This is a genomic window from Flavimaribacter sediminis (genome assembly GCF_019492055.1).
Classification (GTDB): domain Bacteria; phylum Pseudomonadota; class Alphaproteobacteria; order Rhizobiales; family Rhizobiaceae; genus Flavimaribacter; species Flavimaribacter sediminis.
Genome location: NZ_JAICBX010000001.1, coordinates 1,655,477 through 1,713,147 on the forward strand (window position 1 = coordinate 1,655,477; position 57,671 = coordinate 1,713,147).

Here is a 57,671-nt window from a genome sequence, read left to right on the forward strand (position 1 = left end):
CGAATCCGAGCTGGCGACAGCGCTGCGATTCGGTCCGTCACAACGCCAGATCTATCAAACTGGTTAATTATTCTCGGTGAGGTTTCAAGTAGATAACCGGGGTCGATAGAGCGCTCGGAAGCAATTTGCCGCATGGATTATTTGCGACAAAAAAGGCCTGAAATTCTACCGTTATGGCTATTTGCATATTGAATTCGCTTCCTGTTCGTCCGACACTCGGCTCGCCTGCGACAGGCCGGGCGCGACAGGGTGACTCAGTCTGTCGGCGGTGTGACCCGACAACAGCACACCGCGTCTGTGCACTCCCCAGTGTGCAGACCGTCCGATATGGGCGCCTTCTGCGCCTCAATGAATTTTCTTCATCAAATTTTTTTCTTCAACACGTGGAACCATCATCCGCATGATGCGTTTACACGCGAATCCGGGTTTCGAATTCCATTAAAGCGATGCAAATAATCCGATCTTCGCAATTATCGTCGCTACAGTCCAAGCGCGCGTTTTTGCGGTCAGGAGCGTGTTAGACAGCCATGTTGCGCCACCAGCATTTTCCCTCCGACCCCATGAACTTTCTCTCCGGTTCCAGCGAAATGGCGCAACGGATCAGGAACTTCGATTGGACAAACCACCCATTTGGTCCACCGGATAAATGGCCGCAGTCTCTCCGCTCTGCGCTGAGTATTTGCCTGCATTCCAAATTGCCGATCGCCATCTACTGGGGATCGGAACTGAGATTGCTCTACAATGACGCCTGGTCGAACATTCCCGGTCCTCGGCACCCTTCTGCTCTGGGCGCTCCAGCGCGTGAAGTCTGGAGCGATATCTGGCACGTCATAGAGCCGCAATTCGCAGAGCTGATAAGGACTGGCGAAGGGGTATATGTCGAAGACCAGATGCTTCCTATGCAGCGTTACGGCGTTCTCGAGGAAACCTATTGGAACTACAGCTTTACCGCCATTCGAGGCGAAGACGGCCGGATTGTCGGCGTTTTCAACGGTGGCAGCGAAACCACCGACAAGGTGCTTGCGCAGCGCCAGACCAGCTTCCTTTTGCGTTTTGACGAAAATTTGCGCGCGCGGGACGATCCGGAGAGCGCGCGCCGTTTCGCAGTGGAATTTCTGGGCGAACATCTCAAGGTCGCGCAGATGGGGTTCTGCGAGTTTGATTCCAAAAACAGAGATCTCCCGGTTGTCGAGACATGGCATGACAGCAGTGATGGTTCCGCGGCGAATATCACCGGTTTGGAAAAAATCTATCCCTCAGAGGCCGACCGGCTTGCAAACGGCGTTCCGTTACGCATCGACAGAATGGACGATGACTCGGCGCCGGAGCGGTTGCGCGAGATATTCACCTCCGCCGGAATTAACGCCGCCGTTGCGGCGCCCTGGATCGATCAGGGCCGACTTGTCAGCGTTCTGTACGCGCATTCCCGCGAGCCGCGTTCCTGGACGCGTTACGAAATGGCCACGATCGCCGAAGTGCTGAGGCGAACCTGGGTCTGGATAGAACAGCGGCGCGCGCGCGAACGCGAAAGGATCATGATTAGAGAAATTGATCACCGCGCGCGAAATGTGCTGGCAGTGACCAAATCGGTCATTCACCTCACCCAGGCGGAAACGATCGAAGAGTTTCGCGCCAAGATCGAGGACCGGATTGCGTCACTTTCGCGATCCCATTCGCTGCTGTCATCGGAAAGCTGGTCGGATATCGACCTTGCGACAATCCTCAGGAACGAGTTGGAGCCCTATCGCGAAAGCGATCTGGCCGTGATCGAAATGGACGGTCCCAGAGTGGACCTCTCCGCGCAGATGACCCAAAGCCTGGCGCTGATCTTCCACGAACTGACGACCAACGCAGCCAAATACGGCCCGCTCTCGGAAAGCGGCGGGCGACTGTCCATCCGTTGGCGGATGGATGATGGCCTGTTGGAGCTGCAATGGCGCGAACATGTCATTGCCGGAAAGTCTGCGCCGAGCGTGCCGAAGGGAGGCTTCGGTTCGAAACTCATGAACCAGATCGTTCTGCAACAATTGGATGGGATGCTGGAACGAAGAATGGAAAGCGACGGATTGTTCTGTCGTATTGCGTTGCCTCTGGCCGACGGCCTCAGAGTGGAGCAACCAGTCTCTGATCAGGACGTTCCATTGGCAGAGCCATCACAGGGCGTCCTGATTGTTGAAGACGAGGCTTTGATCGCGATGGATATCGAAATGATGATCGAGGATCTGGGCCATGGCGTGGCTGCGACGGCAAACAGCGTCGCGGCGGCTTTGGAGGCCATCGACAGACACCTTCCGTCTCTCGCGGTCGTCGACCTCAATCTTGGAGGCGAATCCTCAGAACCCGTCATTGCGTCTCTCGGCGCAAAAGGCGTGCCGATCATCGTCGCTTCCGGCTATTCGGATTTCGAAACGCCCGAAGGTATTGAAGCGCCAGTCACCAAATTGATGAAGCCGGTTTCAAGGGAACTGCTCGAACAGGCGATCGACAAAGTCGGCAAATCTCTGAAATAGCGCCTTTTTCGCATGCGCATTGTTCGCGTCTCCGAACCGGTGGCGCTGCATTTGCGCGCAGCCGTTTGAGAATAACGGGCGGTCTGTGCGTGGTGGGGAACGCACAGACTTGAGGGAGGATATTTAGGGGACACCCTACAGCACACGTCATGAAATGACGCTATCGCCCGGCCGGAGTGGCAAATCGATCATAGGGTGAAATGACAATCGGACGCAATGAAAATCTGCATTTTTTCGGTCTAATCCGTAATTTTTTTATAATTATATCAATTACTTGATAGATATTATCCATAGCGCCAATTAATGTATTGCTAAAGTTTTAGCCTGTTGTCCGAACGGACCCAGAGTGGAAACAACTGGTAGAGAGCCGGACTTTCCAGTCTGAAAATTCGGGATATACTGGCGGCCGGACGCTTATGCGGGCAATATGCACACGGTGTACCGTATCGCCTATGTCTTCAGGTCGGATATTTTGAGAAATGGTCGGAGCGGCAGGATTCGAACCTGCGACCCTCTGGTCCCAAACCAGATGCGCTACCAGGCTGCGCTACGCTCCGGACTGATTTGATTCAGCCACGCTTCCCTAAAGCCTCGCCCCGATTTGCACAACCCCGAAATTGCGGATATCCGCCACTTCCGCCGCCCAAAAGGCGTTATTGTGCGATCAGCGGATGCGATACTCTGTGACCGGGCTTCACGCCCAACTCGGCGGTCTTCCCCCCATTGACCTCAAGCACATAGGCCACCGGTTCGCGGGAGCTGATGACGCTTTCGTCAAGTGGTCGGGCGTTTTGATGAATATGGGCGATTTCGCCGTCGCTTCGGATGAAAATCATGTCGAGCGGAATGAGCGTATTGCGCATCCACATGGTGACCGGCCGCACCTGATCGAAGCGAAACAGCATTCCTGCCCTGTCGTCAAGATGTTGACGGTTCATCAGGCCGACCTGGCGCTGCGCTGGCGTCAAAGCAAGCTCAACGGTAAATTCGTAACACCCGCTGTCTGTGATGATCTGGAGTGAGGATCCGTCTTCACGTGTCTGTGCAAACGCGCTGCTTGCCGCGAGAAAAACAATGAACAGCGCCAGCCAACAATGTGCGGCGCGCCGGCCGAAAACCTGCATGCGAATTTCTCCCTTTGCGTTACGCCAAGGTAGCACAAAAGCGCGCCTTCAAGGCGCTAATGCGATTTCGGGAAATTGTTGTCGATATCCGGATGGATCTCGGCGGCCATGAGACCTTTTTCACCGTCGCCGTAGCGCACGAGCACGACCTGCCCCGGACGCAACTCGGTCAATCCGTAACGCCGCAGGGTTTCCATATGCACGAAGATATCTTCCGTGCCCTCTCCCCGCGTCAGGAAGCCAAAACCCTTCGAGCGATTGAACCACTTCACCAGCGCGCGCTCCATGCCACTGGTTGGCGTTACCTGGACATGAGTGCGCACAGGCGGCAGCTGGCTGGGATGAACCGCCGTCGACTGATCCATGGAAAGAATTCGGAAAGCCTGGTATCCGCGGTCGCGTTTCTGGATTTCACACACGACGCGGGTGCCTTCGAGAGCGGTCTGATATCCGTCCCGGCGCAGGCATGTCACATGCAGGAGTACGTCCGGCAGTCCATTGTCGGGAACGATGAACCCGAACCCCTTGGCAACATCAAACCATTTTATTACGCCAGATATCTCGATAAGATCCACAGATTCTCCGGACATCGAAGCCTCGGTGGATTGATTCTTGTGTGGAGACTTGTCCCCCATTCACCCCGGCCTCTCGAAAACGCAAACCCCGATCACGCATGATTCTGGAGGATAGAATAACATCGGTTGCATAAGGTGATGCAAGCATAACTTTGTCGAAATGTTAGATTGGGTGGTTTTTTTGCCTTCATATGGTATTCAAACCACAAACAGCACTCCTGAAACGAGGGTAAGATCAATGCGTTATCTTCACACTATGGTCCGCGTAAGTAACGTCGAGCAGGCGCTGGACTTTTATTGCGACAAGCTCGGTCTTGTGGAAATCCGACGCATGGAAAGCGAAGCTGGACGCTATACGCTGATTTTCCTGGCGGCTCCGGGCGATGTCGAGCATATCGAGACGACGCAGGCGCCGCTCCTCGAACTGACCTACAATTGGGATCCGGAAGAGTATTCAGGCGGACGCAATTTCGGCCACCTCGCCTACCAGGTGGACGACATCCACGACTACTGCCAATCGCTGATGGACAAGGGCGTCACGATCAATCGTCCACCGAGAGACGGACGCATGGCGTTCGTCCGCTCCCCGGACGGCATTTCCGTGGAAATCCTGCAATCCGGATCGGCGCTGACCCCGCAAGAACCTTGGACCAGCATGCCCAATACCGGGAGTTGGTAGCTCTCTCCCGCCCGATCCAACGGCTCAGCCGCTGCGCCACGAAATGCACGAAGCAGGCAAAGGTCGAAGGCAATTCTTCGGTTCGACCCGTATTTGATTCAAAGCGCGAAAATGACTGTCACATTTTTTAAAAGAATCCCAATTTCACGCTTGCGGGAATCCGGTGACCTGACTATATAGCGACCCGACGCGCCCTTCGTCTATCGGTTAGGACGCCAGATTTTCATTCTGGAAAGAGGGGTTCGATTCCCCTAGGGCGTGCCATCTTCCACTCATATTTCAATGTTGAAAATCCGAGCGTTAGCTTCGGTCGAGGCCGATCTTGTCCCGCCTACGAACCGGCTTTTCGCACATTCTCTGCCGCAAAACATTTGGCCTCGCCATACTGCGTGGCCACCATGGCGGGCGCCTCGACGCGGCAACGGTCGAACGCCTTGACACAGCGCGGATGAAAGACACATCCATCCGGGGGTGAGATGGGATTCGGTATCTCGCCGATCACCTCCTCCCGCTCGCGATCCGTCATGTCGACATCCGGCACCGCGTCGAGCAGCATCTGCGTGTAGGGATGCTGTGGATCTTCGAACAATCCCCTCGCCTGCGCATTTTCCACAAGCGCGCCGAGATAGAGCACGCCGATCCGGTTCGCCATATGCCTGACCACGGACAGGTCATGACTGATAAAGAGGTAGGTCAGGCCGAGTTCGTCCTGCAGGTCTCGCATCAGGTTCAAAATTTGCGCCTGCACGGAAACATCAAGAGCCGATGTCGGTTCGTCGCACACGATGAATTCAGGATTAGATGAAAGCGCTCGAGCGATGGCTATGCGCTGGCGCTGACCGCCTGAAAACTCGTGCGGATATTTCGAACCGTCCGAAGCAGAAAGGCCGACCAGTTCGAGCAGTTCGGCAACGCGCGCGGCCTGGGCCTGTCGATTTTGCACCATGTCGAAGGCGATGATCGGCTCGGCAACGATATCACGAACTTTCCAACGCGGATTGAGGCTGGCGAAAGGGCTCTGGAAGATCATCTGGAACCGGGAGCGCATGGCGCGCATTGCGGCCCCTTCGCCGGTTCCGATCGGCGCGCCGTCAAACAGAATCTCACCCGAGCTTGAAGGCAAAAGCCCCACGACCATTTTTGCAATGGTGGATTTGCCTGATCCGGATTCGCCGACCAGAGCGAATGTCTCACCCTTTCGTATCGTGAAAGAAACGCGATCCACGGCCCGAAGGAACCGTTTTCCATCCCTCTCCAGCACGCGATTCAGCCAAGGCTTGGACATATCGAAGGTACGCGTCAGATTGCGGACTTCCAGCAGCGTTTCGCTCATGCCGTCGCCTCCGACGCAGCATCATCGTAGAGCCAGCAGGAGACCTCGCGATTGCCGGAATGCATGAGTTCCGGCCGCGCCTTCGTGCAACGCGCGAAAACCTGATCACAGCGCGGATTGAATGCGCACCCTTCCGGGATATTGTTCAGGCGGGGCATGGACCCCGGAATCTGAACCAGCCGATCGTCCGTGCTCGTCAACGAAGGAATGGATCCCATCAAGCCTTTTGTGTAGGGGTGAAGGGCGTCCTTGATGACAGAGCGCACCGGTCCGATCTCCGCCAGGCGACCGGCGTACATGACCGCGACCCGATCCGCGGTCTCGGCGATAACGCCCATATCGTGCGTAATCAGGATGACCGACGCGTTCCGCTCCGAGCAGAGTTTTTTCAGAACATCGATGATTTGCGCCTGAACGGAAACATCGAGCGCCGTGGTCGGTTCGTCGGCGATCACCAGTTCAGGTTCGGCGGCAAGCGCCAGCGCAATAACGACGCGTTGGCGCATACCGCCCGAAAACTGGTGCGGATAGTCGTCGATGCGCTGGCTTGCAGCCGGAATGCCGACTTCGTTCAATAGACCGATCGCCCGTTCGCGGGCTTCCCTCGCCGACATCGGCAAATGCACCCTTATGGTCTCGACCAATTGCTCGGCGATGGTGAAGAGCGGATTGAGCGACGTCAGAGGATCCTGGAAAACCATGCCGATCCGCCGTCCCCTGACCTGACGCATTTCAGCGGAAGACAGATTGTCTATCCGCTTGCCTTCCAGCGAAATGGAGCCGCCGGTGATCCGGCCGGGCGCCTCGATAAGCCCGATAATCGCAGCGCCGGTCATCGATTTTCCGGCGCCGGACTCGCCCACGAGACCGAGGACTTCGCCGCGCGCAAGATCGAAGGAGACATCGTCGACCGCCGTCAGCATCGCTCCGCGGGAGGGAAACTGCACAGTGAGGTTCTTGACGGAAAGCAAGGGGTGATCTGTCACTGGCTTGCCTTACTTCAGTTTCGGATTGAGCGCGTCGCGCAGCCAGTCGCCCAGCAGGTTGACCGAGAGCGCCAGCGCCAGAAGCGTGATGGCGGGAAAGAAAAGGATCCACCATTCGCCAGAAAACAGGAAGCCCTGGCCAATTCTGATCAAGGTTCCGAGCGACGGCTGCGTCGGCGGCGCCCCTACGCCGAGAAACGAGAGCGTTGCTTCGGCGATGATGGCCAGCGCCAGCGATATTGTGGCGATCACCAAAACCGGCGACAGGGTATTGGGCAAAATGTGCCTTATCATGATCACGAATGACGATCGCCCGATGAGACGCGCCGCCTGAACGTATTCCTTGCTCTTCTCCACCAGCGTGGCGCCGCGCACGACGCGCGCGAACTGAACCCAGTCGGACAGTCCGATTGCTATGATCAGCACCCAGATCGCGATTTCGTCCCGCATGGAGGGCGGCGTTATGCCCTTGGCGATGCCGAAGATAAGGAGCGCGACGAGGATCGCCGGAAACGTCAGCTGGATGTCGGCGATGCGCATGATGATGACGTCTGTGCGCCCGCCGATAAAGCCGGAAAGCAGCCCGAGCGATACGCCAAGCACCATGGCGAACAGCACGGCGGCGAAACCGACGAAGAGCGATATGCGCATGCCGTACAGGATCGTCGCATAGACGTCCCGCCCCTGATCGTCGGCGCCGAAGATGAACGTGTCGCCGGTGAACTGGTTGGGCTCCATCGGTTTCGAAAATCCGTTCATCAGGTTGAGCGAGGCCGGGTCGAACGGGTTCTGGCTCGTCACAAAGGGGGCGAGCACAGCCCCGCCAATCAGAAGAACGGTCACGGCGAGCGCGATGATTGCGACTGGCGACCGATTGAATTTGTAGACGAGGTCGGAATCGACAAATCGTTTGATCATCTCCATGCAGTCAATGTCCTCCCCCTGCTGAGCCATCCGCCTTGAGCCTCGGGTCGATGGAAAAATAGAGCAGATCCACAATCAGATTGATCGTGACGAACAGAACGGAAATCAGCATGAGATACGTCGCCATTACCGGAATGTCGACGAACTGGATGGCGTTGATAAACAGCAGGCCAACGCCCGGCCACTGGAAAACGGTTTCAGTGATGATTGCGAACGCGATGATTGAACCGAGTTGCAAGCCGGTGATGGTGATGACAGGCACCAGCGTGTTCTTCAGCGCATGGCGAAAATGAATCCGGCGCGACGGCAATCCGCGCGCGTCGGCGAATTTCACATAGTCCGAACGCAGGACCTCGAGCATTTCAGAACGCACCAGCCGCATAATCAGCGTCATCTGGTAGAGGCCCAGTGTAATGGCGGGCAGGATGAGCGCCTTCAGGCCGCTGGTCGTCAGAAAGCCGGTGGTCCAGCCGCCGATCTTGACCGTTTCGCCGCGACCGAAACTCGGCAGCCAACCAAGTTCAACAGCGAACACGTAGATCAACAGAATTCCGATCAGGAAGGTGGGAAGCGACACGCCCACAAGCGAGAGCGTCATGATGGCGTTCGACAGCCAACCGTCCCGGCGGATCGCCGTATAAACGCCCAGCGATATGCCAAGCACGAGAGCGAACAAAGCCGATACGAAAGCAAGTTCGAGCGTTGCAGGCGCGCGTTCGGCGATAATGTCGGCGACTGGTCGCCCCTGGCGATAGGAAACGCCGAAGTTTCCGTCGACCACGATGCCTTTCAGAAACTTGAAATACTGAACGGGAAACGGTTGATCGAGGCCCAGCTGCGACCGGACCCGTTCAATATCAGCGACCGTGCGCTCCTGTCCAAGCAGGTTTTCGACCGGGTCGCCGACGAATCGGAACAGCGAAAACGCGACCAGTCCGACCACGAGCAACACGACCACAGACTGCGCCACGCGCCTGATAATGAATGCAAGCATCTAGATGCGTCTGCCGGCTGAGGAATCCGGGGCGTGAAAGCGCGCCCCGGAAACCAGATTCACAGGATCAATTGTATTGCAGGAACTTGAAGTGCGGCTGGTCTTCCGGCTGCACAGGGAAGTTCACATTGTCCTTCATGCCCCAGTTCAGAACCTGGTTGTGTACCGGCAGGTAAATCTGTTCGTCCTGAACGATCTGCCAGATCTTGGAGATCGTATCGTCGCGTTTTTCGATGTCTGTCTCCGAACCGAGCGACTCGATCATGGCGTCGACTTCCGGATTGCTGAAACGGGAACCGTTCCACGAACCGCGTTCGTCGGTCGTCGAATGAACGAGGAAGTTGAAGACATACTCGGAATCGAAGGTCGGAACGCCCCAGCCCAGCAGGTAGAAATCCGTTTCCTTGCCGGAAATCAGCGGGAAGTGGTTCGCCTTGGTCTGGGCGACCAGGTTCACCTTGATGCCGATCTGTCCCATCATGCCGACCATCGCCTGACAGATTGCTTCATCGTTGATGTAGCGGTCGTTCGGGCAATGCAGCGTGACTTCGAAACCATCGCCATAGCCTGCCTCTTCCATCAACGCCTTCGCGGCGGCGACATCCGCCTTCGGATACTTGTCCAGTTCTTCCGTCCAGCCATTGACGAAGGGCGGAATGATGACGCCGGTCGGCGCCGACTGGCCGCGCATGACCACCATCTTGATGGCGTCGCGATCGATCGCCATGTTCATGGCCTTGCGAACCCGGATATCGGCGAACGGATTCTTGCCGTCGACATTGTCGTTCGCAAGGTCATCGTCGCCGGAATTGATCCCGAAGAAGATCGTCCGGTTCTGGGGCGCGTTGTCGACCTTGAGACCGTCCGCGTCGGATACGCGCTGCAGATCCTGCACCGGCACGTCCTGGATCAGATCAACCTCTCCGGACAGAAGCGCCGCGACGCGGGTCGCTGCATTCTGGATAGGCGTGTAGATGATTTCCGTGACTTCGAGAGGAAACTCTCCCTTGCCCCAGTAATCAGGGTTCGCCTTCAGCACGGTTTTCGTGTCCGGCTCGCGGCTTTCAAGCATAAAGGCGCCGGTGCCGTTGGCGTTGCGCACCGCGTAGGTTTCCTCACCCGTGTCGAACTCTGCAGGAGCTTCCACACCATGGGTTTCGGCCCAGCCCTTGTCCATTATGAAGAGGTTGGTGAGATTGTTCGGCAGGATCGGATTCGGTCCGTCCGTCTCCATTTCAACGGTATAATCGTCAACTGCGCGCACTTCCTTGATGGAAACCAGCAGCTCCTTCATGTCGGAGCTTTCCATTTTTGCGCGGTTGAAAGAGAAGACGACGTCTTCAGCCGTGAAATCGGCTCCGTCATGGAATTTCACGCCTTCGCGCAGCTTGAAAACCCAGACGTTCGGATCGCCCTCCTTAACGCCCCATTCGGTGGCGAGAGCCGGAATAGGTTTGGCTTCCATATCGGGTGATATCAACGGCTCGTAGATCTGCTGCGACAGCGCGTGTGTCGGCCCTTCGTTCTGGGAGTGCGGATCGAGCGTCAGTGAATCACCGGCTCGGGCCCAGCGCAGTGTTTCGGCGCCGGCTATTGCAGTTGATGCCATGAGTGCGGTTGCGGCAGCGACTGCCAACAATGGACGTTTCATAAGCAACATTCCTCTCTGGTTTGACCATTTTCTTTTTGCACGAAAAAACTACCAACTATTGGGAATGCGCGCCAGTCTATTCCAAGGCGCGCCCGGTACGACTTCTGTCGCAGAACAACCCGTGAAATCGGCGTTGGCGCTCTCAATTCCGGGGTAGCGCGGCGTCGATAACGCGAAATTGAACCGTTCTTCGCCCTTGCCAGTGGTTCGTCGAGAGATTTCCGGCGAAATGGAAGCGGTGTCCGCGCCCTCCCAACAGCGCCGCGCCCATTTCGGATTCGGCTGCGCGAAACGCTATCGCGTCAATCTTTTGTCCCGCCGCGTCGGCAAGCCGCAATTTGACATGATCGGTCCCTACAACCCGGGCGTCCGTGACCTGATGCGCAGGCATTGCGAAAACAGGTTGGGGATGGCCTGCGCCGTATGGCCCCGCCTTGTCGAGCTGGTCATAGAGTTGCAGGGTTGCGCCGGACGCCGCCAGGGCCGCGTCGATTTTCAATGTGCGGACCGCTGTCAGCGCCGAGACTTCCTCACGTGCATAATCTTCCGCCCATGCCCGCAATTCGCCGAGCCTTGTGCGTTCGACTGTAATGCCGGCCGCCATGGCGTGCCCGCCACCTTTGACCAGCAAGCCCTTGTCGACGGCAAGGCGGACCATGCGACCCAGGTCGAAGCCGGCGATGGAGCGCCCGGAGCCGGTTCCATGACCTGAGGCGTTAAAGGCGATGGCGAATGTCGGTCGCTGCAATTTCTCCTTGAGCCGGGCGGCGATGATGCCGACGATGCCCGCATGCCAGCCATCGCCGGCTGTTATGACGACGACCGGAGGGTCTCCCGCACCGATCTCCGCCAGCACCTCGGCTTCGGCTTGCGCAAGCGTGTCGCGTTCGATCGACTGTCGTTCCGTGTTGAGCCGATTGAGCGTATCCGCGATCTCTCCGGATTCGGTTTCGCTTTCGAGCGTCAGCAACCGGCTGCCGAGGGCGGCGTCGCCTATCCGGCCACCGGCGTTTATTCGGGGGCCGACCATGAAGCCCAGGTGATAGGGCGTGAGCGGGCCGTCAATTCCACTGACCCGCATCAGGGCGGCAAGTCCCGGATTGGTCATACGACGCGCCACCTGCAAACCCTTGACGACGAAAGCCCGGTTCAAACCCTTCAGCGGCACGACATCGCAGACGGTGGCCAAAGCAACAAGGTCAAGCATTTCCAGCAAATCGACTGACGCCGCAGCCTTGTTTTGACGGCGACGCAGTTCGCGCAGCAACGCCACCAGAGCCATGAAGACGACGCCCGCCGCGCACAGATGCCCCTGCCCCGACAAATCATCTTCCCGGTTTGGATTGACGAGCGCATGGCTGACGGGCGCCTCGAGATTCATTTGATGATGATCGAGCACGACGACGTCCACGCCGCGTTCGGCCGCATGCGCGAGCGCCTCCAGGCTCGTTGATCCGCAATCCACTGTCACTATGAGCTGACAACCGCGGTCGATCAGAGCGTCGATGGCCTTTACATTGGGTCCATACCCTTCGAAAATTCTGTCCGGTATGTAGATCTCAGATGGTACGTCGAATTGATCGAGAAATCGTTTGAGAAGCGCGGAAGACGCCGCCCCGTCGACATCGTAATCGCCAAAGATCGCCACGCGTTCGCGGCGCTCGACCGCATCGGCGAGCCGCTCCGCCGCCTTGTCCATATCCTGAAAGACGGATGGATCAGGCATCAGGGCGCGAAGCGTTGGATCGAGAAAAGCCTGTGCGTCGCCCTGCTGGACGCCGCGGCCGGCGAGGACACGCGCGACAATATCAGGAACGCCGTCAGTCTGGGAAATCGCCAAGGCTCGATTGACGCCGGCGGAGTCGAGTCGCGGAGCCCAGCGCTGCCCAAATAGTGAAGACTCCACTTCAAAAAATGGCGTCAAGTATCTGATATTATTCAAATAGATATATATCCCACAAAGGATTCAACGATGCACCTGCGCACGGGATTGAATCCGTGTCGCACGACATTATTGACGTCCATGATGGCGATTGCAATTCCGTCTTGTTAGTCGAACTTGCCGAGATCCTGGTGCCGGGCGATGATTTCACGCACGGTGCGGGACGACGAACGCATAACGATCGTGTGCGTCACGATCGCGGATTTCGAAAACCTGACGCCGCTCAACAGATTACCATCCGTCACGCCGGTCGCCGAAAACACGACGTCTCCGCTCGCCATCTCTTCCAGCTTGTAGATGCGATCCGGATCGTCGATCCCCATGGTCTTCGCCCGGGCGATCTTTTCTTCCGTATTGAGTTGCAGCCGGCCTTCCATCTGGCCTCCGATGCAGCGCAACGCGGCCGCCGCCAGCACGCCTTCCGGCGCACCGCCGATACCAAGGTAGATGTCAATGCCGGTTTCCTCGGGATTCGTCGTATGGATGACGCCGGCGACGTCGCCATCGCCAATCAGGCGTATCGCAGCGCCGGTGGAACGCACTTCTTCGATGAGACGCGCGTGGCGCGGCCGGTCGAGTATGCAGGCCGTAACGTCTTTCGTTTCAACGCCCTTTGCATCGGCGACCGCCTTGATGTTCTCCACCGGGGTTTTTGTCAGGGAAACCGTGTTGTCCGGATAGCCGGGACCGATGGCGATCTTCTCCATATAGACGTCCGGCGCGTAGAGCAGGCTTCCCTTTTCGGCCATAGCAATGACCGCAAGAGAATTCGGCAGGTTCTTCGCGCAGATGGTGGTGCCTTCCAGCGGATCGAGCGCGATATCCACCTTTGAGCCCTTGCCCGTGCCGACTTCTTCCCCGATGTAGAGCATCGGCGCTTCGTCGCGTTCCCCCTCGCCTATCACCACCGTTCCGGCGATTGGCAGACGATTGAGCTCCTTGCGCATCGCGTCGACCGCGACCTGATCGGCGTCTTTTTCGTCGCCACGGCCACGAAGACGCGCTGCGGCGACTGCGGCCCGTTCGGTGACGCGTACGATTTCGAGTGTCAGAATTCGATCGAGACCGCTATTGTCCGACGATTTCGCCATTGGCCGGTGTCCTGTTGCTTGTTATCGATGCGTATGCAGCGCCAGATATCCCGTCGCCATCATCATTGGCAACGGTTCAATGTGAAAAAAGGGCTTTTGAATGGCTCGTGGAAGCAATACAGCCGGACTAAATCGATTAAGATTACAGCATGGTCGAAACTGTCCACAGGCGACCACCAGCAAAGTCGGCTGCGCGTCGATAAAGACGATTATTTTGAGACGGTTCAACAAACCGGATTGCGATGGAGTGATTTGAAATGACAGATTTGAAGGTCGCCCTGGTCACGGCGGGAGGAAGCGGAATGGGTGCGGAGGCCGCCCGCCGGCTTGCAAATGACGGCTACAAGGTGGCTATCCTTTCCTCTTCGGGCAAGGGTGAGACCCTGGCGGAAGAACTGGGCGGCGTCGGAGTGACGGGCAGTAACCTTTCGAATGAGGATCTGCAGCGCCTTGTCGACAGGGCGACGCAGCAATGGGGCAGAATCGATGTGCTGGTCAACAGCGCCGGCCACGGCCCGAAGGGACCGGTTCTGGAGATACCGGACGAAGACTGGCACCTGGGTCTCGACGTCTATCTGCTGAATGTGATCCGCCCTACGCGCCTCGTCACACCAATCATGAGAGAGCAGAAAGCCGGCGTCATCATCAACATTTCCACTTTCGCCGTGTTCGAACCCGATCCGATGTTTCCGACATCTGGCGTCTTCCGGGCCGGGTTGGCGGCGTTCACCAAGCTCTTCGCCGACAAATACGCAGCCGACAATGTGCGGATGAACAATGTGCTTCCGGGCTACATCGACAGTCTGCCCGAGAAGGAGGAGCGCCGCGAAAAAATACCGATGCAGCGCTACGGCTCGGTAGCGGAGATTGCAGCGACCGTGTCATTCCTTGCGTCCGATGGCGCCGGCTACATCACCGGACAGAACATCCGCGTGGATGGCGGAATCACCCGGTCGGTGTGATCAGCGCGTTTCCGTCATCAGCTTTAGTCCGAAGAGGCCGAGCGCCGTCGCGCCTGCATAACGGAAGAACCGTCGAATTGCGGGAATCTTTCCGATCCTGTCGCCAAATCGGTCGATAGCCGCCACGAAGGTCAAATCGACGACAAGAAAGATCGTCGCTACAGCCAGACCAAGCAGCAACATCTGATTTGCAACGGGTGTTTCTGCGCTCGCATTGGTGAACAATGGCAGAAAGGCTGCATAAAAAGTGATGGTTCGCGGGTTGAGCGCGACCAGCCAAAATCCGGCTGCAATCTCAGCCAGAGAGCGCGTCACTGATGGCAGCTCCGTATTGTCCGACACACGCATTTCGCCGGAAGCGCGCCACATGGAAAAGGCCTGCCAAAGCAGGTAGGCGCCGCCAGCATATCTGAGCCAGGTCAGAAGCTCAGGCGCTGTGGAAATCAACCAGGAAAGCCCGGCGGAAACCAGGGCGATTGGCGCCGCTGCGCCAAGGGCAATGCCCAAAGCCGTTCTGATTCCAGCCATCGTGCCGCGCGCGCCAGTTACATATGCAAGCTTGATGAAGTTTGGCCCCGGTTCCAGAGCAATCGAAACTGTGACCAGAATGAAAATGACAACTTCTATCATCGGACGCCACCCTCTTCGGCTTACTGCGATGACAACATTCCGGTTCGCAGTGAGTCAAGACCGACACCGTCATGCGCCGGCGGCGGGGCGCTCGATACGGATGACCTGGGGTTTGTCGGCAAGATAGCCTTCGGAGCCGATCGCCTTCACCGCCTTGCGCACGGAGGCTTCCATTGTGGCGTGCGTAACAAGGATCACGGTCTTCTTGTCGCCGTTGCCGGCGCTTCCCGGGCGCTGAACGATCGATTCCAGCGAGATCGCATTGTCCGACATGTGCTTTGAAAGACTTGCAAACACGCCCGTCCGGTCTTCCACTGTCAGGCGGATGAAATAACCGCCCTCATGGCTGCGCATGCGCGCGCGCGAATAGGGTTGCAGGCTCGCGGCCGGTCGACCGAGCACCGGGCCGTACTGGTATCCGGGGCGGCTCTTGGCGATGTCTGCGATATCGCCCATGACGGCGGACGCCGTAGCGTCGCCGCCTGCTCCGGGACCGGACATCAGCAGTTCACCCAGGACATCGGCGTCGATCGCGACGGCGTTCGTCACGCCGTCGACGCGAGCGATGACCGAGTCCTTCGGAACCATGGTCGGATGGACGCGCTGTTCGATCCCGGTTTCGGTTTTCTGTGCGACGCCCAGAAGCTTGATTCGAAAACCGAGTTCATCGGCCGCCTTGATGTCCTCGATGGAGATATTCGAAATGCCTTCCAGATAAATCTCGTCCGCGGCGATTTTTGTGCCGAAGGCGATGCTGGTCAGAATCGCCAGCTTGTGCGCCGTGTCATTGCCCTCGACGTCGAAGGTCGGATCGGCTTCGGCGTAACCCAGTCGCTGCGCCTCGGCGAGACATTCCTCGAAGGAGATCCCCTTCTTTTCCATCTGGGTCAGAATGTAGTTGCAGGTGCCGTTCAGAATTCCGAACACGCGCTGGATCCTGTTTCCGGTCAGGGATTCGCGCATAGCCTTGATCACGGGGATGCCGCCGGCGACCGCGGCCTCGAAATTCAAGAGCACGCCCTTGTCTTCGGCAAGCGTCGCCAATTCCACCCCATGCCGGGCGAGCAGCGCCTTGTTGGCCGTCACGGCGTGTTTGCCGCTGGTCAGCGCGTCGCGTACAGACTGCAGGGCCGGGTCGCCTTCTCCGCCCATCAACTCGACGAAAACGTCGATATCTGCGGCACGGGCCATTTCGACCGGGTCGGTGTAGAACTTGACGCCGGACAGGTCGACGCCCCTGTCCCTGGACGCATCCCGCGCGCTCACTGCGACGACGTCGATCGCCTTGCCGCAAATCCCTGCCAGCGCCTCGTGCCGCTCCGACAGAATGCGCACAAGGGCGGCGCCAACGGTACCCAGACCCGCAATACCGATTTTGAGGGCTTCAGACATAGAGCTTCCAGTAACATGATGCGTTCGGAGGAGAGAAACCGACCGAACGATGCGTTCGCATTAACGCCGGGAATCCAGCCGGACGACGTTTTGCATATTTTCGTCGCCGGATGCAAGGAAGCGTTTGATGTTGCGGGCCGCCTGCCGGATCCGGTGCTCGTTCTCGACCAGCGCGATACGAACATGCGTGTCGCCGTACTCTCCGAAACCAATGCCCGGCGATACGGCGACATCCGCCTTCTCGATCAGCATCTTGGAGAAGTCCAGCGATCCCATTTCGCGATAACGCTCGGGCAGCGGCGCCCAGGCGAACATCGTCGCAGCCGGCGCCGGCACCGGCCAACCTGCCTTCGCGAAAGTGTCGACCATGACGTCGCGACGCCGCTTGTAGGTGTTTCGCACCTCTTCAATTTCGGAGCCATCGCCATTGAGCGCCGTCGTCGCCGCAACCTGGATCGGCGTAAAAGCGCCGTAATCGAGATAGGATTTAACGCGCGACAGCGCAGCGATAAGCCGCTCGTTGCCGACGGCAAACCCCATGCGCCAGCCGGGCATGGAGAAGGTCTTCGACATCGAGGTGAATTCAACGGTAACATCAACGGCGCCTGGAACCTCCAGAACAGAAGGAGGCGGCGTATCGTCGTAATAGATCTCCGCATAGGCGAGATCCGACAGGATGATGATGTCGTGCTTTTTGGCGAAGCTGACCACATCCTTGTAGAAATCCAGTGTCGCAACATGCGCCGTCGGATTGGACGGATAATTGAGAATGAGCGCAATCGGACGCGGAATGGAGTGACGCACCGCGCGCTCCAGCGAGTAGAAAAAGCTTTCGTCAGGCTCCACAGACATGGAGCGGATGACCCCGCCCGACATGATGAATCCGAATGCGTGGATCGGATAGGTCGGGTTGGGACACATGATCACGTCGCCGGGCGCCGTAATGGCCTGCGCCATGTTGGCGAAGCCCTCCTTCGAGCCCAGTGTCGCGACGATCTGCGTGTCCGGATTGAGCTTCACGCCGAAACGGTTTTCATAATAGCGCGCCTGCGCCTTGCGGAGGCCCGGAATGCCGCGCGACGTGGAATAGCGGTGCGTGCGCGGATCGCGCACAACCTCGCAAAGCTTGTCGACGATGCTCTGGGGCGTCGGCAAATCCGGATTGCCCATGCCGAGATCGATAATATCGGCTCCGGACGCTCGCGCGTCCGCCTTCAGTCTGTTGACCTGCTCGAAGACGTAGGGCGGAAGGCGGCGAACTTTGTGAAACTCTTCCATTTCGATTCCGGATGGTTGTCTGTGTTTTCGGTCGTTTGAGCCCGAACTGTGGCGAAGCCGGGACGGTCACTATCCATTATACGCCCTATTGGCGGGAAGCGGAAATGCTCAGGCGGACAGTACTCGTACGTCAGGCGATCAGTTCTCGATTTCCGCCTTGGCCTCTTCGCCATGACTGCGCGCGATCGCTTCGAATTCTTCGGACTGCTTCTTGTAGGCGTCGCTTGTCGCTGAGGCGGATGGCGGCTTGCGCTGTTTCAGGATGGATTGCATCTCGTCCTGGATCTGTTTCTTTTCCGCGTCGCTCAACTGCTCCATCGCGCCGGTCGGCGTGGGGCCGAAGGTGGGAAACGTATCGTTCTGTGTCGCGCCGTCCTGCACGAAAGACGTGTCTCTTGGCGGTGTCTTGCGTTCCGGCCTTGCCTGCCCTTCAGGGCCTTTGGCCGTTTCCGCAGACGGCGCCGGCTGACCTGCGGCGGGGCCGGCTGCGTCGCCGGTCGTTCTCGGCGCGGCGTCCTCAAGCGAGGCCGACACGCAGCCGCCAGCAAGGATCGGTAGGATGAGAAGCGCTGCCAGATGAAAATGCGGTTTCAAGACGGGGTCACCATGCCATTCACGTTTTGAGCGAAACCCATAGCGCAGATGCGGGTTCAATGCACAAATAAATTCTACATTCTGTCAACATTTCTTGCATAATGGCCGCCATAAAGGGGAACAGAATCGGCAAAAGAAGGTCGATAGTCGCTACAAACGGGAGGTCCAATTGGCCAGCAAGTCAGGCCAGAGCGCCGGGAAGAAACAGGTTTCAAAGCGGACGAGCAGGCAGACGAACAAAGCGCCTCCGCCTCCTAAAACCACCACTCCCAAAGAGCCGGCCCCCGCGCTCAATGGCGAAGCGCAAATACCCGACATGGACGCATTCGTGGTCAAGGATCCCGAAGCCATGGCGCGCAATATGGCGCACATGGTGGAGGAACTTGGCAAAGCCGCGTCCGCATGGGTGCAGCCACGTGAAAGCGGCGAAAGATCCGATCATCTGGTCGGTCCGCTCACGGACATCATCAGGACCCTGACAAAACTCTCCGAATACTGGATCTCCGATCCGCAACGCTCGCTGCAGGCGCAGACCCATCTCTTCGGCAGTTTCATGTCGCTGTGGTCGAACTCTATCCGTAAAATGTCAGGCGAGGAAGCCGAGGATCTCGCCGAAAGCCACAAGGCGGACAAGCGGTTCAAGGACGACGACTGGCGGGAGAACGCCTTTTTCAGTTTTCTGAGACAGGCCTACTGGGTCACGGCCGACTGGGCCGAAAAGCTTGCGAAGGAAGCCGAAGGCCTCGATCCGCACACGCGGCACAAGGCTGAATTCTATGTGCGGCAGCTGACAAGCGCGCTCTCGCCCAGCAATTTCATTCTGACCAATCCGGAAGTCTACAAGGAGACTGTCGCTGAAAGCGGACAGAATCTCGTTCGCGGAGCAAAGATGCTGGCGGAGGATATTCAGGCCGGACACGGCGATCTGAGGCTGCGGCAATCCGATTACACCAAGTTTGAAGTCGGCAAGAACATGGCGATGACTCCGGGCAAGGTCATCGCCCAGGACGACGTCTGCCAGATCATCCAGTATGCGCCGTCAACCAAAACGGTGTTGAAGCGCCCTCTCCTTGTCTGTCCGCCGTGGATCAACAAGTTCTATATTCTCGATCTGTCGCCGGAAAAATCCTTCATTCAGTGGGCTGTCGACCGTGGCCACACGGTGTTCGTTATTTCCTGGGTCAATCCCGACGCGCGTCACGCGCAAAAGAACTGGGAGGCCTACGGACGCGAGGGAATCAGTTTCGCCCTTGATACGATCGAGAAAGCGACGGGCGAAAAGGCGGTCAACGCCGTGGGCTACTGCGTCGGCGGCACGTTGCTGGCGGCCATGCTCGCCCTTTACGCGAAGGAAGGCGACGACAGGATCAAATCCGCGACGTTTCTGACGACACAGGTGGATTTCGAGGGCGCCGGCGATCTGAAGGTTTTCGCCGACGCCGAGAATATCGACTACATCGAAGAAACAATGCGCGAGACCGGCTATCTGGAAGGCTCCAAGATGGCGACGGCGTTCAACATGCTGCGGTCCTCGGAGCTCATCTGGCCCTTTGTGGTCAGCAACTACCTGAAGGGCAAGGAGCCGATGCCCTTCGACCTGCTCTACTGGAACTCGGACGCCACCCGTCTGCCGGCGGCCAACCACTCTTTCTATCTGCGCAACTGCTATCTCGAGAACAATCTGTCCCAGAACCGCATGGAAATGGCCGGAGGAAAAATCTCGCTTCAGGACGTCACCATCCCGATCTACAATCTTGCGACCCGGGAAGATCACATTGCGCCGGCGCGGTCCGTCTTCAAGGGATGCCAGTATTTCGGCGGCGACGTGACCTACGTCATGGCCGGATCCGGCCATATCGCGGGTGTCGTGAATCCGCCTGCAAAGAAAAAATACCAGTTCTGGAGCGGCGGCAAACCGGAGGGCGATTTCGACACGTGGCTGGAAAACGCCTCTGAACATCCGGGATCCTGGTGGCCAGACTGGGACAAATGGATCAAGAAGCTGGACCGCAGAAGAGTTGAGGCCCGCAAACCGGGCGGCAATGCGCTGAACTCCATCGAGGATGCGCCCGGAAGCTTTGTCAGGGAACGCGTATGATCGGCCCCGGCGGCCGAAGCCTTAACGAATGAAATTTCCCAAACCTTTGATACCCGCCACTCTGGTGCGTCGCTACAAGCGCTTCCTGTTCGACGCTATCCTGGATGACGGGACAGCGATTACCGGTTCGTGCCCGAACACCGGCTCCATGCTCGGCCTGACCGATCCAGGCTCGCGCATCTGGCTTTCGCTTCATGAGAACAACCCGAACCGTAAATACAAACATGCGCTGGAGATCGTGGAGACCGACAATGTGCTGGTCGGGATCAATACAGGCCTGCCGAACCGTATTGTCGAGGAAGCGGTGACGGCGGGTCGTGTGGACGCCCTCGCCGGTTATACGGAATTGCGGCGCGAACAGAAATACGGCGTCAATTCACGCATCGACCTTCTGCTGACGCATCCCGAGCGACCAGCCGCCTATGTCGAAATCAAGAATGTGCACTATCGTCGCCATCCGCTGCTCGCAGAATTTCCGGACAGCGCCACGGCGCGTGGGGCCAAACACCTCTCGGAACTTGGCGACATGGTCGAAGCCGGTCATCGCGCCGTTATGGTCTATCTCGTGCAGCGTCCGGACTGCGATCGTCTCAAGATCTGCCGCGATCTCGACCCCGTCTATGGAGCAGCTTTCGATCGGGCGATCGGCCGCGGCGTCGAGGCGATCGCCCTTGGATGCAGCATCACGCCGGAAGCGATCGAGGTCGACAAGAAAATTCCAGTCGACGAGTCAGGCGTGGGGCAAGCGTCCTGACGCAGTAAGTTCTAGTATTTTGCCCTGGCGAGTTGGATGGACTGCTGGTTTCGGTCGTGCAGGATGGTTTCGACGGCGTCGCCGATGCGTTCAAGGCCATGCGCGTCGATGCCGGCGCCAACCGGTACGTCGTCGGCGATGAGCGCACGGATGGCGGCGGCAAAATCAAGCGGCCGCGAGGCGACAGCCTCCGGCGCCATGCGGCACCAACCCAGTTCCGCCGCCCGGCTCGCCCGGATATATTGCTCAAGACGCGGCGTCTGGCGCGGCACGAACAGCGCCTTCTTGTTGCGCGACACAACCTCGCAGAACGTGTTGTAGCCGCACATGCCGACAACCGCAGAGGCCCGGCGGATCAGGCCTTCAGGCTCCGAATCAAAGTCGATCACATGCATCCGGCCCGTGCCCTGCGCCCGCGCCCGGATCGCGTGGGCCTCCTGCGGGTCCGCATAAGGCCCCAGAAGCAGCACCGCGGGCATCGTGATTTCCGCGTCCTGCTCGTAGGCGTCGACCACCGCATTCATCACGAAGTCGCCGTCGCCGCCGCCGCCAGCCGTCACCAGCAGATAGTCCTCGGGCAGGTCGGCGGGAAGCGCCGGCGCGCCCGCCTGTCCGAGCGAGCGGTACAAAAAGCCCGTGAAGCTGCAGCTCGACAGAACGCTCGCCGGAAGGCCCATCTCGCGCAAGGGATGGTAAAAGCTCTCCGTGCCGTAGATCCAGATATGGTCGTACAGCCCCTCGATTCGCTCGTAGATGCCCTTGCGCTCCCATTCCGAGCGCAGCAGAGCGGTATCGTCCAGCACGTCGCGCAGACCGAGCACAAGGGTCGCCCCGCAGGTCTTCAGATAGCCGAGCGCGGGCATCAGTTCGCCGCTCAGGCCAAGCGGCTCCTTGTCGGTGATGAAGATGTCGGCCGGACGGCGCTTCAGCGCCTCCATGATGGCCTGGCTGCGCGCCTCGATCACCTGTTCGTAGGTAAGCTGCGGGTCGGCCGGGCGGTAGCTGCCGTCCGGCTGCTTCTCGATCTGCGGGATCGGCGCGAAGTGGATGCGGTCATGGGCCGGAAACCGCGACGACAGGTCCGAGCCGGTGATGATCGTCGCATGCGCGGTGCAAAACCGCTCGACAAGCGTCATCGCAATCTTGCGGCTGCGCCGCAGATGCCCGAGGCCAAACGTGTCGTGGCTGTAAAGTACAATGTGGGGGGCGTCGTTCACAAAGGCCTACCTGTCACCAATTGTCATTCTGGACCGGAAATCAATGTGGACGTCGCCACGCCGACCAATGATCACACATGATGCCTCTGTTCAATCCCGCCGGTTTATACATGGATGCAGACGTCTTATACTTCCCAAACCAGCAACGGTCATCGTTGATGACCGCATATTCCGAACTGCGCGCAGAGGATCACAGCTCGTCGGTTGATGCAAGTCGCACTTGTGCATGATGGCAGAACACATTCCCTTCCCGCGCACTTGCGCCAACCCTGTCGATTTCTATCTTGTAACTGTGACGACTGTGACAATTGATGTATGGCCGCAAGCAATCCTCAACTGGCGCCATGTCGACCGTGCGCGTAGCGCCCGCGATCTATGGTATTCCCTGGGGTTGATGCCTGACCGATAAGGTGCAAAGTGAATTGAAGAAACCGGCGACCGGTTTGCTCGAGGTGAAAGAATGGTTGGATATGTAGACGCGATCGCAGCCCCGCTGCGCAATACGGGCCAGATCAAGCTGCATGGACCGGAAGGCTTCGAAGGCATGCGCAAGGCGTGCCAGTTGACTGCGCGGTGCCTGGACGAACTTGTCGACATGGTCAAGCCGGGCGTTTCCACCAATGCAATCGACAAATTCGTTTTCGAATACGGAATGGATCACGGCGCCTATCCGGCGACGCTCAACTACCGCGGATACACGAAATCGTCCTGCACATCGATCAATCACGTCGTCTGCCACGGCATACCCAACGACAAGCCGCTGCGCGAAGGCGATATCGTCAATATCGACGTGACGCTGGTGCTTGACGGATGGCACGGCGATTCCAGTCGCATGTATCCGGTCGGCCAAATCAAGCGGGCTGCACAAAGACTGATGGAAGTCACCCACAAGGCGCTCCTGCTGGGAATCGCCGAAGTGAAGCCGGGCGCCCGCACGGGCGCGATCGGCCATGCCATACAGCGTTACGCCGAGGCCGAACGTTGTTCCGTCGTGCGCGATTTCTGCGGCCATGGCCTTGGCCAGTTGTTCCACGACGCGCCCAATATTCTTCACTACGGGCGCGCTCATGAGGGCATCGAGATGAAGGAGGGCATGATCTTCACGATCGAACCCATGATCAATCTCGGAAGACCGCATGTCAAAGTCCTGTCCGACGGATGGACGGCCGTCACGCGCGACCGCTCCCTGACGGCGCAGTACGAGCATTCCGTTGGCGTTACGGCGGATGGGTGCGAAATATTCACGCTTTCGCCGGGTGGAAAATTCGCTCCCGGCCTTAGCGACTGACACAGGTGGCTGAGCAGTCCGGCCCGACTGCGAATCCGGCCGTGTCCGCCCATGGCGGCCACCGCGACAGGCTGCGCAAGCGCTTCGTTGAAAACGGCCATCAGGCGCTAGCAGACTATGAACTCCTCGAACTGTTGCTTTTCCGGCTGATACCGCGGCGCGACACCAAACCGGTCGCCAAGGCTCTGCTGCAACGCTTTGGTAGTCTCGCCGAGGTGATGGGCGCGCCCGTGCACCTTTTATGCGAAGTCGACGGGATCGGCAATTCCGTTGCGCAGGACCTCAAGGTCATCGCCGCCGTCAATCAACGCGCGCTGCGCGAGGCGGTGATCAAACGCCCGGTCCTTTCGTCATGGTCATCGGTGATCGACTATTGCCGCACCGCCATGTCCTACGAGAGCCGCGAACAGTTCCGCATCCTGTTTCTCGACAAGAAGAACGCGCTGATCGCCGATGAAATACAGCAAAGCGGAACGGTCGATCATACGCCGGTCTATCCTCGAGAAGTCATCAGACGGGCTCTGGAACTGGCGTCAACGGCTGTCATCCTGGTTCACAACCACCCGTCAGGCGACCCGTCCCCTTCCCGCGCAGATATCGAAATGACGGGACGGATCGTCGAAGCGGCGAACGCAATGGGCATTCTGGTCCACGACCACATCATCATCGGCAAGGGCGATCACACGAGCCTGAAGAGCCTGGGCCACATATGAAAAAGGCCGCGTCGGAGCGCGGCCTTCAGGATCGGTTGTTTGACGAAGCCTATTCGGCGTCGGCCTTTTTCTTCGCCGGCGCCTTCTTCTTGGGAGCGGCCTTCTTCTTGGCCGGTTTCTTCTCCTCGGCTGCGGCCTCTTCCTCGTCATCGGCCATGAGCGCTTCCTTGGTCACGGTCTTGTCCGTGACGTCGGCCAGTCCGATGATGTGATCAATGACCTTTTCCTCGAAGATCGGCGCGCGCAGTTGGGCGACGGCGTCGGGGGTCTTCTTCAGATAGTCCATGACCTGCTGTTCCTGACCAGGGAACTGACGGATCTGGTCGTACATGGCGCGCTGCATTTCCTCGTCGGTGACCGAAACGCCGGCCTTTTCACCAAGTTCGGAGAGAACAAGCCCAAGCCTCACGCGACGCTCTGCGAGTTTCTCGTATTCAGCGCGCGCTTCCTCTTCCGTCGTGTCCTCGTCCTCGAAGGTCTTGCCGTTCTGCTGGAGATCGGCCATGACCTGGCCCCAGATGTTGTTAAACTCGACCTCGAGCAGGGATTTGGGCGTCTCGATCTGGTAGTCTTCGTCGAGAGCATCGAGAATCTGACGCTTCAGTTTCTGACGGGTGATCTGGCCATACTGGCTTTCGATCTGTCCGCGGACGACTTCGCGCAGCTTCTCGACCGAATCCAGTCCGAGGTTCTTTGCAAGATTGTCGTCGATCACCAGTTCGCCCGGGCTCGCGACCTCTTTCACCGTGACGTCGAAGGTCGCTTCCTTGCCGGCCAGATCGGCCGCCTGGTAATCTTCCGGGAACGTCACCGTAACCGTCTTTTCGTCGCCAGCCTTTACGCCGACCAGTTGCTCTTCAAAACCGGGAATGAACGTGTTGGATCCAAGAACGAGATTGGCGTCGGTATCCGCGCCTCCGGCGAACTCTTCTCCGTCCACCTTGCCGACATAGTCCATCGTTACGCGATCGCCGTCGGCGGCCTTGCCTTCCTTGGTCTCGTAGCTGCGGGCGTTTTCCGCGATCCGCTTGACCTGTTCCTCGACTTCGTCATCTTCAATTTCGACGACTTCGCGAACGAGCTTGAGATTGTCGATGTCCTTGAGTTCGATGACGGGGATGATTTCGTAGCTCATGGAGAACTCGAAATCCTTGGTTGCGGAGAGGATGTCCTTTGCCTCGTCCTCGTCTTCAGTCATGGTTATTTCCGGCCGCGTCGCGGATTTTTCGCCGCGCTCGGAGAGGATTTCTGTCGGCTTCTGGTTGATCAGTTCATTGACGAGTTCCGCCATGACCGATTTGCCGTACATCTTGCGAAGGTGTGACACCGGCACCTTGCCGGGGCGAAAACCGTTGATCCGCACCTTGTCTTTCGCGTCCACCAGCCGCTCTGTCATCTGCGATTCCATGTCTTTGGCCGGAATCACCACCTTGATTTCGCGTTTCAGTCCTTCGGACAGAGTTTCAGTAACCTGCATTTTGTAACCTTCGTTTTGCGGCCTGCCCCGAATGCCGGAACATTGCCGAAATGTTGGCTGCCGCAATGGCGTTGTTTTCGGTGCAACTGTCGCGTCCCCGCCGGGATCGGCACCTTTCGAATTTGCTGACCTTTTCCACCCGAAGCGTACTTGCTCCGGTTACGGGGCATCAACTTCGAGGAAACCGTCAGCAGGCGTTCGGCGCGCAATAGCAAATTGACACACGCGGTTCAATCACTATTGCCTGCAATCTGGTGTTTCACTGCCAAATTGGTCGGTATTATGGCTGGTGCGGGTGGGGAGACTCGAACTCCCACACCTTGCGGCGCCAGAACCTAAATCTGGTGCGTCTACCAATTCCGCCACACCCGCATCGGGAAAGCGCCCAAATGCCACAGTCCTATGCGCAGGGTCAAGCGGACGTTTTGCGCTGTTCGGAAAACGATCGCGCAGTCCAGAAAACTTTCCGCCAGGCCTTACATGGCCTCATGCAAATAGGCGTAGCCTTCCGAAAATCCCGGCAGGGAGACATCGATCGTGATTTCACGATCGTTCATCAGCACATAGCGGATCTTCGCCGTGGCGTTTTGCGCCAGCATGTTTTTCCATAGGTCCTGAAACTTGAACTCAGCGAAACATCCGATGTTGCTGCAGACCGTGTATTCAATCGCCAGGGGATCGGCGCCCGGAAACTGCAAAACGACACGCTCGGCGAGCTTGACCCCGAGAGGCGTTCTCAGTTGCACCTTCTCTCCACCGGCGGGATCGGGAACGATGGACAACGCAAACGCAAAAAAGCGCTGGTTGGTGGTCTTGTTCAATCCTTCGAAATTTTGCGACAACGTACAGCGATTCTGACCCTCATTGGGTTTGACGCAAGCGACGATCCATTTTTCGAAATTCTTCTGCGCGCGCTCCTGCGCATGAGCAGGCAGCGCAACCCCGCAGGTCATCAGCGCCACAGCGGTGATGAGCAGCACTGAACGTATCTTCGATTTCAACGGGTGCATGGTCAATCCTCCTGCCTCAGGGCTGTTTTAACGAATGACGCTTCGAGCGCAAGCGTGATCCTGCGCTTCTATATGGCTATTTCGCCCATCTTTGCACTGCACAATATCGCGGTGGCTTAGCTTCGTCTTCATTTGCACGCCTGAACTTAAACCAATCCAGCTCTTCTTACGTTCTTAACACCAATATTCGATATATCCGCAACAGGACGCCACAACAAACAGGTTTTCGGGTTTTCCGACAGACGACGAAGCCTGGCCCGCACCAGGAATCGCTTCAAAAATACAGCCATGCGTGTGATGCATGGCACCTATGCGTATATTGCGCTGCACAAAATTGAATCTCCTTCATATATTCAGACTCAACAAGGCGGCGCCAAACAGTAACGATTACCGGCGGCCACCGAGAGTAACATAGAGTTTCACAGAGGCATAACTCCTCCTCCCAATGCCCTGTGATGTGATCGGCGATTATCCTCCTCCCAATTGCCGATCGACCTAAATGACGCCCGCTGGACCTCCTCCCCCAGCGGGCGTTATTGATTCTGGCCCGGCCGTGTTTTCAACCCGTTCCGCGAATTAATCCGACCCTTGCAATAATGCATAACGAACCTGCAAATATTGCACTGCACAATTTTGCTGCGCGCACCTATATTGGCTTCAAGACAAACAGCAACGCAAATGAAGAGAATGTCACGATGACTTTCAAACAGTCTTTTCGCAACTGGCGCCAGTACCGCAACACCTGCAATGAACTTTACCGCATGACGGATCGCGAACTTGGCGATATCGGCATCAGCCGCTCCGAAATTCCGTTCGTTGCCCGTCAGGCCGTACGCTAGAGAATTTGCCGGGTTAACTCCTCCTCCCATAACCCGGCAATAGGATCGGCTGTTACTCCTCCTCCCAAACAGTCGATCACACCTACGACGCCCGCTGGATCTCCTCCCCCAGCGGGCGTTGTTATGTCTGCTTCCTGCTTTTCTCCCGCAAAATTCCACGACCGCGACGCTTAACCGTCCAGAATCAGACTTTCTGAACTCAGAACAGGCCTGATGGCGGCGGAATCGCGCGCGGCGTCTACATTATCATCATACTGTCTATATTTTATGCGCATGGCTGCACATAATATATGCAGCCACTGCATATCAGGGATGAAAAAATCACGCTGGAACTCTCGCAAAAAAGGAATAGATCAGCGCTGTCGTTCAACACCTAATACGGGAGAGACTTATGAACTTCTTGCGTGACTATCAGAATTGGCGCCGCTACTGGAGAACCGTTGATCAGCTCAGCAACCTTTCGGATGCAGAACTGCGCGATATCGGCCTTGAGCGCCACGCCATCAAAGACGCAGCACGCGGCTTCCACAGACACTGAGGCCAGCACTGTGATAAAACGCGACGTCAGCGCCCGGGTATAGTCCCCAAAGGACACTCATCCGGGCGCTGCTCATTTTCAAAGCTGCCTATTTCCAAATTTCATTGATTGGACGCGCCTGGCGGAAGTGATTAAAAGCCTGCCATGAGCGAACGCAAAAAAACCATTCACATCATCGGCGGCGGCATGGCCGGTTCAGAGGCCGCCTGGCAAATCGCCAGCGCAGGCGTTCCCGTTATCCTGCATGAAATGCGGCCCGTACGCGGCACCGAAGCCCACCAGACCGATGGCCTTGCAGAGCTGGTCTGTTCCAACTCTTTCCGTTCCGATGACGCGACGGCCAACGCCGTGGGCGTGCTTCACCAGGAAATGCGTTTGGCCGGCTCGCTTTTCATGCGCGCCGCTGACGCAAACAAGGTGCCCGCCGGCAGCGCGCTCGCAGTCGATCGCGACGCTTTCTCCGCCGCTGTGACGAAGGCGATCGAGGCGCACCCCCTGATCGACATTACCCGGGAAGAAGTCGACGCATTGCCTCCGGCGGAATGGGAAGGCGCGATCATCGCGACCGGCCCCTTGACCTCCCCGGCCCTCGCCGATGCCATCCGGGCCGAGACGGGAACCGACTCGCTGGCCTTTTTCGATGCAATCGCGCCGATCATTCACTACGACAGCATCGACATGTCGACGGCCTGGTTTCAGTCCCGCTACGACAAGACGGGACCTGGCGGAAGCGGCAAGGACTACATCAATTGTCCGATGGATGAAACGCAGTACAATGCGTTCATCGACGCCTTGCTCGCCGGCGACAAAACGCAATTCAAGGAATGGGAAGGCACACCCTATTTCGATGGCTGCCTGCCGATTGAAATCATGGCTGAGCGCGGCCGCGAAACGTTGCGGCACGGCCCCATGAAACCCATGGGTCTGACAAACGCCCATGCGCCGGACGTCAAGCCCTACGCCGTCGTGCAATTGCGACAGGACAATGCACTGGGCACGCTCTACAACATGGTAGGTTTCCAGACCAAGCTGAAATACGGCGCGCAGAAAGACATCTTTCAGATGATTCCCGGTCTGGAAAACGCCGAGTTCGCGAGGCTGGGCGGGCTCCACCGCAACACCTATATCGATTCGCCTGTTCTTCTGGACGGAACCTTGCGAATGCATTCGCGGCCAGACATCCGTTTCGCCGGTCAGATCACCGGATGCGAAGGCTATGTCGAATCAGCGGCGATCGGCCTTCTGGCCGGCCGTTTCGCCGCCGCCGAACGACTTGGCCTGGAAATCGTCAGGCCGCCGCAGACAACGGCTATGGGCGCAATCCTCGCCCACATCACCGGCGGACATCTGACAAGCAACGAAGAACCCGGCAAACGGTCGTTTCAGCCGATGAATGTCAATTTCGGGCTGTTCCCGCCCATTTCGGTAGTCAAGCCCGAAGGCGTCAAACGCTTCAGGGGCAAGGACAAGGCCAGAGCCAAAAAACGCCAACTCGGTGAACGCGCGCTGGCTGATTGCATGCAGTGGCTGGAAACAGGCGGCCTGACCCGACAAACGGAGGAAACCCTTGCATGAACGCAATAGAGTCCACTTTCTTCCTCGTGGAACGACATGGCTCCGTGGCGCAGTTGTCCATGAACCGGCCAGACAAGGCCAACGGCATGACGCCGGACTTCTGGAGTGATCTTCCGCGTCTGATAGAACAATTGAACGCCGATGAAACGGTCCGCTGCGTGGTTCTCACCGGCGAAGGCAAGCATTTTACCGGCGGCATGGATCTGGCCGCCTTTTCCTCGATCGCAGCGCTGTTTACAAACGAACCCGGCCGCGCGGCTTACGCCATGCGGGAACTGATCCTGAAACTGCAAAACAGTCTCACGGCGCTCGAGCAGGCCCGCTTTCCGGTCATTGCCGCAGTTCACGGCGCCTGCCTCGGCGGCGGCATGGACCTGATCTCCGCCTGCGATATCAGGCTGGCCGCCCGCGACGCCTATTTCTCGATCGAGGAAATCAATATCGGCATGACAGCCGATGTCGGTACGCTGCAACGGCTTCCGAAACTGATTGCGCCGTCGGTTGTCGCTGAATTGTCCTATAGCGGCCGACGATTTTCCGCTGACGAAGCCCTGCGTATCGGGCTTGTCAGTCATCTCGCCGAAAGTCGCGAGGCGCTCGTCGATCATGCGCTCCAAACGGCGCAGGAAATAGCCAGCCGTTCGCCGCTTGCGATCGCCGGCATCAAGCGCAACCTCGCCTATAGCCGCGACCACAGCGTTGCTGACGGTCTGGATTATATCGCCACCTGGAACGCTGGCATGCTGCGTCCGGACGATCTCACGAAGGCGGTCAAGGCTGCGATGACCAAATCCGAGACCTCGTTCGACAGCCTATTGAAGCAATCAGACCTGTAATCCGTCAGAAGGCGCCGCGCCTCGCCGCTTGCCAGAGCCACCATTGTCGCCGCCATTGCGATATCGCAAGCGGTTTGACCGCGATTGATTGGCTGCGCCTGGCGGCGATTTCCAGCGTATGCGCGGCGATACCAAGCGGCAAAAAAGCTGCGAAACATTCCGGCGGTATGGACGCCGCCCTGTTTCTTGCCTCCTGCAGGTGATCCTTTCCATAGGCGGCGAATGCAGCAACGAGCCTCTGCAGCGCGCCCTTGTCGTCGCCGGCGAGAAATCCCTCAGCATCAAGACCCGCGGCGGAGAGAATATCCGCAGGAACAAATACCTGGCCCCTCGCCCTGTGCTGAGGCATAAGCAAGAGACACCCGGATACGAATAGCGCAACGCCAGCATGGCCGGCGGCGTCGCTGCTTTTTACGGCCGCGTCTCTGTCAAGAATCATCGAAACCAGTTGAATCAGACCCGAAACGCTTTCTCCCGCATGGCCTTCAAATGTGTTCCGGTCAGGCATCGGGTCGTTATAGAGGTCAAATCGGCGCGCCTCGATCATGTTCAGCAGCATGGCGCGAGGAAGATCGAATTCGTCGACGGCCGCCAACAATTCCGCAGCGACGGGGTTGGCCGACGCTTCGCCATGCTCCGAACCATTGATCAGATCTGTCCACCATTGCAGGCGCATTTCACCGATCATCGGTTCGGTGGTCACGTCCCGAACGCGCGCCAGTTCCAGATTGAATGCATAGAGGGCCGCGACCGGCGCGCGCCTGTCTTCACGCGTCAGAAGCGCGCAAAGATACCTGTCGCGATCTCCCTCGCGAAGAAACGCAAGGCAGTGTTCTGTTTGATCGAACATGGACCCACCTACACCGCAATGAGAGCAGCAGCTACGGCGCGCGATTCGGCAAGCATGACATTGTAGGTGCGCACCGCGGCGCCGGTGCTCATCGGATCGGATATGATCGCAAGTTCGCGCAGTCGCGATTTCAGCGGCTTTGGCAGCGGGCGAATTTCATGGCCCGTCCCGACCAGCAGCACATCGATTTCGCCGGCCTCCTCCAGAACCTTGGCGAAGAGGCCGATCTCGAGTTCGCTGGCTTCATCGGCGTTCCAGCCGTGTATGCCGGAAGGCAGACACAGCAGCGAACCCCGGTGCGACATATCGGCGAATCGGAACCCACCGGCGCCATAGGCGTCTATCGGCGCCCGCCCCGGGAAATGCGCATCGCGTATTTCGATGCCGCTGCCTCTCATGCGATATCGCGCCTACGCAATTCCTTGCGCAGATCCCTTGCTCCCGGTTTCCGGATCCTCCGCGCCGATGTCCCGCTGAAAGTTCTCAGGACGCAGCTTGAACAGAATGAGGATCGGCGCGGCAATGAAGATCGACGAGTAGGTTCCGACGACCACGCCGAAAATCATGGCGAATGTGAAGGAACGAATGACTTCTCCGCCGAAAATGTACAACGCCAGCAACGCCATCAATGTGGTGATCGAGGTCAGCGTCGTACGGGACAACATCTGGTTGACCGACAGATCGAGCAAGTCCGGCAACGGCATCTTCTTGTACCGCCTGAGATTCTCCCGAACACGGTCATAGACGACCACCGTATCGTTGAGCGAATAACCGACTATTGTCAGCAAAGCCGCAATACTGCTCAGATTGAAGTCGATGCCCGCCAGCACGAGCACGCCGATGGTCAAAATGACGTCATTGAGGGTCGCCACGATTGCGCCGATCGCGAATTGCCATTCGAAGCGGAACCAGATGTATATCAGGATCGCAAAGAGCGAGGCGATGACTGCGATTGTTCCCGCCCACGCCAGTTCGCCCGAGACCGTCGGACTGATGACCTCGACGAATTCGATCGTATAATCGGTTTCCAGATCTGCGCGAACCTTGGCTACAGCGCTTTGTTCGGCGTTTGCGCCTGCGTCCTGCGACTGGACGCGGATCATCGCCTGATCGTTTCCGCCGCCATATTCCTGAACCTGGATATTGCCGAGATTCAATTCCGAGAGCCGCGCGCGGATGTCTCCGACGTCGACCTGGCCTAAATCGGCCTTTACCTGAACGATAGAGCCGCCTGTAAAGTCGATGCCGTAATTCAGGCCCGGCTTGATGAACAAAACCATCGAAGCGATCAGCGCCAGCGCAGTGAATATGAAGGTGATCTTGCGCAGCCACATGAAGCCGATACGGGACTCGCCGAACATGTCGGAGATCCAGGCTCTTGGAAGCGCCTTTGGCTTTTTGCGGCGAACCCATTCGGCGATCATCCAGCGCGTCACCGTGAAAGCAGTGAACACCGTCGTGACGATACCGATGGCCAGAGTGACGGCAAAGCCGCGCACCGGTCCAGAACCGAGATAAAACAGGATGACAGCCGCTATCAGCGTGGTGATGTTGGCGTCCAGAATGGTGTTGAAGGCGCGGCTGAAACCGGCGTCGATCGCCTGAATAAGCGACCTTCCCCCGCGTCTTTCTTCGCGAATGCGCTCGTAGATCAACACGTTGGAGTCCACCGCCATGCCGACTGTCAGCACGATGCCGGCGATACCGGGCAAAGTGAGGGTTGCCCCGATCACAGTCAGCAACGCGATGATCAGCACAACGTTGAAGATAAGCGCGAGGTTGGCGATGATTCCCAGAAACCCGTAAGCCAGGAACATGAAGGCGATCACCAGGATCGCGCCGATCAGACCCGCCGTTTCGCCGGCGGCGATGGAATCGGCGCCAAGGCTTGGCCCCACGGAACTTTCCTGCAGGATCGTCAGCTTGGCCGGCAAGGCGCCTGCGCGAAGCAATACAGCCAGATCATTTGCGGACTGAACGGTAAAATTGCCGGATATCTGGCCCGAACCGCCGAGTATCGGCTCGTTGATTCGCGGCGCGGTGATGACGGCGCCGTCGAGCACGACAGCAAACAGACGTCCGACATTGCGCTGGGTCACCTGACCAAAACGCTGGGCGCCTTTCGTGTCGAAGCGGAACGTCACAATGGGTTCGTTTGTGCGTTGATCAAAACCCGCCTGCGCATCGACGAGGTTTTCACCCGAAACAAGGATGCGTCGCTCAAGCAGATAGGGAATCGGGGGATCGTCGTTCGAATAGACAATTTCGGCGGTTGCAGGCGGACGCCCGTTGACAGCCTCTTCCGCGGACATGGAGGAATCGACCAGATGGAAGGTCAGCTTGGCCACCTGGTTGAGCAGGTCTTTCAAGCGTTCGGGATCGTCGAAACCCGGCACCTGGACCAGGATGCGGTCTGCGCCCTGGCGCTGGATGATCGGCTCTGTCGTGCCGAGTTCGTCGATGCGTCGTCGAATGACCTCGATCGACTGTGAAGCGGCGGAGGCCACGCGGTTTTCGAGCCCCTCCTCCGTCATCGTCAGCGTGATGCGGCCGGGTTCCGGTTCGCTCATCACGGCTTCCTGGATGGAGCCGCCGCTCATCAGGCCCGCATTGACGAGCTGCGTCAGTTCCGAAAGAGCGTCTTTCGCAGCATCGATGTCCTCAGGATTCCTGATCGTAACCTGGGCGACCCGTCCGTTTCCGGAAAGCCCCGTATATCCAATGCCGTCTTCCCGCAGTAGGCGACGCATGTCGTCGACGGTCGTTTCCAGCCGCTCTTTCTCGATATCCTCCCGGTCTACTTCCAGCAGGATATGAGATCCGCCCTGCAGGTCGAGTCCGAGGGTCAGTTGCCGTTTCGGAAACCAGTCCGGCAATTGCGCAAGTTGCTGCTGCGTCAGCAAATTCGGAAACGCAAACAATACGCCGGCGAGTATGACCAGCCAGATGAGGGTCGTTTTCCAACGGGAGAAATGAAGCATGTCGCTCTCGGATTATGGGGCGGCGATTCGCCGCCTCCGGTTGCTGATCCATATCGCCCCGTGGATCAGACCTTGGTCTATTTTACTTTTTCGCGGGTTCTTTGACGGGTTCGCCTTTGACCTTCACATCCGCAAGCAGCGAACGAGCGACCCGGACCTTGACGCCTTCGGCGATTTCCACCTCGAGCTCATTGTCGTCGACGACCTTGACGATCTTTCCGGTGATGCCGCCGCCGGTGACGACCTGATCGCCGCGCCTGACATTGTTCAGCATTTCCTGACGTTTCTTCATCTGCTGCCGCTGTGGGCGTATGATGAGAAAGTACATGATCACGAAGATCAGGATGAATGGCAGTATGAAGCCGAACGTATCGCCCATGCCGCCTCCAGCGGCCTGTGCGTATGCCGGTGTTACAAACATTTAGAACTCCTTCAGGGCGTTTCGCGGATACCCGCGTTCCCGGACTTTTGGTGAGCGGAATATAGTCGCAATGCAGGCTATTGCAACTGCGGAAGTCTCAAGGGCGGACTTTTCGCCGCCCTGCCTTCGTGCTACGCGACAGCAAAAGCATGATGAAGGATAATTACGTGAAAGACGAATTGCTCACCGGTCTGATCGATCAGGTCAAGAAACTGACACAAGCCGTTGAATCTCTTTCCGGTCCTGGTTACGCCGAAAATGACCTTAACGCCGCAGACTGCTTTGTCTGGGTTCCTGAATCACGATTTCTTCAACCGGTAGCCAAGCCAAATCGCATCGACATCAGCCTGATCAGGGGCGTCGATCGGGTCCGGGACATTCTCTTCGACAATACGCGGCGCTTTGCCGAAGGATTGCCCGCCAACAACGTTCTGCTGTGGGGCGCGCGCGGAATGGGCAAGTCATCGCTGGTAAAATCGACGCACGCCGCGCTCCAGGCGCAATCCCCGAAATCCGGTCCTGGCCTGAAACTTGTCGAAATACATCGGGAGGATATCGAGAGCCTGCCCGTGCTCATGGCCATGTTGCGCGACATGGAAGATCGTTTCATTCTGTTTTGCGACGATTTGTCCTTCGATAATGACGATACGTCCTATAAATCGCTGAAAGCAGCGCTCGAAGGCGGATTGGAGGGGCGCGCAGAAAACGTCGTGTTCTATGCAACGTCGAACCGGAGACATCTTCTGCCCCGCGACATGATGGAAAACGAGCGCTCCACGGCGATCAATCCGTCGGAAGCAGTGGAGGAAAAGGTTTCGCTGTCGGACAGGTTCGGTCTTTGGCTGGGCTTTCATAAATGCAGCCAGGATGAGTACCTGGACATGATCGAAGCCTACGCCAAGCACTTCGAGCTACCGATGGATCCCGATCAGATGCGGTCGGAAGCTCTGGAGTGGGCGACAACCAGAGGCGCACGCTCCGGTCGCGTCGCCTGGCAATTCATTCAAGACGCCGCGGGACGACTTGGAAAACAGTTGAAATAGGCTTCGCGCCTATTCCAGGTAGGTCATGGGATCGATGGGCTTGGCGTCCTTGCGGATCTCGAAATGAAGCTTCGGGCGATTCGCGTCGCCGCTCATGCCAGACAACGCCACCACTTCGCCGCGCGTAACCGTATCGCCGCGCTGAACCTTCAGTTCACGCGCATGGCCATAGACGCTGACCAGTCCATTGTCATGGCGGACCAGAACCGTGTTGCCGTATTCTTTCAGACCGTTGCCCGCATAGATGACGACGCCATTTTCCGCCGCCTTGATCGGCGTGCCTTCCGGGACTGAAATGTCGATGCCGTCGCTCTTGCGGCCATTGGTTGAGCCGCCAAACGGCGTCATGACCTGACCTGTCGCCGGCCAGCGAAGCTTTTCAATTCCGGTTGTTTTCGGCGCGTCAGCCTGCAGGCTTGCGGTCTGGGTTACAGAATCGCTTCTGGGCGCGACTTCCGTCTTCGCCGGCGTCGTCGCAACAGCAGCAGTCTTCACCGGTTCGTTCTTCGCGCCGGCGGCGGGAATCTTGAGCGTCTGGCCAATCCGGATATTCGTGCCCGTCAGTCCGTTCGCCTTCTGCAGGTCGGCAACGCTCACGCCAGTGTTTGCCGAGATGCGATTGAGGCTGTCTCCCGACTGCACGACATAGGAACTGCCGGCCGCGCTGGAGGCGTTTGTCTGTTGGCGGGTTTCACTTGGCGCCTGCAGAACCTGACGCGGCGCCGGCGCTGAAGTATTGGAGGCGTCAATGCGCGTGTTCGTTGCGGCGCTCGCCATCTGTGTTTTCGGATCGTTGTCCGGGGCTGAAACAGGCACGCCGTTTCCATAATTATAGGTTGGGATGACGAGCGATTGCCCGACCTGAATGGAAGAGGCGTTCGAGATGCCATTGGCCTTCAGGATGTCGTCAGCCGGAACCCCGTAGCGGCGCGACAGACCATAGACGGTGTCGCCTTGCCCGATTGTCACACGGGTTCCGCCAGCCGTCGTCCACCCTTTGCCGGCTGAGGAACCCGCGCCCCCCGCTCCTCCGGCGGCCGTCGCCCTTGCCGCCGAACTGAATTCCTGGTTCGCCGCCTGCGCGTCAGGGACAGCCACCGGCGCCAGGCCGGATGAATTGACTGTGTTCTGGACAGGAGCCGGCGGATACGCGCCTTGCGAAACCGACCCGGTTTGCGTCTGGTCAAGCGGCTGCGATCCGGTTCCCGGATAAGGCTGGGTATAGACCGGCTGCTGTGATGCTGCTTGCGTCCGATCACCGACATTCCCCGGAACGGTGCCGGTGAACAGGCCGTCGCTGAAGCGACTGCTCTGGTTGCATCCAGCGACCAGAACCGAGAGACATACCGCTCCCATCAATTTCGTGACAAGGCGAGGTGACAGGGCGGGACAACTTGTACGCATCAAACTAGCTCACATACTACCGGAACATGGTGAGCTTATTAGACCGCATCAGGGTTACCGGCAGGTTAAGGCGGAGACCCTGTTTTGGCAAATAAATCTGCGGTTAAGCGTATATCTTAAGGTTCACGCGTCAAAGAACCGCCGCTGCGGTGCCCAGCAGCGGCTGAAACCGGACCGGGAATAGGTCTTCCCGCTCGAACCTGCTGCCGGTTTTGGTCAGACGCACGAGCATCTGCGGCTCCTCGGCGGGGCCGATCGCCGTTATCATGACGCCGCGCGACACGAGCTTTTCCACGAACATGCGCGGCATGGAATCGAAAGCGGCCGTGACGAGAATCCGGTCGAACGTTCCGTCAACGGCGTCCTTGTCCAGCCCGTTGCCAACCTGAGCGACGACGTTCTTCAGGCCAAGATGTTCGAACTTCTGTCCGGCCAGTTGAGAGAGCGTCCGATATCTGTCGATGGTGACGACCCTGTCGGCTATTCTCGCCATGACGGCGGCTGTGAATCCGGAGCCGGTGCCTATCTCGAGCACACGTTGCCCTGCGCCCAGGCCCAGAAGGTGCAGCATACGCAGACTGAGATCGGCGCCCTCCATGTATTCTCCGCAATCGAGCGGCAGTGTTCGTCCGGAATAGGCAAGATCGGAATAAGCAGGCGGCGCGAAAAGGCTGCGGGGCGTCTGTTCGGCCGCCAGTATGAGGGTCCTGTCGGATATCCCCTCCCCGCGAAGGCGCAGCATCAGCGAAGCGAGGCCTTCCTTCTCGGACAATCGGGAATTCAACCGATCGACTCCCTCACGCGATCGACAAGATCATGGTCCGTGAGGTCAAGCTTGAGAGGCGTGACCGAAATTTTCTTCTCATTGACGGCATTGAGGTCCGTGCCGTCGTGGAATTCATGCTGTCGACGGGAAAAACGAAGCCAATAATAGGGAAAGCCGCGACCGTCTTCGCGCTGCTCCACCTGGAGACCGTGCGTCAACTTGCCCTGCGTCGTGACCTCGGTTCCCTCCACGTCCGCCACTTCGCAGCGCGGGAAATTGATATTGAGCAGCGTACCGGCAGGAAGATCGACATCCGCCAGCTTCTTCAACAGATCCGGCGCCATGCTTTCCGCCGTATTCCAGGGCAATACACGGCCATGCTGCGGATCATAGGCCTGGCTGAGCGCAATCGAGCGAATCCCGAGCAAGGTTCCCTCGATGGCGCCCGCCACAGTGCCTGAATAGGTGACGTCGTCGGCGAGATTTTGCCCGGCGTTGACGCCGGACAGGATCAGAGCCGGCGGCTCCTTCATCAATTTGCGCACACCCATGATAACGCAGTCCGTCGGCGTTCCTGTAACGGCATAGCGCTTTTCGGAAACTTCACGCAGGCGCAGCGGATGGGAAAGCGTCAGCGAATGCGCCAGACCGCTCTGATCGGTTTCCGGCGCGACGATCCAGATATCATCGGACAGATGGCGCGCGATACGCTCCAGAACGGCAAGGCCTTCGGCGTGAATTCCATCGTCATTCGTCAGCAATATCCGCATGCGTCTCCCCGATTTCAGTTTCGTTCAACCCGCGTCATGCCGCCGGTGTATGGCAACAGCGCGGAAGGCACGGTGATGCTACCGTCCTCATTCAGATAGTTTTCCATAACGGCTATGAGCGCTCGGCCGACTGCGACGCCGGATCCGTTGAGCGTGTGAACGAAGCTGGCGCCTTTTTCACCGCTCTTGCGGTACCGCGCATGCATCCGCCGCGCCTGAAAATCACCGCATACGGAGCAGGACGAGATTTCACGATAGGTGTCCTGTCCCGGCAGCCAGACCTCCAGATCGTAGGTCTTTCGCGCGCCGAAACCCATATCGCCGGTGCTGAGCACCATGACCTTGTAGTGAAGGTCGAGACGTTTCAGCACTTCCTCGGCGCACGAGGTCATGCGTTCCAGTTCGTCGACCGAGTTGTCCTCGTCCGTCACCGAGACCAGTTCCACCTTGTAGAACTGATGCTGACGAAGCATGCCGCGCGTATCCCGACCCGCCGATCCGGCCTCGGAACGGAAGCACGGCGTCAAGGCAGTGTAGCGGAGCGGCAACTGCTCGTGTTCCAATATCTGCTCGCGCACCAGGTTGGTCAGCGAAACCTCTGCAGTCGGAATCATCCAGCGGTCATCGGTCGTACGAAACAGGTCCTCGGCGAATTTCGGAAGCTGTCCGGTGCCCACCAGGGCCGCGCTGCGCACCAGCAGCGGCGCGTGGACCTCTGTGTATCCATGTTCGCCGGTATGCAGGTCCAGCATGAACTGACCAAGCGCCCGCTCCAGACGCGCAAGTTGACTGGAAACGATCGTAAAGCGGCTTCCGGCGATCCGGGCGGCCGTCTCGAAATCCATCTGGCCCAGGGCTTCGCCGATCTCGAAATGCTCTTTGGCGGGATGATTCCAGCCGGGCTTTCTGCCGACGGTTCGCGCCTCGATATTCGCCGACTCGTCCGCGCCCACCGGCACGCCTTCAAGCGGTATATTGGGCACCGACAGCAGGCTTTCTTCCATCCTGGCGTCGAGTTCGCGGACTTCGTCTTCAGCCTGCTGGAGATCGCCTTTCAACTTGGCGACTTCGGCTTTCAGCTTTTCAGCGAGGTCGGTTTCCTTGCGCCCCATGGCTGCGCCGATTTCCTTGGACGCCGAATTGCGGCGCGCCTGCATTTCCTGCATGCGCTGGACATGGGAACGACGCTCTTCATCCAACGCGATCAAGGCGTCGGAACGAGTCTCGTTGCTCCGTTGAACCATCGCCTTGTCAAAGGCTTCCGGGTTGTCCCTAATCCATCTAATATCAAGCATGCCTAAAATCCGTACCTGTCGCAGCCGGCCAATTCCTGGCGGACGGCGTCATCTGTCCATCTATTTCCGCTGTCAGGAGCTGGGCGTTTCCGCAGCCGATTCCCCAGTGTCTGAATCGGCGTCGTCAGATTGTTTTCGTCTCGCACGGGATCGCTCCACCCGCCTGGCGGCATAGATGGCAATCTCGTAGAGAAGGATCGTCGGAATCGCAAGACCGATCTGGCTCGCCGGGTCAGGCGGAGTGAGAACAGCCGCAGCGATGAACGCGCCAACGATTGCGTATTTGCGCTTTTTGGCCAGTCCCTCCGCTGTCACCAGCCCGGCGCGGGCCATCAGCGTCGTGACCACAGGGAGCTGGAACACCAGTCCGAAGGCGAAGATCAGCGTCATGATCAGGCTGAGATACTCGGACACCTTCGGCAGCAATTCGATGGCCACCTGTCCGCCTTCGCCTGTCTGTTCCATGGACAGGAAGAACCAGAGAACCATAGGAATAAAGAAGAAGTAGACAAGCGCCGCGCCGATAAGGAAAAGAATCGGAGACGCAATCAGGAATGGCAGGAAGGCGGATCTTTCGTTCTTGTACAGTCCCGGCGCGACGAACTTGTAGATCTGCGAGGCAATTACCGGGAACGCGATCAGCAGTCCGCCGAACATGGCGATCTTGATCTGCGTAAAGAAGAACTCCTGGGGCGCGGTATAGATCAGCTCGATCTGTCTGCCTTCGAGACCTGCCCAGCTGACAGCCCACTTGAAGGGAATGACAAGCAGATTGAATATCTGTTTGGCAAAAAAGAAGCAGAACAGAAAGGCCACGAAAAACGCCCCGACGGCCCAAAGGAGCCTTTGGCGAAGTTCGATCAGATGCGAGAGAAGCGGCTGCGGCGTGTCGTCGATTTCGTCGTTGCTCACGCTTTCTCTCCGCTGCCGCTCGATGCTGTGCCGGGCGCTGTCTTCTTCGCGCCGGCGTTGTCAGCAGACGCCGCCGCCCTGGATTTCGACGCCGGGCTCTTTGCCCGCGTGGTGGTCTTGCGGGTCTTGCTTGCAGCCGGCGTCGGTGAAGCGGCTGCCTTCGTCGATCCAGCGCCCGTCTTTGCGGCTCCGCCAGCAGCCTTGGTCGAGCCGGATTTGGCCGCAGCCGACCCGGAGGCCTTCGACTTTGCGGATGTGGATTTTGCGGACGCCGATTTTGCAGACGCAGACTTTGTGGTCGTTGACTTCGTCGTTGTCGAGGCCGCTTTCCCGCTCGCCGCCGTCTTGCGGGTGGAGGACTTGCGCGTCGCCGGCTTTTTCGCGGCGGCGGCGCCTTTCGTCTTCTTGGGCGTTTCAGCCGCCTTCGGCTCCGCAGATTGCGTTTTCTCGGTGACCTTTTCCATATCCGCGCTCTTTGCGACAGAAGGCGTCGGCCCCGTGGACTTCGCCGCTTCGTTCAATCCGGCCTTGATGTCCCGACCGGCGCTTTCGAGCGGGTCGATTACATCTTTCAACGCATTGCGCGGATTGAACTTTCGCGCATCCGAAATCATCGAACTCACATCGTCGAGTTCGGCTTCTTTCAGAGCGTCATCGAATTGCTTGCGAAAATCACCGGCCATGCTTCTGAACTTTTTCGTGGTCTTTCCGAACGTCCGGAGCATCTCCGGCAGATCCTTCGGACCCACGATAAGGACAAGAACCAGAGCGACGACGATGAATTCCTGCCAGCCCAGATCAAGCATGGACGGTCATCTCCGAAGCGGTGTCATCGGCAAACAGGTGTGACATACGTGTTGTTCAGGCTGTCCCTTGCAATCAGCTTTTTTCTGCGGATTCGTCAGCCTTGTGTTCCACAGTCTTGGATTTGTCAGACTCGGCTTCCTCGTCGGACATCCCCTTGCGGAAACTTTTGATACCTTTGGCGACATCGCCCATCAGTTCCGGAATCTTGCCGCGGCCAAACAGCAGCAGCACGACCACCAGAACGATCAGCCAGTGCCAAATGCTAAAACTACCCATACTCGTCTCCTTTGAGGCGTCTCATCCTGATTTAGGATGTTTCGTCGCTCATTTAAACAGCAAAATGTCCCGCTCGTTAACGCAAAGAGACACATCCTGCAAATCAGACTTAAGTGTACCAACCGGCATACGCGCCTGAACGAGTTTGTCAACGCCGGGAACAGACAGCGCAAACTGCTCATAATCACCAAGAAATCGTCGATATACGATGCGCGCAGGCACAGAACCGCCATTTTCCACTATGCCGATGCCCGAAACTCTTACTGCCACCGACAGCTTTTCCCCGTCACTCCAACCCTTTGCATGAAAACGTCCCAGCGGCGTGTCGACCTGGCCTGCGGTCACGCACACATCGAAAACAGTAATTTCGGCAAAAAAGCCGGCAACGAAAAGATCCGAGGGTGCTCGATAGATCTGTTCGGCTGTGCCGAGTTGCGCCAGTGCGCCGTCCTTCAGCAAGGCAATGGTATCGGCCATCCGCATCGCTTCCTCGGCGTCGTGGGTGACAATGACTCCGGTGGCGCCGGTTTCCGCCAGTATCGAAAGCGTCTCCGTGCGAACACTGTCCCTCAGGCGCGTATCAAGTCCCGAAAACGGCTCATCCATCAACAGGACCGATGGCCGTGGAGCCAGCGCCCGCGCCAGCGCCACACGCTGCTGCTCGCCTCCTGACAAAGCATGGGGATACTGGTCTGCGTAGTGCGCCAATCCAACCCTCTCCAACGACGCCATGCCTGTATCGCTGGCCTCCTTCTGCGACAACGCAGTGAGGCCAAATTTGACATTGTCGAGGACATTCATATGCGGGAAAAGCGCGAAATCCTGGAATACGAAGCCAACGCCGCGATATTCGGGCGGCACGAACACAGAAGGTCCGCTGACTTCCTTTCCATCGAGCAGAACCCGTCCACGCGTCGGCGCCTCTATGCCGGCCGCCAGACGAAGCAACGTCGTCTTTCCGGATCCGGAAGGGCCGAGCAGACACAGTATCTTTCCCGCCTGTGCGGTCAGCGACAGGTTTCGGATGGTGGCGTGACCGTCATAGCCATGACTGACTTCATCAAAAGTCAATGTTGCGGCGAACGCCGCGCCGGCCGGAGACCGCGATCGTTTGTTTGGCGGAAGCGAATTCACAAAGGGCCTTTCAATTCCCCCTTATAAAGTTTCGCTCACTAGTCCTCTTTTTCAACAGCCGGAGTCAAGAGGCCGAGTTCCTCGAGATCCATTTGCGTAATGGGGTCTTCGTCTTCTTCCAGTTCATCGTCGGAAGGCGGAAGCGGCACCTGGAAATCCGAAGGCACACGCGATGAGAGCAGGCCGGCGCCCTTGAGTTCCTCCAGTCCGGGAAGGTCGCGCAATTCTTCCAGACCGAAATGATCGAGAAATTCGAGGGTCGTGCCGTAGGTGACGGGACGCCCCGGCGTCCTGCGCCGACCTCGCATCTTGACCCAGCCGGACTCCAGCAGGACGTCCAGTGTGCCGCGGGACGTCGCTACGCCTCGAATTTCCTCGACTTCGGCCCGCGTCACCGGCTGGTGGTAGGAAATGATGGCGAGGACTTCCAGCGCCGCGCGCGACAGTTTGCGCACATCCGTCTGATCACGATGAATGAGAAACGACAGATCGGCTGCTGTCCGGAACGCCCAGCAATCGTCGACGCGAACGAGATTGACTCCGCGCATGGTGTAAAGTCCGGCAAGGCGCTTCATCACGTCGCCGACATTGACGCCGTCGGGGATTTTCTCGGCGATCAGTTTTTCCTGAACCGGTTCCGAAGACGCGAAGACCATCGCCTCCGCGATTCGTTCGGCCTCGCGCTCAAGGCGGGCGTCGTGCGCGGGCGCGTCATCTGCGTCGTCCGCATCATCTTGCGTCTTGAAGGGCACGATGCGGACTTGCGATCCTTCAGTCATGGGAGGCGTTTTCCTGTGTTGTCGACGAGGCGGCCGGATCGGCGGCGCTCTTCAGATAGATCGGCGCAAAAGCCTGGTCCTGGCGGATCAGCAGTTTTCCTTCCCGCACCATCTCAAGCGACGCAGCAAACGAACTGGCGATCGCGGTCGCCCTTTCCTCCGGGTCGCTCAGATAACGGACCAGAAAACGTTCGAGCGCTGTCCACTCATGCAGTTCGCCGATTATCGATTTCAGAATGACCCGCGCCTCGCTCAGCGACCAGACGCGCCGGCGCATGATTGTCACCTGGCGGACGGAACCCCTTTGACGCAGCTGCGCATAGGAATTGAGCAGATCGTACAGGGTGGCGGAAAACTCGGATTTGCGTTCGACCACGACCGGTTCCGGGGCGCCGCGGGGAAAGACGTCGCGGCCCAGCCGGTTCCGGTTTATCAGGCGGGTCGCCGCATCGCGCATGGCTTCAAGGCGTTTGAGCCGGAAGGCCAGCTGCGTCGCCATTTCTTCGCCCGACGGGCCGTCATCGGTGTTTTGCTGGGGAATGAGCAGGCGCGATTTCAGATAGGCGAGCCAGGCGGCCATGACCAGATAATCGGCTGCGAGCTCCAGACGCAATTGTCGGGCTCTTTCGACGAAAGCCAGATATTGCTCGGCAAGCGCCAGAACGGAAATCCGCGCCAGGTCGACTTTTTGCGTTCTTGCGAGATGGAGCAGCAGATCCAGCGGACCTTCATATCCTTCGGTGTCAACGACCAGCGCCGGCTCGCTGACGCCGCGCTCGTCCCGATCGTCCGACCAGATCCGGTCCATCGGCGCCGCCGGCGGTTTCCTGGGATCGATATTTTCTCTGACAGCGCCGCTCATATACCCTGCTCAAACCATGACGGTGTTCGCCGAAAGGAGATCATCGAATTCCGCTCTCAGCGCGGCTTCGTCAGCCGCCTGGGGCGCTTTGAACATCGACATGACCCTGTCGGCCCGTTGCAGCGATTTGCCCTGGAGCACCGGTGTGTTGTCCGCTACATCCGGCATTTCGTCCATGGAACCGTTGCAATGCAGAATTACATCGCACCCGGCTTGGAAAATTGCACTGGTCTTCGATGCGAAATCCCCAGAAAGCGCTTTCATGGAGATATCGTCCGACATCAAAAGACCGTCGAAACCCAGCTTTGCGCGAATGATGTCCTCGATCACTCTGCGCGACGTCGTCGCCGGCCCGACTGGGTCAATTCCCGTGTAGACCACGTGCGCCGTCATCGCCATCGGAGCCGAAGCGGCAAGCGCCATGAAGGGAATGAAATCGCTGGCCTCCAGGTCTGAAAGAGCAGCGTCGACCTGCGGTAGATCATGATGCGAATCGACATTCGCGCGCCCGTGGCCCGGCATATGCTTGATGACCGGAAGCACGCCCCCGGCGATCAGCCCCTCCATTGCGGCTGCGCCCATGGCGCTCACCAGATGCGGATCATGACCATAGGCGCGATTGCCGATGACATCGTGACTACCCGCAACCGGCACGTCGAGCACCGGAAGACAATCCACGGTTATGCCAAGCTTGGCGAGATCGATCGCATGGAGGCGAGACAGAAGCCATGCAGCCCGCAATCCCTTGCCCTTGTCCACGCAGTAAAGATCACCGAGAACGGACGCCGCCGGATATTGCGGCGCCAAAGGAGGTCGAAGCCTCTGGACACGGCCGCCCTCCTGATCGACAAGCACCGGCGCGTCGCTGCGTTCAACACATGCGCGAAGATCGCTGACCAGAAGGCGAACCTGTTCCGCGTCGCCAATATTTCGCGCAAAAAGAATAAAGCCCCAAGGCCGCTCCTTCGTAAAGAAGGCGCGCTCGTCATCCGTCAGCGCCAATCCGCCGCATCCAAGGATCATCGCTTTTGATTCGCTCATGGCGGAATCATACAGACAAACCGGAAAATGACCAGTATTGGCGGATCCGCACGTCACGCCAAAACACCTGTATTCAGGTGTTTGCAGCCGTAGACGTCATCCCGTCGATCCGGATCGATATCCGAGGCGCCAGCCGAGTGGAAACAGGATCAACGAGCGACGAAGCAATTGCCGCCGGCGTTTTTCAGGCTGTCGCAAAGGCGCGTCGCTTCTTCCTTGCTGCCGGCGGGGATGCGGACGCGATAGAAAACGCCGCGGCCTTCGATATCCGCGCGCACTATCTGTGCGTTGCGGCCGCCGAGAACAGACGCATATTGCTGCGCCTGACGGTTGTAATCAGCCCGGGCTGCGTCTTCTGATGCCTGCGAGGAGATCTGAACAGAATATCCGCCTGCGCTGGCCGTCTGGCTGCTGCCGGCAAGATTGCCTCGATCCGTCACCGCTTCCACGATATCAACCGGTTGTTCCGCCGGACGCGACGTCGGCACCGGCGCCTGGATGGAACTGCGCAAATTGGTGCCCGCGCCGTCCGCATTCGCGGTCTCGGCAGCTCTGGTGGTGGTGGCCGATGCAAGCTGCGTCTGCGACTGGTTCGCCGACGTTGTTGCAGCCGTTGACGCCGGACGTGCAGCGGGCAGTGGTATTTCCCCGCTGTTGCGTATGTTCTCGTCAATCGGCGGCAGCGCTGATGCAGCAGCTTGCTGACCGGATGCAGCGCTGCTTCCGGGAAGCGGCTCCTGTGCAGCAGACGTTTCGCCTGTTTCCTGGACAGACAGACGCGCAGAACTGCTCACCGGAAGATCTTCTCCACTCGTTGAGGCGTCGTTGGCGAAAGCGCTTCTCTCGGCGTTCGGCTCCTGCTCGCGGGAGACGATCGTGCCGTCCGGTTTGACGATCAGCGTTCGGACGCGTTTCGGCGCAACGCCGTAGCTTTCGTCCGCCGCCGCCGCGGGATCCGGATTCATCGAATTCGCAGTCAACCGGTCTTCGGACTTCGCCGAAGAGCCAACCGGCTCAGCCACGCCGCTACGGCCTTCAAGCGGAAGGGATTCCGGATTGAGCGTTCTTTGCACGACGTCGATCGGTTCTTCTTCGGTGCTAACAAGATTTTCCTGCGTCGGCGTCTCCGCGCCGTCTCCAGCGACCCTGTCGTAGACGGCGAGGTCCTGGTTCGGAACAGTCTTGCCGCCCGGATCAGCCGGCTTGATCTTTACCGGATCGCTGCTGGCGGCGATGACGGGCGGCTCGCCCTGCCCGCTGCTCTGCAGGCTGGAATCCCACCAGTAGAAACCTGCGCCGCCGACAAGCAGCAGCGCGACGACGGCGACGCCGCCATAAACCAGTTTGCTTCTGCCGGATTCGCTGCGGATTTCATCCAGTTCGGGAAACTCGTCCATCGCGAATTCAGGATCCAAATCCTCTTCGGCGTATCGCGCAGTGGCCGCATAGCCTTGCTGCGGATAGTCATCGTCCTCAAAGTCGTCGCCTTCCGAGAATTCCTCGATGGGTTCATCCGTCCAGTCCGGCGCTTCCTGCTCGTAATGCGTCGACTGATCGCTGAATTCGTGCGACAGGGCGTTCGCATGCGCTGCAACTTCAGCCGCGACCGCCGGATCGGCGTACTCGGAAAGGAACTCCGATTCGTCATAGGGTTCTTCAGAGCGATCGTCGCTCGCGCTTGCGCTGTACGAGCTTGCGTCTACGTCCACAGATATAGCGGCAAGCTCATCTTCAAGCGACAGGTTGAGATCTTCGTCGAGGGGAACAGTCGCGGCTGTTTCTTCCTCTTCGTACTCGGGAACCTCGATTACGCCCATATCGTCGGGAGCCATGTCGTCCTCGACGATGTCTCCGGCGTCGAAGGGCGACTGATCGTAGTCCGTTTCGTCACTTCCCACACTCGATTCGACTTCCCCGATCTCCGCCGCCAGCAGGTCGCCAAGGTCAAGTCCCTGCTCGTCGGCGGCTTCATCAACGGGATTGTCGTATTCGGCGGAACTGTCCGCATCCGGCGTCGCAAGCGGCTTCGGGGTCGCGTAACTCTGAAACGGACGGATCGGATCTTCTTCCATCGGAGCCGCGTGATCATCATCAGGAGACGCGATCGCTTCCTCACTGTAAGGTCCGTCTTCAGAGCGACTTGCATTGTCCAGCTCGGCAAGCGTCGCCGTGAACTCGGCGTCGCCCTCATGGTCGCCATAGGGGTCCGGGGACGGGTACATCGCCTGCTCTGGTCTGTAAGGGTCCGCCGGACTCTGCTCGGATCCAGACTTGCCTTCGAGCGCGTCAAAAGCGGCCTGGAGCTCTGCTTCCAGACTCAGCGCTGTCTCGTCTGTTTCCTGCCTTGCATTCGGCCACTGTTCGTTTTTGGGCTCCTTACCGGGCCCGTCATTGCTTGGTGGTCGATTCATATCGTTTTTCGCGCCTTGTGAGCCTGTATTGTGCTCTTGGAATGCTTCGGATTCCGCTGTTTCTGAATGCTGAGCATCCTCATCCGGGTCGGAGAAATCGATACCCTCAAGATCCAACTCCGATTCCGGTTCAAAATCATTTTCCGTTATATCACCTTCGAATAGAGCATCAAAATCCAGCGGAGGCAAATCGGTCGAATCGGCGAATGGATGCAGAGCGGCCGGCTGGTCCGGGAGGGTTTCGGCCTCGCCTTTGATCTCTTCCGCGACGGCTCCAACAGCGTCAGGCGTCACGTCGTCTGACTGCTTGTCGTCACTCGCGGTTTTCTCGATTTCTGCATGCAAATCCTCAAGCGACAGGGACTCGAAATCGGCCTCCGGCTCCTCCGTCAGTTCTGCGCCTGGAGACTTTTCCTGCGGGGCGTCTTCGTCCTCGATGCTCTGAGCAAAAAGAGCGTCCAGATCGAAGGGATTCGGCTCGTCTGCGGGTTTTTGCTCTTGATCTTCCAATTCGACGATATCGGATGTCGGCGCTTCATCGGAAACCGGTTCTTCGGTTTCCGCCTCGCCCGACAATGAAAACGTCGAATAAAACGCGTCGAAATCGATGACCGGCGTATCCGACACGCCCTCATCGTCGGTCCGCTCCGCATCCGCCGCTTCATCCAGGCTTGCAAGAGCGTCGTCGTCGACCGAAGGCGCATCCGGCAAACTTGAATCGACTTCCGGTTCGTTGGAGTTGTTTTCATCCGTCGCCGATTCGAACTCACCGGACAGGTCGCCGAAATCGAAGTCGTCGGAAATCTCTATTTCGTGGTCGATTGCGGTCCTCGCAACGGCAGCATCATCCACCCTGTGACCGGTCGCCTGATCATCGCCGGCGTCAAGCTCGCGCATCAACTCCTCTTCGAGATCGACTTCCAGGTCCACTTCGTTTTGCTGATCCTGGCTGTCCTCGGCGTCGACATCGTAACCCACGATCCTCGCGAGTTCCGCCAGAGGGTCCTCGTCCCTGTCGTCACTCTCGCCGTTCTTGTAATCTCGTGAATACTGGTTCTCGGCCATACTCATGCCTCAAGTCCAAAATCTGCCCGGTTCGGCGGCGTCCAGCGCGTATGGTTCTTGTTGTTTGGATGCGCCCTGGTCCACGCCGCGACGTCATGCGCGATTGCGTGGAAACGGATCAATGCCAGTACATTGTGGGCAAAAGGTGACAACTATCGCATCTCCAACGGGGCCTGGGTGCCGGTAATTCCAAGACCTGACTTGAGCGTCGCTGCGACGGCGCTGACAAGTGCGAGTCTCGCCATGCTCAATTGTGGGTTTTCATGGTTAACAAATCGTAACTCCGGATTTTCCTTGCCTTTATTCCAGTGCTGATGAAACGCGCTGGCGAGATCGTAGAGGTAAAACGCCACCCGATGCGGCTCATGAGCGAGCGCCGCGCTTTCGACGACGCGAGGGAATTCCGCAAGTTTTGCAACAAGCTGCAACTCGGTTTGATCCATTTCGAATGCGCGAATGGCGCCGACGGCGTCGAAACTGTCAGGTTCAAATTCCGGAAACGCCTCCTGGGCCTGCCGAAATACGGAGTGACACCGTGCGTGCGCGTACTGCACGTAGAAGACAGGATTGTCCTTCGATTGCTCCGTCACTTTCGCAAAGTCGAAATCCAGCGGCTCCGTGTTCTTCCGGTAAAGCATCATGAAGCGAACCGGGTCACGGCCGACCTCATCGACCACGTCGCGCAGTGTCACGAACTCGCCGGACCGTTTCGACATGCGCACCGGTTCGCCGTCCCTGAACAGCTTCACGAGCTGGCACAGGAGCACCGTCAGTTTCGACTTGCCGCCGGACACCGCCTTCGCCACGGCTTCAAGACGTTTGACATAGCCGCCGTGATCGGCGCCGAGCACGTAGATCATTTCCGAGAAGCCGCGCTCGTATTTATCGCGGAAATAGGCGACGTCCGCAGCGAAGTAGGTGTAGCTTCCGTCCGATTTGATCAGCGGCCTGTCGATATCGTCGCCGACTTCGGTCGACTTGAACAATGTCTGTTCCCTGTCTTCCCAGTCCTCCGGCAACTGTCCCTTGGGCGGTGGCAACTTGCCTTCGTAGACGTGCCCCTTGAAGGTCAGGTCGTTGATCGCCTCGCGGATCGCTTTATCGCCGTTGTCATGCAGGGTTCTTTCGGAGAAGAAGACGTCGTGATGGATGTTGAGCGCATCGAGATCGTCGCGGATCATGTCCATCATGGCGTCGATCGCGCGGTCCTTTACCACGGGAAGCCACTGCGCTTCCGGAAGCGCCATCAGATCCCGGCCGAACTCCTCAGCGAGTTTCCGGCCGACCGGCGCGAGATAATCGCCAGGATAAAGCCCCGCGGGAATCTCGCCGATATCCTCGCCAAGCGCCTCCCGGTATCTCAGATAAAGCGATCTGGCCAGCGTATCGATCTGCGAGCCTGCATCGTTGATGTAGTATTCCCGGACGACGTCATAGCCTGCGAATTGCAGAAGACTGGCGAGCGAATCCCCGACGACCGCCCCACGGCAGTGACCGACATGCATGGGACCGGTCGGATTGGCCGACACGTATTCCACGTTGATCTTTTCGCTCTCGCCGACATTGACCCGACCATAATCGTCTGGCGCTTCGACGATGCCCCGCAAGACGCCACGCCAGTAGGCGGACGACAGCTTCATGTTGATGAAGCCGGGTCCGGCGATCGACAGGGACTCGATATCCGGGTCGTCCTTCAGTTGCTCGCAAATCTGCTCTGCAAGGGCGCGCGGATTGGTCGACAAAGGCTTGGCCAGAACCATGGCGGCGTTTGTCGCCACATCCCCGTGGCTGGGGTCGCGCGGCGGCTCCGCCTTTATGCGCGAAAAACTGATGTCGCCAGCCTTCTCGCTTATAGCGTCGAGTTTGTGTAGCGCATCGATGACGCGCTCTTCGAAGTCTCGGAAAAGATTCATTTCTGTTCGTCCGGGAAACCGATGCAAATGCCGCAACCTTTCCGGTCGACGCAGGCGCAATGCCTTTCGATGGAAGGGAAACCGGCAATTGTGATGCTGTGCAAAATTGCGGGGCCGCTCTAGCGCAATTGCGGCGTATGGTCAAACAAGGCCCTGTGCTGTTCGACGGCGTAGGTGTCCGTCATCCCTGCAAGATAATCCCCAACGCGGCGGGCAAGCGCGTCGGCGCCGAGCATTTCGAGACCTTCGACCCAGTGGCCGCCCATCAATCCGGGGTTGTCGATATAGGCGTTAAAGAGATCCTTGACGATCGCAGCGGCGCCGCGGCGGACCCGCATGACGTCCGGGTGGCGGTACATGTTGGCGTAGAGGAATGACTTGATATCGCGATCCGTTTGCTGCATCTCGTCGGAAAAGCGCACAACCGTGCGCCCGGCGCGTCGGATGTCGTCCGGTGAATTGGGCCGCAATTCCTTCAAGGTTTGCTGCGCCATCGCGATTGCGTCCTCCACCATCAGCGTAATCTGACGGCGCATTATTTCGTGCGAAACGCGGCTTTCTTCGAGACCCGGGTATCGGTCGCGGGTGGACATCAGGAGTTCGCCCAGGAATGGCACGTCCTCCAGCATTTCGAGCGTCAGCAGACCGCTGCGCAAGCCATCGTCAATGTCATGGGTGTTGTAGGCGATATCGTCGGAAATAGCGGCTGCCTGCGCCTCGATGCTGGCGTGGCTTGCAAGCTGCAGATCGTTCAGCGCGTTGTAGTCGAGGACAGGTTTCGGCACAGGGCCTGACAGACCGTTTCCGTCGCTGCCGACCAGTGGACCATTGTGTTTGACGAGTCCTTCCAGGCTCTCCCACGTCAGGTTCAAACCGTCGAACTCGGCGTAGCGTCTTTCAAGCGCCGTGACGATGCGCAATGACTGGGCGTTGTGATCGAAGCCCCCCTGCTCTTTCAGGAGCTCGTCAAGAACGTCCTCGCCGGTGTGTCCGAAAGGCGTGTGCCCAAAGTCATGGACCAGCGCCACGCCTTCCGCGAGGTCTTCATCCGCGCGCAAGGCGCGGGCCAGCGCCCGCGCGATCTGCGCCACCTCGATCGTATGCGTGAGGCGCGTTCGATAGTGGTCGCCTTCATGGGCCACGAAGACCTGCGTCTTGTGCTTGAGGCGCCGGAAGGCCGTGGAATGGATGATCCGGTCTCGGTCGCGCTGGTATTCCGACCGCGTCGGGCTGACAGGCTCCGGATAGAGCCTGCCGCGTGTCAGCGCCGGGTCGCACGCCCACGGGGCGCGTTCCCTGAAACCGAAACCGAGCTCGCCTGTATCCAGTGCCATGAAAGGACCTTCCCCGTTGACGCCGCACGCCATTGTACATACCTATATGCCCAAAGCATTAACACCATATCCCGCCGGTTCTTGAACCCGGTATGGAGGTTTCATGGTAACTGATAAACAGGTCACATTGTCGGATGCGGCGGCTGTCCGCATCGCCGACATTCTCGCCGGGGAAGCCGGAAAATCGGCCTTGCGCGTCTCCGTGGAAGGAGGCGGTTGCTCCGGTTTTTCATACAAATTCGATCTCGTGGATGAAAGCGACGACGACGATCTCGTTCTGGAAAAGGGCAAGGCGCGCGTCCTGATCGATTCGCTTTCGCTGGTTTACATGGACGGCTCCGAAATCGATTTCGTCGACAATCTCATGGGCCAGTCATTCCAGATCAACAATCCGAACGCCGTGGCGTCCTGCGGATGCGGAACGAGCTTCTCGATCTGAATGAAGATCGCGACCTGGAACATCAACGGCGTCAAGGCCCGTATCGACAACCTGGTGACCTGGCTGTCCGATAGCCAGCCGGACATCGCCTGTCTCCAGGAAATCAAGTCTGTCGACGAGAACTTTCCGCGCAAGCCCCTTGAGGATCTCGGCTATCACGTCGAGACACACGGGCAGAAAGGCTTCAACGGCGTCGCCCTTCTCTCGAAGATGAAGCCTGACGAAGTCAATCGCGGCCTGCCGCATTATGAAGACGACGGGCCGGCCGATGAACAGGCGCGTTTCATCGAAGGCGTGTTCAGCGTGAAAGGCGGCGCCTTGCGCGTCGTTTCTCTCTACCTCCCGAACGGAAACCCGGTCGATACGGAAAAATTTCCCTACAAGCTGTCCTGGATGTCCCGTCTCGAACGCTGGACCCGGGAGCGCCTGCCGCTCGAAGAGCCTCTAGTCCTGGCGGGCGACTACAACGTAATTCCGGAACCCTTCGATTGTCATGACCCGTCGGTCTGGGAAGGCGACGCTTTGTTTCGGGAGGAAAGCCGCGCGGCATTCCGCCGGCTGGAAAACCTGGGGCTCGCCGATGGGCTTCGCGCGACCTGCGATGCGCCGGGAGTCTACACGTTCTGGGACTACCAGGGCGGCGCATGGCAGAAGAACAACGGCATCCGCATAGACCATCTGATGCTATCGCCCGAAGCCGCGAACCGTCTCGAATCCGTTTCGGTCGAGAGCCATGTCAGGGCATGGGAGAAGCCGTCGGATCATGTGCCCGTTGCGGCCTTTCTGGATTTCGAGACCGTCTGATCGGGCGCTCCGCCTCCAATATCTTGCGCATTCGAGTAATTCAGGCGATCATGATCCAATTGTTGGTCGTCATGATGGTCCGGGCGCTATGGGCAAGGTATTTGTTTTCGGAGCGGTAATCGCCACCCTATCGGTTCTGCCGACTGCAGCGCTTGCAGACGAAAACGGAATCGAGTGCAGTTGCGTCGCGAATGGCGAGCGCATCGAGATCGGTAAGGTCGTCTGCCTGAGACCGGGCTCTGGAAAACCTTTCATGGCCCGCTGCGAACGCGTTCTCAACAATACGTCATGGAAGCGGCTGCAGGACGGATGCCCGACAGCCAATCTCGACATTTCCGACGGTCTGGAAAAACTCTGATCAGTTCTTGCCCTTGGCGATCATATCGTTCGCCAGCGCCATTGCGTTGCGCCGATCGGCTTCGCTGGCGAGTGAAAAGGCGTGTTCCTGCAGAGAACTGATCCATTCCCTGTCGCTCATCTTGGCGCGATCCAGCGCCACCGTCATCATCGCCAGTCCACGAACCGAATTGCCTTCCTGGAAAATCGCTTCTCCAAGAAGAGCCGTCGCGCCGGGATGTCCGGATTTGCGAGCGCGGTTGAGCCACTTCTTCGCCTGGCGTTTGTTGACGCCGCCGCCCTCGCCGTACCACATCATGTAGCCGAGCTGGAACTGGGCCTCGGGAACGCCAAAAGCGGACGCAGCCTGAAAATACAGTTCGCGGGCCTGGTTGAGGTCACGATTGACGGGACTTCCGGGAATTCCCTTCTGGTAGTAGCTGGCCAGAGACACGAGCGCATTCACGAAGAAACCGGTGTCGCGAGATCCCGGCTCCACGCCCTGTCGCGCGATTTCGTCGAAAATCGTGAAGGCCTGGTAGTCGTCTTCGACGACGCCGTCGCCATAGGCGTACATATTGGCAAGAGCCCAGCGCGCGCCAGGATGTCCCTTTTCGGCCGCATGACGATAGGCCTCAACCGCGTCGTCCTTCTGGCCTCTCTTGTAGGCCAGAAATCCGAATTTGAAGAGCTGCCTGGGCTCGGATTTTTCAGATATGCCCGCATCCGGATCGAACGCCAGCACAGGCGCTGTAAACGCGACCAGTGCCCCTACGACGCACGCAACAAGACCAGATGACACTTTACCAGATATCAGCATAACACCGTATTTTCTTCCACTCCGCAGTCACGGGCGACAACGCCCCTGAATGCGGCGACGTCTGTCTGCGCATTGTCGTGATGCGCGCCGGACGCGTCGTCTTCGCAATGTTCCTGTCCGTCAATCGTAGCGACACTCTCGATGTTCATATTCACCGTGTGTCGCGTTTGATGCGGCTCGGCGGCGGCCATTCGACCATGAAGTCGGATGAACTCTCCTGTTACCGTGACGCGCATCAAGTTCCTCGATAGACGTTGCTTCGGCCCGAATTCATTCAGCCAACCCGCTGGATGAGACCGATGCGCCGAGTTTGTGGCGGGATGTGGGCAAATCCCGCCGCAGAAATTCATAGCAAAGCTTTACGAAGAATGTGTTGCCAAACAGCCACAATTCGTGAGACCGGGCAGATAATACTGCCCATTCAGAACTTTTTCTGCAGAGCGGGTATTATGGCAACAGTTGAATACTGTCTTAAGAACTTGCTTCAGCAACCCGCTGTAGAGCATTGGCAAGACGTTCTTTCTGTCCAATCAGCTCTTTCTGTTTCTCGCGCTCGGCTTCAACGACGTCCGGTCTGGCGTTCTGTATAAACTTCTCGTTTTGAAGCTTCTTTTCCGACTTCTCGATATCCGAAGACACCTTGTTGAGCGCCTTCTCCAGACGCGCTTTTTCAGCGCCAAGATCAATCAGGTTGCCGAGAGGAAGACAATAGACCACGCCGTGCACGACCACTTGCACCGAGCCGCGCGGCGCTTCTTCTTCCAATACGATGTCGTCAACCCGAGCGAGTCTGTTGATAGCCGGCGTGTGACGCAGCAGTCGGTCGCACACATGCCTGTCGGCGTCGACCGTTATCAACGGGCCGGTCGCCGAAGGCGGAATATTCATCTCAGACCGCGCCGAGCGGATCTCTGTAATCAGGTCGATCAGCCAATTGATTTCGTCTGCGGCGGCGTCATCGGCGAAATCGTCCTGCGGCCACTCGGCGTGACACAGCAAGCCTTGTCGCTTGCTGCTCTGTGTCCACAGCTCCTCCGTCATGAAAGGCATGAAGGGGTGGAGCAGCTTGTAGATCTCGTCGAGCACATAGGCCGCACAAGCCTGCGATTCCCGACGTGATTCTTCGTCATCGCCAGAAAAGACAGGTTTCAGCAATTCCACATACCAGTCGCAGAACTGGTTCCAGACGAAACGGTAGGCCGACGACGCCGCGTCATTGAACCGGTAGGTTTCGATGGCTTGCGTAATCTCGGAGTTGGTCCGGGACAGTTCCGTCAGGATCCACCGATTGATCGTCAGGCTCGCTTTTTCGGGCTTGAAATCCGGATCACGGGCGACGCCGTTCATCTGGGCGAACCGCGTGGCGTTCCAAAGCTTGGTGCCGAAATTGCGGTATCCCTCGACCCGCTGCGGATCGAGTTTCACGTCCCTGCCCTGCGCCGCCATGATGGCTAGCGTAAAACGCAGGGCGTCGGCGCCGTACTCCTCGATCAGTTCGATCGGGTCGATGACGTTGCCCTTGGACTTCGACATCTTGGCGCCGTTCTTGTCGCGAACCAGCGCATGTACGTAGACCGTATCGAACGGCTCTTGCGGAACGTCGTTTTCGTCCTTCATGAAATGCAGGCCGAACATCATCATCCGGGCGACCCAGAAAAAGATGATGTCAAAGCCGGTCACAAGCACGCTGGTCGGGTAGTACGTCGCAAGCTCCGGTGTTTTCTCGGGCCATCCCAGTGTCGAAAACGGCCAGAGAGCCGACGAGAACCAGGTGTCCAGCACGTCTTCGTCGCGAACGAGCGCGACTGTCTCGCCGTAGTGTTCTGCGGCCGCCGCGATCGCTTCTTCTTCCGTCTTGGCGACGAAGATATGTTCGTCCGGTCCATACCAGGCCGGGATCTGGTGGCCCCACCACAATTGACGCGATATGCACCAGGGCTGGATGTTCTCCATCCACTCGAAATAGGTTTTCTCCCAGTTCTTCGGCACGAATTTCGTTCTGCCTTCGCGAACGGAAGCGATCGCCGGTCGCGCAAGAACCTCTGCGTCCACGTACCACTGGTCGGTCAGGTATGGCTCGATCGGCACGCCGCCGCGGTCGCCATGGGGCACTGCATGGACATGATCTTCAACCTTGTCCAGAAGTCCGAGGGCTTCCATGCGTTCAACGATTTTCTTGCGAACCACGAAACGGTCCT

General features: G+C 58.4%; 52 protein-coding genes and 3 tRNA genes (1 of these 55 cut by a window edge). 16 read left to right on the forward strand and 39 right to left on the reverse strand.

The genetic code is table 11. The annotated features are described in order from the left end of the window. Positions 1 to 695 precede the first annotated feature (695 nt). The gene (locus K1W69_RS07890; RefSeq protein WP_220227731.1) at positions 696 to 2,510 is read left to right on the forward strand and encodes an HWE histidine kinase domain-containing protein; all 1,815 of its coding nucleotides are present in this window, start codon (positions 696 to 698) and stop codon (positions 2,508 to 2,510) included. A gap of 480 nt (positions 2,511 to 2,990) precedes the next feature. Here K1W69_RS07890 and K1W69_RS07895 read toward each other — a convergent pair. The 3 genes from K1W69_RS07895 to K1W69_RS07905 form a co-directional block, all read right to left on the reverse strand. Further along, positions 2,991 to 3,067 (reverse strand) — tRNA-Pro (locus tag K1W69_RS07895). Between the two features lie 96 nt (positions 3,068 to 3,163). Continuing rightward, positions 3,164 to 3,634 (reverse strand): DUF192 domain-containing protein, encoded by a 471-nt coding sequence (locus K1W69_RS07900; RefSeq protein WP_220227732.1) that lies wholly within the window; start codon positions 3,632 to 3,634, stop codon positions 3,164 to 3,166. Between the two features lie 56 nt (positions 3,635 to 3,690). After that, positions 3,691 to 4,224: a cold-shock protein gene (locus K1W69_RS07905; RefSeq protein WP_258570838.1), complete on the reverse strand. Its 534-nt coding sequence runs from the start codon at positions 4,222 to 4,224 to the stop codon at positions 3,691 to 3,693. Between the two features lie 223 nt (positions 4,225 to 4,447). On the opposite strand from K1W69_RS07905, the gene K1W69_RS07910 reads away from it, so the two are divergent. Together K1W69_RS07910 and K1W69_RS07915 are read left to right on the forward strand one after the other, a co-directional pair. Then, entirely contained in the window at positions 4,448 to 4,888 is a 441-nt protein-coding gene (locus K1W69_RS07910; protein WP_220227734.1) for a VOC family protein, read from the forward strand. Between the two features lie 189 nt (positions 4,889 to 5,077). Then, positions 5,078 to 5,152: transfer RNA gene (locus K1W69_RS07915), tRNA-Glu, on the forward strand. Between the two features lie 67 nt (positions 5,153 to 5,219). On the opposite strand, the gene K1W69_RS07920 is transcribed toward K1W69_RS07915, so the two are convergent. From K1W69_RS07920 to glpX, 7 genes are all read right to left on the reverse strand, one after another. Further along, entirely contained in the window at positions 5,220 to 6,221 is a 1,002-nt protein-coding gene (locus K1W69_RS07920; protein WP_220227735.1) for an ABC transporter ATP-binding protein, read from the reverse strand. Beyond that, the gene (locus tag K1W69_RS07925) at positions 6,218 to 7,144 is read right to left on the reverse strand and encodes an ABC transporter ATP-binding protein (RefSeq protein WP_220227891.1); all 927 of its coding nucleotides are present in this window, start codon (positions 7,142 to 7,144) and stop codon (positions 6,218 to 6,220) included. The genes K1W69_RS07920 and K1W69_RS07925 overlap by 4 nt, the downstream gene beginning before the upstream one ends. 72 nt (positions 7,145 to 7,216) lie before the next feature. Then, positions 7,217 to 8,131, reverse strand: a complete 915-nt coding sequence (locus tag K1W69_RS07930; protein ID WP_258570839.1) for an ABC transporter permease — start codon at positions 8,129 to 8,131, stop codon at positions 7,217 to 7,219. A 4-nt stretch (positions 8,132 to 8,135) separates the two neighbouring features. Continuing rightward, a complete protein-coding gene (locus K1W69_RS07935) occupies positions 8,136 to 9,125 on the reverse strand; it encodes an ABC transporter permease (RefSeq protein ID WP_220227737.1) in 990 nt (329 codons plus the stop codon). 67 nt (positions 9,126 to 9,192) lie between these two features. After that, complete coding sequence (locus K1W69_RS07940; protein ID WP_258570840.1) at positions 9,193 to 10,734, reverse strand: ABC transporter substrate-binding protein; 1,542 nt, start codon at positions 10,732 to 10,734, stop codon at positions 9,193 to 9,195. A 184-nt stretch (positions 10,735 to 10,918) separates the two neighbouring features. Further along, positions 10,919 to 12,724: a single-stranded-DNA-specific exonuclease RecJ gene (gene recJ, locus K1W69_RS07945; RefSeq protein ID WP_220227892.1), complete on the reverse strand. Its 1,806-nt coding sequence runs from the start codon at positions 12,722 to 12,724 to the stop codon at positions 10,919 to 10,921. 101 nt (positions 12,725 to 12,825) lie between these two features. Then, the gene (gene glpX / locus K1W69_RS07950; protein ID WP_220227739.1) at positions 12,826 to 13,809 is read right to left on the reverse strand and encodes a class II fructose-bisphosphatase; all 984 of its coding nucleotides are present in this window, start codon (positions 13,807 to 13,809) and stop codon (positions 12,826 to 12,828) included. Positions 13,810 to 14,066: 257 nt separating this feature from the next. On the opposite strand from glpX, the gene K1W69_RS07955 reads away from it, so the two are divergent. After that, positions 14,067 to 14,771 (forward strand): SDR family oxidoreductase, encoded by a 705-nt coding sequence (locus K1W69_RS07955; RefSeq protein ID WP_220227740.1) that lies wholly within the window; start codon positions 14,067 to 14,069, stop codon positions 14,769 to 14,771. Here K1W69_RS07955 and K1W69_RS07960 read toward each other — a convergent pair whose 3' ends face one another. The 4 genes from K1W69_RS07960 to K1W69_RS07975 form a co-directional block, all read right to left on the reverse strand. Then, positions 14,772 to 15,401 carry a LysE family translocator gene (locus tag K1W69_RS07960; RefSeq protein WP_220227741.1) on the reverse strand — a complete coding sequence of 210 codons (630 nt, stop codon included), beginning with the start codon at positions 15,399 to 15,401 and terminating at the stop codon, positions 14,772 to 14,774. It lies immediately after the preceding gene. Between the two features lie 69 nt (positions 15,402 to 15,470). Beyond that, positions 15,471 to 16,793: a homoserine dehydrogenase gene (locus tag K1W69_RS07965; RefSeq protein ID WP_220227742.1), complete on the reverse strand. Its 1,323-nt coding sequence runs from the start codon at positions 16,791 to 16,793 to the stop codon at positions 15,471 to 15,473. A 60-nt stretch (positions 16,794 to 16,853) separates the two neighbouring features. Continuing rightward, positions 16,854 to 18,071 carry an LL-diaminopimelate aminotransferase gene (locus tag K1W69_RS07970; RefSeq protein WP_220227743.1) on the reverse strand — a complete coding sequence of 406 codons (1,218 nt, stop codon included), beginning with the start codon at positions 18,069 to 18,071 and terminating at the stop codon, positions 16,854 to 16,856. Between the two features lie 138 nt (positions 18,072 to 18,209). After that, on the reverse strand, positions 18,210 to 18,665 hold the full coding sequence (locus tag K1W69_RS07975; protein ID WP_220227744.1) for a hypothetical protein: 456 nt from the start codon (positions 18,663 to 18,665) through the stop codon (positions 18,210 to 18,212). A gap of 316 nt (positions 18,666 to 18,981) precedes the next feature. On the opposite strand from K1W69_RS07975, the gene K1W69_RS07980 reads away from it, so the two are divergent. Together K1W69_RS07980 and sfsA are read left to right on the forward strand one after the other, a co-directional pair. Next, positions 18,982 to 20,763, forward strand: coding sequence for a PHA/PHB synthase family protein (locus tag K1W69_RS07980; protein WP_220227893.1), 1,782 nt, complete (start codon positions 18,982 to 18,984; stop codon positions 20,761 to 20,763). Positions 20,764 to 20,791: 28 nt separating this feature from the next. Further along, complete coding sequence (sfsA, locus tag K1W69_RS07985; protein WP_220227745.1) at positions 20,792 to 21,517, forward strand: DNA/RNA nuclease SfsA; 726 nt, start codon at positions 20,792 to 20,794, stop codon at positions 21,515 to 21,517. A gap of 11 nt (positions 21,518 to 21,528) precedes the next feature. Here sfsA and K1W69_RS27310 read toward each other — a convergent pair whose 3' ends face one another. Further along, positions 21,529 to 22,734, reverse strand: a complete 1,206-nt coding sequence (locus K1W69_RS27310; protein ID WP_220227746.1) for a glycosyltransferase family protein — start codon at positions 22,732 to 22,734, stop codon at positions 21,529 to 21,531. A 460-nt stretch (positions 22,735 to 23,194) separates the two neighbouring features. Here K1W69_RS27310 and map point away from each other — a divergent pair, with 460 nt between their 5' ends. Both map and radC read left to right on the forward strand, forming a co-directional pair. Beyond that, on the forward strand, positions 23,195 to 24,022 hold the full coding sequence (gene map / locus K1W69_RS07995) for a type I methionyl aminopeptidase (protein ID WP_220227747.1): 828 nt from the start codon (positions 23,195 to 23,197) through the stop codon (positions 24,020 to 24,022). Next, a complete protein-coding gene (gene radC, locus K1W69_RS08000; RefSeq protein ID WP_220227894.1) occupies positions 24,019 to 24,735 on the forward strand; it encodes a RadC family protein in 717 nt (238 codons plus the stop codon). The genes map and radC overlap by 4 nt, the downstream gene beginning before the upstream one ends. 49 nt (positions 24,736 to 24,784) lie before the next feature. On the opposite strand, the gene tig is transcribed toward radC, so the two are convergent. From tig to K1W69_RS08015, 3 genes are all read right to left on the reverse strand, one after another. Then, positions 24,785 to 26,212, reverse strand: coding sequence for a trigger factor (tig, locus tag K1W69_RS08005; protein WP_220227748.1), 1,428 nt, complete (start codon positions 26,210 to 26,212; stop codon positions 24,785 to 24,787). Positions 26,213 to 26,499: 287 nt separating this feature from the next. Next, positions 26,500 to 26,584: transfer RNA gene (locus K1W69_RS08010), tRNA-Leu, on the reverse strand. 104 nt (positions 26,585 to 26,688) lie between these two features. Then, the gene (locus tag K1W69_RS08015) at positions 26,689 to 27,222 is read right to left on the reverse strand and encodes an invasion associated locus B family protein (RefSeq protein WP_220227749.1); all 534 of its coding nucleotides are present in this window, start codon (positions 27,220 to 27,222) and stop codon (positions 26,689 to 26,691) included. Positions 27,223 to 27,917: 695 nt separating this feature from the next. Between K1W69_RS08015 and K1W69_RS08020 the strand changes: the two genes are divergently transcribed. From K1W69_RS08020 to K1W69_RS08035, 4 genes are all read left to right on the forward strand, one after another. Beyond that, complete coding sequence (locus K1W69_RS08020; RefSeq protein WP_220227750.1) at positions 27,918 to 28,061, forward strand: DUF1127 domain-containing protein; 144 nt, start codon at positions 27,918 to 27,920, stop codon at positions 28,059 to 28,061. 391 nt (positions 28,062 to 28,452) lie between these two features. Next, positions 28,453 to 28,599 carry a DUF1127 domain-containing protein gene (locus tag K1W69_RS08025; protein WP_220227751.1) on the forward strand — a complete coding sequence of 49 codons (147 nt, stop codon included), beginning with the start codon at positions 28,453 to 28,455 and terminating at the stop codon, positions 28,597 to 28,599. Between the two features lie 144 nt (positions 28,600 to 28,743). After that, entirely contained in the window at positions 28,744 to 30,174 is a 1,431-nt protein-coding gene (gene trmFO / locus K1W69_RS08030) for a methylenetetrahydrofolate--tRNA-(uracil(54)-C(5))-methyltransferase (FADH(2)-oxidizing) TrmFO (protein WP_220227752.1), read from the forward strand. Continuing rightward, positions 30,171 to 31,010, forward strand: a complete 840-nt coding sequence (locus K1W69_RS08035) for a crotonase/enoyl-CoA hydratase family protein (RefSeq protein ID WP_220227753.1) — start codon at positions 30,171 to 30,173, stop codon at positions 31,008 to 31,010. Before trmFO ends, K1W69_RS08035 begins: the two co-directional genes overlap by 4 nt. Before the next feature lie 4 nt (positions 31,011 to 31,014). On the opposite strand, the gene K1W69_RS08040 is transcribed toward K1W69_RS08035, so the two are convergent. The 4 genes from K1W69_RS08040 to yajC all read right to left on the reverse strand — a co-directional run bounded on the left by K1W69_RS08040 (position 31,015) and on the right by yajC (position 35,262). After that, entirely contained in the window at positions 31,015 to 31,860 is an 846-nt protein-coding gene (locus K1W69_RS08040) for a phytoene/squalene synthase family protein (RefSeq protein WP_220227754.1), read from the reverse strand. Between the two features lie 8 nt (positions 31,861 to 31,868). Further along, complete coding sequence (locus K1W69_RS08045) at positions 31,869 to 32,258, reverse strand: Mth938-like domain-containing protein (RefSeq protein ID WP_220227755.1); 390 nt, start codon at positions 32,256 to 32,258, stop codon at positions 31,869 to 31,871. A gap of 12 nt (positions 32,259 to 32,270) precedes the next feature. Continuing rightward, entirely contained in the window at positions 32,271 to 34,841 is a 2,571-nt protein-coding gene (gene secDF / locus K1W69_RS08050; protein ID WP_220227756.1) for a protein translocase subunit SecDF, read from the reverse strand. An 82-nt stretch (positions 34,842 to 34,923) separates the two neighbouring features. Continuing rightward, positions 34,924 to 35,262 carry a preprotein translocase subunit YajC gene (gene yajC / locus K1W69_RS08055; RefSeq protein ID WP_220227757.1) on the reverse strand — a complete coding sequence of 113 codons (339 nt, stop codon included), beginning with the start codon at positions 35,260 to 35,262 and terminating at the stop codon, positions 34,924 to 34,926. Between the two features lie 167 nt (positions 35,263 to 35,429). Between yajC and K1W69_RS08060 the strand changes: the two genes are divergently transcribed. Further along, a complete protein-coding gene (locus K1W69_RS08060) occupies positions 35,430 to 36,305 on the forward strand; it encodes an ATP-binding protein (protein WP_370688206.1) in 876 nt (291 codons plus the stop codon). 9 nt (positions 36,306 to 36,314) lie between these two features. Here K1W69_RS08060 and K1W69_RS08065 read toward each other — a convergent pair whose 3' ends face one another. The 14 genes from K1W69_RS08065 to K1W69_RS08130 form a co-directional block, all read right to left on the reverse strand. After that, the gene (locus tag K1W69_RS08065) at positions 36,315 to 37,661 is read right to left on the reverse strand and encodes a LysM peptidoglycan-binding domain-containing M23 family metallopeptidase (RefSeq protein ID WP_220227759.1); all 1,347 of its coding nucleotides are present in this window, start codon (positions 37,659 to 37,661) and stop codon (positions 36,315 to 36,317) included. Positions 37,662 to 37,839: 178 nt separating this feature from the next. Beyond that, entirely contained in the window at positions 37,840 to 38,493 is a 654-nt protein-coding gene (locus K1W69_RS08070; RefSeq protein ID WP_220227760.1) for a protein-L-isoaspartate(D-aspartate) O-methyltransferase, read from the reverse strand. Then, the gene (gene surE, locus K1W69_RS08075) at positions 38,490 to 39,245 is read right to left on the reverse strand and encodes a 5'/3'-nucleotidase SurE (protein WP_220227761.1); all 756 of its coding nucleotides are present in this window, start codon (positions 39,243 to 39,245) and stop codon (positions 38,490 to 38,492) included. Before surE ends, K1W69_RS08070 begins: the two co-directional genes overlap by 4 nt. Before the next feature lie 14 nt (positions 39,246 to 39,259). After that, a complete protein-coding gene (gene serS / locus K1W69_RS08080) occupies positions 39,260 to 40,540 on the reverse strand; it encodes a serine--tRNA ligase (RefSeq protein ID WP_220227762.1) in 1,281 nt (426 codons plus the stop codon). A gap of 72 nt (positions 40,541 to 40,612) precedes the next feature. Next, the gene (gene tatC / locus K1W69_RS08085) at positions 40,613 to 41,452 is read right to left on the reverse strand and encodes a twin-arginine translocase subunit TatC (RefSeq protein ID WP_220227763.1); all 840 of its coding nucleotides are present in this window, start codon (positions 41,450 to 41,452) and stop codon (positions 40,613 to 40,615) included. After that, on the reverse strand, positions 41,449 to 42,258 hold the full coding sequence (gene tatB / locus K1W69_RS08090; protein ID WP_220227764.1) for a Sec-independent protein translocase protein TatB: 810 nt from the start codon (positions 42,256 to 42,258) through the stop codon (positions 41,449 to 41,451). Before tatB ends, tatC begins: the two co-directional genes overlap by 4 nt. Positions 42,259 to 42,331: 73 nt before the next feature. Continuing rightward, a complete protein-coding gene (locus K1W69_RS08095; RefSeq protein WP_220227765.1) occupies positions 42,332 to 42,535 on the reverse strand; it encodes a twin-arginine translocase TatA/TatE family subunit in 204 nt (67 codons plus the stop codon). 48 nt (positions 42,536 to 42,583) lie between these two features. Next, entirely contained in the window at positions 42,584 to 43,669 is a 1,086-nt protein-coding gene (locus tag K1W69_RS08100) for an ABC transporter ATP-binding protein (RefSeq protein ID WP_220227766.1), read from the reverse strand. Between the two features lie 38 nt (positions 43,670 to 43,707). Then, a complete protein-coding gene (gene scpB, locus K1W69_RS08105) occupies positions 43,708 to 44,424 on the reverse strand; it encodes an SMC-Scp complex subunit ScpB (protein WP_370688219.1) in 717 nt (238 codons plus the stop codon). A gap of 16 nt (positions 44,425 to 44,440) precedes the next feature. Continuing rightward, on the reverse strand, positions 44,441 to 45,310 hold the full coding sequence (locus tag K1W69_RS08110) for a segregation and condensation protein A (protein ID WP_258570843.1): 870 nt from the start codon (positions 45,308 to 45,310) through the stop codon (positions 44,441 to 44,443). Between the two features lie 9 nt (positions 45,311 to 45,319). Further along, on the reverse strand, positions 45,320 to 46,351 hold the full coding sequence (gene nagZ, locus K1W69_RS08115) for a beta-N-acetylhexosaminidase (protein ID WP_220227768.1): 1,032 nt from the start codon (positions 46,349 to 46,351) through the stop codon (positions 45,320 to 45,322). A 149-nt stretch (positions 46,352 to 46,500) separates the two neighbouring features. Beyond that, positions 46,501 to 49,833, reverse strand: a complete 3,333-nt coding sequence (locus K1W69_RS08120) for an SPOR domain-containing protein (RefSeq protein WP_220227769.1) — start codon at positions 49,831 to 49,833, stop codon at positions 46,501 to 46,503. Between the two features lie 146 nt (positions 49,834 to 49,979). Then, a complete protein-coding gene (gene argS, locus K1W69_RS08125; protein ID WP_220227770.1) occupies positions 49,980 to 51,740 on the reverse strand; it encodes an arginine--tRNA ligase in 1,761 nt (586 codons plus the stop codon). Positions 51,741 to 51,859: 119 nt separating this feature from the next. Continuing rightward, positions 51,860 to 53,074 (reverse strand): deoxyguanosinetriphosphate triphosphohydrolase, encoded by a 1,215-nt coding sequence (locus K1W69_RS08130; RefSeq protein WP_220227771.1) that lies wholly within the window; start codon positions 53,072 to 53,074, stop codon positions 51,860 to 51,862. 103 nt (positions 53,075 to 53,177) lie between these two features. Between K1W69_RS08130 and erpA the strand changes: the two genes are divergently transcribed. The 3 genes from erpA (at position 53,178) to K1W69_RS08145 (ending at position 54,675) form a co-directional block, all read left to right on the forward strand. Then, positions 53,178 to 53,513, forward strand: coding sequence for an iron-sulfur cluster insertion protein ErpA (erpA, locus tag K1W69_RS08135; protein ID WP_220227772.1), 336 nt, complete (start codon positions 53,178 to 53,180; stop codon positions 53,511 to 53,513). Beyond that, positions 53,514 to 54,317, forward strand: coding sequence for an exodeoxyribonuclease III (gene xth / locus K1W69_RS08140; protein ID WP_220227773.1), 804 nt, complete (start codon positions 53,514 to 53,516; stop codon positions 54,315 to 54,317). Between the two features lie 88 nt (positions 54,318 to 54,405). Further along, positions 54,406 to 54,675 (forward strand): hypothetical protein, encoded by a 270-nt coding sequence (locus tag K1W69_RS08145; protein ID WP_220227774.1) that lies wholly within the window; start codon positions 54,406 to 54,408, stop codon positions 54,673 to 54,675. Here K1W69_RS08145 and K1W69_RS08150 read toward each other — a convergent pair whose 3' ends face one another. The 3 genes from K1W69_RS08150 to K1W69_RS08160 all read right to left on the reverse strand — a co-directional run. Next, positions 54,676 to 55,473, reverse strand: coding sequence for a tetratricopeptide repeat protein (locus tag K1W69_RS08150; RefSeq protein ID WP_220227775.1), 798 nt, complete (start codon positions 55,471 to 55,473; stop codon positions 54,676 to 54,678). Beyond that, on the reverse strand, positions 55,467 to 55,709 hold the full coding sequence (locus K1W69_RS08155) for a hypothetical protein (RefSeq protein ID WP_220227776.1): 243 nt from the start codon (positions 55,707 to 55,709) through the stop codon (positions 55,467 to 55,469). The genes K1W69_RS08150 and K1W69_RS08155 overlap by 7 nt, the downstream gene beginning before the upstream one ends. Positions 55,710 to 55,944: 235 nt before the next feature. Then, positions 55,945 to 57,671 carry the 3' portion of a valine--tRNA ligase gene (locus tag K1W69_RS08160; protein ID WP_220227896.1) on the reverse strand. 1,051 nt of this gene lie beyond the right edge of the window, so the window shows 1,727 of its 2,778 coding nt (coding positions 1,052-2,778); its start codon lies off the right edge, out of view; the stop codon is at positions 55,945 to 55,947.

Bases quoted from the DNA above. Each gene is read 5' to 3' on its own strand.
- K1W69_RS08045 (WP_220227755.1), bottom strand. From the start codon at position 32,258: ATGAGAGGCAGCGGCATCGAAATACGCGATGCGCATTTCCCGGGGCGG.
- trmFO (WP_220227752.1), top strand. From the start codon at position 28,744: ATGAGCGAACGCAAAAAAACCATTCACATCATCGGCGGCGGCATGGCC.
- K1W69_RS07920 (WP_220227735.1), bottom strand. From the start codon at position 6,221: ATGAGCGAAACGCTGCTGGAAGTCCGCAATCTGACGCGTACCTTCGAT.
- K1W69_RS07965 (WP_220227742.1), bottom strand. From the start codon at position 16,793: ATGTCTGAAGCCCTCAAAATCGGTATTGCGGGTCTGGGTACCGTTGGC.
- sfsA (WP_220227745.1), top strand. From the start codon at position 20,792: ATGAAATTTCCCAAACCTTTGATACCCGCCACTCTGGTGCGTCGCTAC.
- K1W69_RS08110 (WP_258570843.1), bottom strand. From the start codon at position 45,310: ATGAGCGGCGCTGTCAGAGAAAATATCGATCCCAGGAAACCGCCGGCG.
- K1W69_RS08020 (WP_220227750.1), top strand. From the start codon at position 27,918: ATGACTTTCAAACAGTCTTTTCGCAACTGGCGCCAGTACCGCAACACC.
- K1W69_RS08015 (WP_220227749.1), bottom strand. From the start codon at position 27,222: ATGCACCCGTTGAAATCGAAGATACGTTCAGTGCTGCTCATCACCGCT.
- K1W69_RS08040 (WP_220227754.1), bottom strand. From the start codon at position 31,860: ATGTTCGATCAAACAGAACACTGCCTTGCGTTTCTTCGCGAGGGAGAT.
- K1W69_RS08130 (WP_220227771.1), bottom strand. From the start codon at position 53,074: ATGGCACTGGATACAGGCGAGCTCGGTTTCGGTTTCAGGGAACGCGCC.
- K1W69_RS08145 (WP_220227774.1), top strand. From the start codon at position 54,406: ATGGGCAAGGTATTTGTTTTCGGAGCGGTAATCGCCACCCTATCGGTT.
- argS (WP_220227770.1), bottom strand. From the start codon at position 51,740: ATGAATCTTTTCCGAGACTTCGAAGAGCGCGTCATCGATGCGCTACAC.
- K1W69_RS07970 (WP_220227743.1), bottom strand. From the start codon at position 18,071: ATGGAAGAGTTTCACAAAGTTCGCCGCCTTCCGCCCTACGTCTTCGAG.
- erpA (WP_220227772.1), top strand. From the start codon at position 53,178: ATGGTAACTGATAAACAGGTCACATTGTCGGATGCGGCGGCTGTCCGC.
- K1W69_RS08095 (WP_220227765.1), bottom strand. From the start codon at position 42,535: ATGGGTAGTTTTAGCATTTGGCACTGGCTGATCGTTCTGGTGGTCGTG.
- K1W69_RS08065 (WP_220227759.1), bottom strand. From the start codon at position 37,661: ATGGGAGCGGTATGTCTCTCGGTTCTGGTCGCTGGATGCAACCAGAGC.
- K1W69_RS07910 (WP_220227734.1), top strand. From the start codon at position 4,448: ATGCGTTATCTTCACACTATGGTCCGCGTAAGTAACGTCGAGCAGGCG.
- K1W69_RS07925 (WP_220227891.1), bottom strand. From the start codon at position 7,144: ATGCTGACGGCGGTCGACGATGTCTCCTTCGATCTTGCGCGCGGCGAA.
- K1W69_RS07960 (WP_220227741.1), bottom strand. From the start codon at position 15,401: ATGATAGAAGTTGTCATTTTCATTCTGGTCACAGTTTCGATTGCTCTG.
- secDF (WP_220227756.1), bottom strand. From the start codon at position 34,841: ATGCTTCATTTCTCCCGTTGGAAAACGACCCTCATCTGGCTGGTCATA.
- K1W69_RS07905 (WP_258570838.1), bottom strand. From the start codon at position 4,224: ATGTCCGGAGAATCTGTGGATCTTATCGAGATATCTGGCGTAATAAAA.
- K1W69_RS07935 (WP_220227737.1), bottom strand. From the start codon at position 9,125: ATGCTTGCATTCATTATCAGGCGCGTGGCGCAGTCTGTGGTCGTGTTG.
- nagZ (WP_220227768.1), bottom strand. From the start codon at position 46,351: ATGAGCGAATCAAAAGCGATGATCCTTGGATGCGGCGGATTGGCGCTG.
- K1W69_RS08025 (WP_220227751.1), top strand. From the start codon at position 28,453: ATGAACTTCTTGCGTGACTATCAGAATTGGCGCCGCTACTGGAGAACC.
- map (WP_220227747.1), top strand. From the start codon at position 23,195: ATGGTTGGATATGTAGACGCGATCGCAGCCCCGCTGCGCAATACGGGC.
- yajC (WP_220227757.1), bottom strand. From the start codon at position 35,262: ATGTTTGTAACACCGGCATACGCACAGGCCGCTGGAGGCGGCATGGGC.
- glpX (WP_220227739.1), bottom strand. From the start codon at position 13,809: ATGGCGAAATCGTCGGACAATAGCGGTCTCGATCGAATTCTGACACTC.
- tatB (WP_220227764.1), bottom strand. From the start codon at position 42,258: ATGCTTGATCTGGGCTGGCAGGAATTCATCGTCGTCGCTCTGGTTCTT.
- K1W69_RS07930 (WP_258570839.1), bottom strand. From the start codon at position 8,131: ATGGAGATGATCAAACGATTTGTCGATTCCGACCTCGTCTACAAATTC.
- K1W69_RS08120 (WP_220227769.1), bottom strand. From the start codon at position 49,833: ATGAGTATGGCCGAGAACCAGTATTCACGAGATTACAAGAACGGCGAG.
- K1W69_RS07940 (WP_258570840.1), bottom strand. From the start codon at position 10,734: ATGGCATCAACTGCAATAGCCGGCGCCGAAACACTGCGCTGGGCCCGA.
- K1W69_RS08155 (WP_220227776.1), bottom strand. From the start codon at position 55,709: ATGCGCGTCACGGTAACAGGAGAGTTCATCCGACTTCATGGTCGAATG.
- tig (WP_220227748.1), bottom strand. From the start codon at position 26,212: ATGCAGGTTACTGAAACTCTGTCCGAAGGACTGAAACGCGAAATCAAG.
- xth (WP_220227773.1), top strand. From the start codon at position 53,514: ATGAAGATCGCGACCTGGAACATCAACGGCGTCAAGGCCCGTATCGAC.
- surE (WP_220227761.1), bottom strand. From the start codon at position 39,245: ATGCGGATATTGCTGACGAATGACGATGGAATTCACGCCGAAGGCCTT.
- K1W69_RS07900 (WP_220227732.1), bottom strand. From the start codon at position 3,634: ATGCAGGTTTTCGGCCGGCGCGCCGCACATTGTTGGCTGGCGCTGTTC.
- K1W69_RS08150 (WP_220227775.1), bottom strand. From the start codon at position 55,473: ATGCTGATATCTGGTAAAGTGTCATCTGGTCTTGTTGCGTGCGTCGTA.
- K1W69_RS07955 (WP_220227740.1), top strand. From the start codon at position 14,067: ATGACAGATTTGAAGGTCGCCCTGGTCACGGCGGGAGGAAGCGGAATG.
- serS (WP_220227762.1), bottom strand. From the start codon at position 40,540: ATGCTTGATATTAGATGGATTAGGGACAACCCGGAAGCCTTTGACAAG.
- K1W69_RS08035 (WP_220227753.1), top strand. From the start codon at position 30,171: ATGAACGCAATAGAGTCCACTTTCTTCCTCGTGGAACGACATGGCTCC.
- K1W69_RS07980 (WP_220227893.1), top strand. From the start codon at position 18,982: ATGGACGCATTCGTGGTCAAGGATCCCGAAGCCATGGCGCGCAATATG.